This window comes from Erythrobacter ramosus, assembly GCF_009828055.1.
Taxonomy (GTDB): Bacteria; Pseudomonadota; Alphaproteobacteria; order Sphingomonadales; family Sphingomonadaceae; genus Erythrobacter; species Erythrobacter ramosus.
On record NZ_WTYB01000001.1, the window covers coordinates 1,261,012 to 1,314,633 of the forward strand.

At 63.1% G+C, this 53,622-nt stretch carries 62 protein-coding genes, 1 tRNA gene and 1 pseudogene (1 of these 64 only partly in view); 32 read left to right on the plus strand and 32 right to left on the minus strand.

Annotation, left to right across the window (positions count from 1 at the left end; genetic code table 11):
- Nucleotides 1–857, minus strand: partial view of an FAD-binding domain-containing protein gene (locus GRI59_RS06265; RefSeq protein ID WP_160760288.1) — the 5' portion only. It extends 379 nt beyond the left edge of the window; 857 of the gene's 1,236 nt are visible here — the first part of the coding sequence; it begins with the start codon at nucleotides 855–857; the stop codon falls past the left edge of the window.
- 197 nt (nucleotides 858–1,054) lie between these two features.
- On the opposite strand from GRI59_RS06265, the gene GRI59_RS06270 reads away from it, so the two are divergent.
- From GRI59_RS06270 to GRI59_RS06280, 3 genes are all read left to right on the plus strand, one after another.
- A complete protein-coding gene (locus GRI59_RS06270; protein ID WP_160760289.1) occupies nucleotides 1,055–1,624 on the plus strand; it encodes a fasciclin domain-containing protein in 570 nt (189 codons plus the stop codon).
- 110 nt (nucleotides 1,625–1,734) lie between these two features.
- Nucleotides 1,735–2,169: a COG3650 family protein gene (locus tag GRI59_RS06275; RefSeq protein ID WP_160760290.1), complete on the plus strand. Its 435-nt coding sequence runs from the start codon at nucleotides 1,735–1,737 to the stop codon at nucleotides 2,167–2,169.
- Between the two features lie 29 nt (nucleotides 2,170–2,198).
- Nucleotides 2,199–2,606, plus strand: a complete 408-nt coding sequence (locus tag GRI59_RS06280; RefSeq protein WP_160760291.1) for a GFA family protein — start codon at nucleotides 2,199–2,201, stop codon at nucleotides 2,604–2,606.
- A gap of 7 nt (nucleotides 2,607–2,613) precedes the next feature.
- On the opposite strand, the gene GRI59_RS06285 is transcribed toward GRI59_RS06280, so the two are convergent.
- Nucleotides 2,614–4,089 carry a S41 family peptidase gene (locus GRI59_RS06285; protein WP_160760292.1) on the minus strand — a complete coding sequence of 492 codons (1,476 nt, stop codon included), beginning with the start codon at nucleotides 4,087–4,089 and terminating at the stop codon, nucleotides 2,614–2,616.
- Nucleotides 4,090–4,320: 231 nt separating this feature from the next.
- Here GRI59_RS06285 and GRI59_RS06290 point away from each other — a divergent pair, with 231 nt between their 5' ends.
- Together GRI59_RS06290 and GRI59_RS06295 are read left to right on the plus strand one after the other, a co-directional pair.
- Entirely contained in the window at nucleotides 4,321–4,908 is a 588-nt protein-coding gene (locus GRI59_RS06290; protein ID WP_160760293.1) for a YbhB/YbcL family Raf kinase inhibitor-like protein, read from the plus strand.
- A 31-nt stretch (nucleotides 4,909–4,939) separates the two neighbouring features.
- On the plus strand, nucleotides 4,940–5,191 hold the full coding sequence (locus tag GRI59_RS06295; protein WP_160760294.1) for an SWIB/MDM2 domain-containing protein: 252 nt from the start codon (nucleotides 4,940–4,942) through the stop codon (nucleotides 5,189–5,191).
- A 135-nt stretch (nucleotides 5,192–5,326) separates the two neighbouring features.
- Here GRI59_RS06295 and GRI59_RS06300 read toward each other — a convergent pair whose 3' ends face one another.
- Nucleotides 5,327–5,737 carry a DoxX family protein gene (locus GRI59_RS06300; RefSeq protein ID WP_183363500.1) on the minus strand — a complete coding sequence of 137 codons (411 nt, stop codon included), beginning with the start codon at nucleotides 5,735–5,737 and terminating at the stop codon, nucleotides 5,327–5,329.
- The gene (locus GRI59_RS06305) at nucleotides 5,734–6,177 is read right to left on the minus strand and encodes a cupin domain-containing protein (RefSeq protein WP_160760295.1); all 444 of its coding nucleotides are present in this window, start codon (nucleotides 6,175–6,177) and stop codon (nucleotides 5,734–5,736) included. Before GRI59_RS06305 ends, GRI59_RS06300 begins: the two co-directional genes overlap by 4 nt.
- Nucleotides 6,178–6,241: 64 nt before the next feature.
- Here GRI59_RS06305 and GRI59_RS06310 point away from each other — a divergent pair, with 64 nt between their 5' ends.
- Complete coding sequence (locus GRI59_RS06310; protein ID WP_160760296.1) at nucleotides 6,242–7,537, plus strand: dipeptidase; 1,296 nt, start codon at nucleotides 6,242–6,244, stop codon at nucleotides 7,535–7,537.
- Here GRI59_RS06310 and GRI59_RS06315 read toward each other — a convergent pair whose 3' ends face one another.
- The 7 genes from GRI59_RS06315 to GRI59_RS06345 all read right to left on the minus strand — a co-directional run bounded on the left by GRI59_RS06315 (nucleotide 7,538) and on the right by GRI59_RS06345 (nucleotide 14,287).
- The gene (locus GRI59_RS06315; protein WP_160760297.1) at nucleotides 7,538–7,699 is read right to left on the minus strand and encodes a hypothetical protein; all 162 of its coding nucleotides are present in this window, start codon (nucleotides 7,697–7,699) and stop codon (nucleotides 7,538–7,540) included.
- 83 nt (nucleotides 7,700–7,782) lie between these two features.
- Nucleotides 7,783–8,040, minus strand: a complete 258-nt coding sequence (locus GRI59_RS06320; RefSeq protein WP_183363499.1) for a hypothetical protein — start codon at nucleotides 8,038–8,040, stop codon at nucleotides 7,783–7,785.
- 93 nt (nucleotides 8,041–8,133) lie between these two features.
- A complete protein-coding gene (gene dapD / locus GRI59_RS06325; protein WP_160760298.1) occupies nucleotides 8,134–8,970 on the minus strand; it encodes a 2,3,4,5-tetrahydropyridine-2,6-dicarboxylate N-succinyltransferase in 837 nt (278 codons plus the stop codon).
- A 173-nt stretch (nucleotides 8,971–9,143) separates the two neighbouring features.
- A complete protein-coding gene (locus GRI59_RS06330; protein WP_160760299.1) occupies nucleotides 9,144–10,214 on the minus strand; it encodes a phosphotransferase family protein in 1,071 nt (356 codons plus the stop codon).
- Nucleotides 10,214–11,302: a zinc-binding dehydrogenase gene (locus tag GRI59_RS06335; RefSeq protein WP_160760300.1), complete on the minus strand. Its 1,089-nt coding sequence runs from the start codon at nucleotides 11,300–11,302 to the stop codon at nucleotides 10,214–10,216. Before GRI59_RS06335 ends, GRI59_RS06330 begins: the two co-directional genes overlap by 1 nt.
- A gap of 131 nt (nucleotides 11,303–11,433) precedes the next feature.
- Entirely contained in the window at nucleotides 11,434–12,771 is a 1,338-nt protein-coding gene (locus tag GRI59_RS06340; protein ID WP_160760301.1) for an acyl-CoA dehydrogenase family protein, read from the minus strand.
- A 79-nt stretch (nucleotides 12,772–12,850) separates the two neighbouring features.
- Nucleotides 12,851–14,287, minus strand: a complete 1,437-nt coding sequence (locus GRI59_RS06345) for an MFS transporter (RefSeq protein ID WP_160760302.1) — start codon at nucleotides 14,285–14,287, stop codon at nucleotides 12,851–12,853.
- Nucleotides 14,288–14,500: 213 nt separating this feature from the next.
- On the opposite strand from GRI59_RS06345, the gene GRI59_RS06350 reads away from it, so the two are divergent.
- The 4 genes from GRI59_RS06350 (at nucleotide 14,501) to GRI59_RS06365 (ending at nucleotide 18,220) form a co-directional block, all read left to right on the plus strand.
- Nucleotides 14,501–15,694, plus strand: coding sequence for an acyl-CoA dehydrogenase family protein (locus GRI59_RS06350; protein WP_160760303.1), 1,194 nt, complete (start codon nucleotides 14,501–14,503; stop codon nucleotides 15,692–15,694).
- A 103-nt stretch (nucleotides 15,695–15,797) separates the two neighbouring features.
- Nucleotides 15,798–16,937 (plus strand): acyl-CoA dehydrogenase family protein, encoded by a 1,140-nt coding sequence (locus tag GRI59_RS06355; protein ID WP_160760304.1) that lies wholly within the window; start codon nucleotides 15,798–15,800, stop codon nucleotides 16,935–16,937.
- A 111-nt stretch (nucleotides 16,938–17,048) separates the two neighbouring features.
- Nucleotides 17,049–17,858, plus strand: coding sequence for an SDR family oxidoreductase (locus GRI59_RS06360; protein ID WP_160760305.1), 810 nt, complete (start codon nucleotides 17,049–17,051; stop codon nucleotides 17,856–17,858).
- A 164-nt stretch (nucleotides 17,859–18,022) separates the two neighbouring features.
- The gene (locus tag GRI59_RS06365; protein WP_160760306.1) at nucleotides 18,023–18,220 is read left to right on the plus strand and encodes a hypothetical protein; all 198 of its coding nucleotides are present in this window, start codon (nucleotides 18,023–18,025) and stop codon (nucleotides 18,218–18,220) included.
- 6 nt (nucleotides 18,221–18,226) lie between these two features.
- Here GRI59_RS06365 and GRI59_RS06370 read toward each other — a convergent pair whose 3' ends face one another.
- The 4 genes from GRI59_RS06370 to GRI59_RS06385 all read right to left on the minus strand — a co-directional run bounded on the left by GRI59_RS06370 (nucleotide 18,227) and on the right by GRI59_RS06385 (nucleotide 21,437).
- The gene (locus GRI59_RS06370) at nucleotides 18,227–19,690 is read right to left on the minus strand and encodes a porin (RefSeq protein ID WP_419866787.1); all 1,464 of its coding nucleotides are present in this window, start codon (nucleotides 19,688–19,690) and stop codon (nucleotides 18,227–18,229) included.
- Nucleotides 19,691–19,830: 140 nt separating this feature from the next.
- Entirely contained in the window at nucleotides 19,831–20,481 is a 651-nt protein-coding gene (gene gmk / locus GRI59_RS06375) for a guanylate kinase (RefSeq protein ID WP_160760307.1), read from the minus strand.
- Between the two features lie 42 nt (nucleotides 20,482–20,523).
- Nucleotides 20,524–20,952 carry a hypothetical protein gene (locus GRI59_RS06380; RefSeq protein WP_160760308.1) on the minus strand — a complete coding sequence of 143 codons (429 nt, stop codon included), beginning with the start codon at nucleotides 20,950–20,952 and terminating at the stop codon, nucleotides 20,524–20,526.
- Between the two features lie 5 nt (nucleotides 20,953–20,957).
- Complete coding sequence (locus GRI59_RS06385) at nucleotides 20,958–21,437, minus strand: SspB family protein (RefSeq protein WP_160760450.1); 480 nt, start codon at nucleotides 21,435–21,437, stop codon at nucleotides 20,958–20,960.
- A 146-nt stretch (nucleotides 21,438–21,583) separates the two neighbouring features.
- Between GRI59_RS06385 and hisB the strand changes: the two genes are divergently transcribed.
- The 14 genes from hisB to pal all read left to right on the plus strand — a co-directional run bounded on the left by hisB (nucleotide 21,584) and on the right by pal (nucleotide 30,479).
- Entirely contained in the window at nucleotides 21,584–22,204 is a 621-nt protein-coding gene (gene hisB, locus GRI59_RS06390) for an imidazoleglycerol-phosphate dehydratase HisB (RefSeq protein ID WP_160760309.1), read from the plus strand.
- The gene (locus tag GRI59_RS06395) at nucleotides 22,197–22,493 is read left to right on the plus strand and encodes a YciI family protein (protein ID WP_337190239.1); all 297 of its coding nucleotides are present in this window, start codon (nucleotides 22,197–22,199) and stop codon (nucleotides 22,491–22,493) included. Before hisB ends, GRI59_RS06395 begins: the two co-directional genes overlap by 8 nt.
- 116 nt (nucleotides 22,494–22,609) lie before the next feature.
- Entirely contained in the window at nucleotides 22,610–23,236 is a 627-nt protein-coding gene (gene hisH / locus GRI59_RS06400) for an imidazole glycerol phosphate synthase subunit HisH (RefSeq protein WP_160760310.1), read from the plus strand.
- Nucleotides 23,233–23,961 (plus strand): 1-(5-phosphoribosyl)-5-[(5-phosphoribosylamino)methylideneamino]imidazole-4-carboxamide isomerase, encoded by a 729-nt coding sequence (hisA, locus tag GRI59_RS06405; RefSeq protein ID WP_160760311.1) that lies wholly within the window; start codon nucleotides 23,233–23,235, stop codon nucleotides 23,959–23,961. Before hisH ends, hisA begins: the two co-directional genes overlap by 4 nt.
- Before the next feature lie 11 nt (nucleotides 23,962–23,972).
- Nucleotides 23,973–24,263: a hypothetical protein gene (locus GRI59_RS06410; protein WP_160760312.1), complete on the plus strand. Its 291-nt coding sequence runs from the start codon at nucleotides 23,973–23,975 to the stop codon at nucleotides 24,261–24,263.
- A complete protein-coding gene (hisF, locus tag GRI59_RS06415; RefSeq protein WP_160760313.1) occupies nucleotides 24,260–25,021 on the plus strand; it encodes an imidazole glycerol phosphate synthase subunit HisF in 762 nt (253 codons plus the stop codon). The genes GRI59_RS06410 and hisF overlap by 4 nt, the downstream gene beginning before the upstream one ends.
- 240 nt (nucleotides 25,022–25,261) lie before the next feature.
- Nucleotides 25,262–25,576 carry a phosphoribosyl-ATP diphosphatase gene (locus GRI59_RS06420; protein ID WP_183363498.1) on the plus strand — a complete coding sequence of 105 codons (315 nt, stop codon included), beginning with the start codon at nucleotides 25,262–25,264 and terminating at the stop codon, nucleotides 25,574–25,576.
- A complete protein-coding gene (locus tag GRI59_RS06425) occupies nucleotides 25,576–25,956 on the plus strand; it encodes a histidine triad nucleotide-binding protein (protein WP_160760315.1) in 381 nt (126 codons plus the stop codon). The genes GRI59_RS06420 and GRI59_RS06425 overlap by 1 nt, the downstream gene beginning before the upstream one ends.
- An 89-nt stretch (nucleotides 25,957–26,045) precedes the next feature.
- Complete coding sequence (locus tag GRI59_RS06430; protein WP_160760316.1) at nucleotides 26,046–26,504, plus strand: YbgC/FadM family acyl-CoA thioesterase; 459 nt, start codon at nucleotides 26,046–26,048, stop codon at nucleotides 26,502–26,504.
- Entirely contained in the window at nucleotides 26,501–27,208 is a 708-nt protein-coding gene (tolQ, locus tag GRI59_RS06435) for a protein TolQ (RefSeq protein WP_160760317.1), read from the plus strand. The genes GRI59_RS06430 and tolQ overlap by 4 nt, the downstream gene beginning before the upstream one ends.
- Nucleotides 27,208–27,648, plus strand: coding sequence for an ExbD/TolR family protein (locus GRI59_RS06440; protein ID WP_160760318.1), 441 nt, complete (start codon nucleotides 27,208–27,210; stop codon nucleotides 27,646–27,648). Before tolQ ends, GRI59_RS06440 begins: the two co-directional genes overlap by 1 nt.
- A gap of 13 nt (nucleotides 27,649–27,661) precedes the next feature.
- Nucleotides 27,662–28,531 (plus strand): TonB C-terminal domain-containing protein, encoded by an 870-nt coding sequence (locus GRI59_RS06445; RefSeq protein ID WP_160760319.1) that lies wholly within the window; start codon nucleotides 27,662–27,664, stop codon nucleotides 28,529–28,531.
- Complete coding sequence (tolB, locus tag GRI59_RS06450; RefSeq protein WP_160760320.1) at nucleotides 28,528–29,937, plus strand: Tol-Pal system beta propeller repeat protein TolB; 1,410 nt, start codon at nucleotides 28,528–28,530, stop codon at nucleotides 29,935–29,937. The genes GRI59_RS06445 and tolB overlap by 4 nt, the downstream gene beginning before the upstream one ends.
- 26 nt (nucleotides 29,938–29,963) lie before the next feature.
- Complete coding sequence (pal, locus tag GRI59_RS06455) at nucleotides 29,964–30,479, plus strand: peptidoglycan-associated lipoprotein Pal (protein WP_183363497.1); 516 nt, start codon at nucleotides 29,964–29,966, stop codon at nucleotides 30,477–30,479.
- Nucleotides 30,480–30,482: 3 nt separating this feature from the next.
- On the opposite strand, the gene GRI59_RS06460 is transcribed toward pal, so the two are convergent.
- Nucleotides 30,483–30,650 (minus strand): hypothetical protein, encoded by a 168-nt coding sequence (locus GRI59_RS06460; protein ID WP_160760321.1) that lies wholly within the window; start codon nucleotides 30,648–30,650, stop codon nucleotides 30,483–30,485.
- Between the two features lie 165 nt (nucleotides 30,651–30,815).
- Here GRI59_RS06460 and GRI59_RS06465 point away from each other — a divergent pair, with 165 nt between their 5' ends.
- Nucleotides 30,816–31,349: a J domain-containing protein gene (locus tag GRI59_RS06465; RefSeq protein ID WP_160760322.1), complete on the plus strand. Its 534-nt coding sequence runs from the start codon at nucleotides 30,816–30,818 to the stop codon at nucleotides 31,347–31,349.
- A 4-nt stretch (nucleotides 31,350–31,353) separates the two neighbouring features.
- Here GRI59_RS06465 and GRI59_RS06470 read toward each other — a convergent pair whose 3' ends face one another.
- The 6 genes from GRI59_RS06470 to pdeM form a co-directional block, all read right to left on the minus strand.
- Entirely contained in the window at nucleotides 31,354–32,193 is an 840-nt protein-coding gene (locus tag GRI59_RS06470) for an SDR family NAD(P)-dependent oxidoreductase (RefSeq protein ID WP_237440676.1), read from the minus strand.
- Between the two features lie 25 nt (nucleotides 32,194–32,218).
- Entirely contained in the window at nucleotides 32,219–33,640 is a 1,422-nt protein-coding gene (locus GRI59_RS06475; protein WP_160760323.1) for an SLC13 family permease, read from the minus strand.
- Nucleotides 33,641–33,718: 78 nt separating this feature from the next.
- Entirely contained in the window at nucleotides 33,719–34,933 is a 1,215-nt protein-coding gene (locus GRI59_RS06480; protein ID WP_237440677.1) for a DUF547 domain-containing protein, read from the minus strand.
- A 170-nt stretch (nucleotides 34,934–35,103) separates the two neighbouring features.
- Nucleotides 35,104–36,234 carry a DUF547 domain-containing protein gene (locus GRI59_RS06485; RefSeq protein ID WP_237440678.1) on the minus strand — a complete coding sequence of 377 codons (1,131 nt, stop codon included), beginning with the start codon at nucleotides 36,232–36,234 and terminating at the stop codon, nucleotides 35,104–35,106.
- A gap of 261 nt (nucleotides 36,235–36,495) precedes the next feature.
- Nucleotides 36,496–37,014, minus strand: a complete 519-nt coding sequence (infC, locus tag GRI59_RS06490; protein ID WP_160760324.1) for a translation initiation factor IF-3 — start codon at nucleotides 37,012–37,014, stop codon at nucleotides 36,496–36,498.
- Nucleotides 37,015–37,112: 98 nt separating this feature from the next.
- A complete protein-coding gene (pdeM, locus tag GRI59_RS06495; protein WP_419866788.1) occupies nucleotides 37,113–37,820 on the minus strand; it encodes a ligase-associated DNA damage response endonuclease PdeM in 708 nt (235 codons plus the stop codon).
- A 139-nt stretch (nucleotides 37,821–37,959) separates the two neighbouring features.
- Here pdeM and hemF point away from each other — a divergent pair, with 139 nt between their 5' ends.
- On the plus strand, nucleotides 37,960–38,814 hold the full coding sequence (gene hemF, locus GRI59_RS06500) for an oxygen-dependent coproporphyrinogen oxidase (RefSeq protein ID WP_160760325.1): 855 nt from the start codon (nucleotides 37,960–37,962) through the stop codon (nucleotides 38,812–38,814).
- 10 nt (nucleotides 38,815–38,824) lie between these two features.
- On the opposite strand, the gene GRI59_RS06505 is transcribed toward hemF, so the two are convergent.
- Complete coding sequence (locus GRI59_RS06505) at nucleotides 38,825–39,226, minus strand: type II toxin-antitoxin system death-on-curing family toxin (RefSeq protein ID WP_160760326.1); 402 nt, start codon at nucleotides 39,224–39,226, stop codon at nucleotides 38,825–38,827.
- Nucleotides 39,227–39,238: 12 nt separating this feature from the next.
- Complete coding sequence (locus GRI59_RS06510) at nucleotides 39,239–39,466, minus strand: AbrB/MazE/SpoVT family DNA-binding domain-containing protein (RefSeq protein WP_160760327.1); 228 nt, start codon at nucleotides 39,464–39,466, stop codon at nucleotides 39,239–39,241.
- 80 nt (nucleotides 39,467–39,546) lie between these two features.
- Between GRI59_RS06510 and GRI59_RS06515 the strand changes: the two genes are divergently transcribed.
- A complete protein-coding gene (locus GRI59_RS06515) occupies nucleotides 39,547–41,637 on the plus strand; it encodes a RelA/SpoT family protein (RefSeq protein ID WP_160760328.1) in 2,091 nt (696 codons plus the stop codon).
- Complete coding sequence (locus tag GRI59_RS06520; RefSeq protein ID WP_160760329.1) at nucleotides 41,637–41,999, plus strand: VOC family protein; 363 nt, start codon at nucleotides 41,637–41,639, stop codon at nucleotides 41,997–41,999. Before GRI59_RS06515 ends, GRI59_RS06520 begins: the two co-directional genes overlap by 1 nt.
- A 644-nt stretch (nucleotides 42,000–42,643) precedes the next feature.
- Here the strand turns inward: GRI59_RS06520 and GRI59_RS06525 are convergent.
- Nucleotides 42,644–43,708, minus strand: a complete 1,065-nt coding sequence (locus tag GRI59_RS06525; RefSeq protein WP_160760330.1) for a peptidylprolyl isomerase — start codon at nucleotides 43,706–43,708, stop codon at nucleotides 42,644–42,646.
- 148 nt (nucleotides 43,709–43,856) lie between these two features.
- Between GRI59_RS06525 and GRI59_RS06530 the strand changes: the two genes are divergently transcribed.
- A tRNA-Ser gene (locus tag GRI59_RS06530) sits at nucleotides 43,857–43,947 on the plus strand.
- A gap of 546 nt (nucleotides 43,948–44,493) precedes the next feature.
- Entirely contained in the window at nucleotides 44,494–44,688 is a 195-nt protein-coding gene (locus GRI59_RS06535; RefSeq protein ID WP_202390867.1) for a type II toxin-antitoxin system prevent-host-death family antitoxin, read from the plus strand.
- 241 nt (nucleotides 44,689–44,929) lie between these two features.
- Here the strand turns inward: GRI59_RS06535 and GRI59_RS16050 are convergent.
- From GRI59_RS16050 to GRI59_RS06550, 3 genes and pseudogenes are all read right to left on the minus strand, one after another.
- Nucleotides 44,930–45,310, minus strand: a pseudogene (locus GRI59_RS16050) (HD domain-containing protein); the annotation flags it as partial.
- Nucleotides 45,252–45,809: a hypothetical protein gene (locus GRI59_RS06545; RefSeq protein ID WP_160760331.1), complete on the minus strand. Its 558-nt coding sequence runs from the start codon at nucleotides 45,807–45,809 to the stop codon at nucleotides 45,252–45,254. The pseudogene GRI59_RS16050 and the gene GRI59_RS06545, both read right to left, overlap by 59 nt.
- Before the next feature lie 349 nt (nucleotides 45,810–46,158).
- Nucleotides 46,159–47,475, minus strand: a complete 1,317-nt coding sequence (locus tag GRI59_RS06550) for a M10 family metallopeptidase C-terminal domain-containing protein (RefSeq protein WP_160760332.1) — start codon at nucleotides 47,473–47,475, stop codon at nucleotides 46,159–46,161.
- A gap of 199 nt (nucleotides 47,476–47,674) precedes the next feature.
- Here GRI59_RS06550 and GRI59_RS06555 point away from each other — a divergent pair, with 199 nt between their 5' ends.
- The gene (locus tag GRI59_RS06555) at nucleotides 47,675–48,139 is read left to right on the plus strand and encodes a hypothetical protein (RefSeq protein ID WP_160760333.1); all 465 of its coding nucleotides are present in this window, start codon (nucleotides 47,675–47,677) and stop codon (nucleotides 48,137–48,139) included.
- Nucleotides 48,140–48,775: 636 nt separating this feature from the next.
- Entirely contained in the window at nucleotides 48,776–49,321 is a 546-nt protein-coding gene (locus tag GRI59_RS06560; RefSeq protein ID WP_160760334.1) for a recombinase family protein, read from the plus strand.
- A 390-nt stretch (nucleotides 49,322–49,711) separates the two neighbouring features.
- On the opposite strand, the gene GRI59_RS06570 is transcribed toward GRI59_RS06560, so the two are convergent.
- The 4 genes from GRI59_RS06570 to GRI59_RS06585 form a co-directional block, all read right to left on the minus strand.
- The gene (locus GRI59_RS06570; protein WP_160760335.1) at nucleotides 49,712–50,257 is read right to left on the minus strand and encodes a hypothetical protein; all 546 of its coding nucleotides are present in this window, start codon (nucleotides 50,255–50,257) and stop codon (nucleotides 49,712–49,714) included.
- 532 nt (nucleotides 50,258–50,789) lie between these two features.
- The gene (locus GRI59_RS06575; protein ID WP_160760336.1) at nucleotides 50,790–51,956 is read right to left on the minus strand and encodes an AAA family ATPase; all 1,167 of its coding nucleotides are present in this window, start codon (nucleotides 51,954–51,956) and stop codon (nucleotides 50,790–50,792) included.
- Nucleotides 51,949–52,236 (minus strand): hypothetical protein, encoded by a 288-nt coding sequence (locus tag GRI59_RS06580; RefSeq protein WP_160760337.1) that lies wholly within the window; start codon nucleotides 52,234–52,236, stop codon nucleotides 51,949–51,951. Before GRI59_RS06580 ends, GRI59_RS06575 begins: the two co-directional genes overlap by 8 nt.
- Before the next feature lie 283 nt (nucleotides 52,237–52,519).
- Nucleotides 52,520–53,622 (minus strand): recombinase family protein (locus tag GRI59_RS06585; protein ID WP_202390868.1); only part of this gene is annotated, 1,103 nt, incomplete at its 5' end.

Genomic DNA, 53,622 nt, shown 5'->3' on the forward strand with positions numbered 1-53,622 from the left:
GCGGCGACCACCATCGCAGGCGCTGTGGGCAGGGCGAGCGGGGCATGATGCGCCGCCTCGTCATGCAGCAGCAGCGCGAAGGGCTCGGCAAGGTCGCCCGCGCTGACGAGAGCGGGCAGATCGAGCTTTTGCCGCCCGTAGTCCTGCGGTTCGGACAGCGGTTCGGCATCCTCGGCCAGCCCATCCGCTCTCAGCGCGCCGCCCGGCCGACCGCTGGTGTAGCGCGCGATATTGTCCGCCCGCGCCAAGTAGTGCTTGCCCTTGGTGTGCAGCCCCGCGACCCAGCGCCACGACAGCGTGTTCGACGCCGCATCGCCATCCATCAGGTGCCGCAGGAAGAAATCCGCGCCCAGCCGCCAATTGAGCTTCAGCGTGAAGATCCAGATGCTCGCAAACCACATCCGCGCGTGATTGTGGAGGTAGCCGGTCTCGGCCAACTCCTGCGCCCAGGCATCGAAAGCCTCGATCCCGGTGCGGCCTTCCGTCGCCTCGGCATAGGCTCTTTGCAGCCCTGCATTGCGCGCCATTGCGGCAAGAGCGCCATCGCGGCCCGTGCAATAATCGTCCCAGATCGCCGGGCGCTGTTCGAGGTAGCCCTTGAAGTAGATCCGCCAGAACACCTCGGCGATGAACTTTTCAGCCGCGCGCGGGCTATGCTGGCCGAGGACCGCTTCCAGCACTTCGGGTTCGCCAATCACCCCGGCGTGCAACCAAGGCGACAATTCGCTGACATTGCTGCGGCCGCCGCTCGCGGGACCATCATCGGCATTGCGGGTTTCAGCGTAGCGGCGACCGGCGGCGGGAAGGAACTGGGCGAGGCGGGCAAGGGCGGCCGCGCGGGTGGAGTTTGGGGTCATCGAGGGGGCAACCCGGTGATCCGGTCATGGTTCCGGACGAGCGGAGCCTGAACACCCCAGAGGGTGGAACATCCGCACCATCGCAGGACTCGTACCTCTATCAGGCCGCGTCGCTTTGGCGCCGCGCCTGCTTGCCTCGGATCCCCTCCTGCATCCGGGCTACCCCCGGCCTTTTGGCCCATATTGAGGAATGCCTTATGAAGATCATCAATGTCACGCTCGCTTCGGTTGCCGCGCTCGCGCTGGTCGCTTGCGCCAGCGAAACCCCTGCGGAAGACACCGCCGCCGATACGACCGCGGTTGCCGATGAAGCCACCGGTGCCGGCACGATTGTCGAAGTGGCGCAGGGCGATGACGCCTTCTCGACGCTGGTGACCGCCGTGACCGCAGCCGATCTTGGCACAACCCTGTCGGGTGCCGGGCCGTTCACCGTCTTCGCCCCGACCAATGACGCCTTCGCCAAGCTGCCCGCCGGCACCGTCGAAAAGCTGACGACCGACGACAAGGAAACGCTGAAGTCGATCCTGACCTATCACGTCGTCCCGGGCACGGTGGATGCGGCTACGCTGACCAATGCGATCACGCAGGCGGGCGATGAAGGCTACTCCATCACCACTGTCCAGGGCGCTACGCTGAATGCCAAGGTCGTCGATGGCGGCGTGGTGCTGACCGATGCGGCCGGCAACACCGCCAAGGTCACTGCGACCGACGTGGCGGCGTCCAACGGCGTGATCCACGTGATCGATACCGTGCTGATGCCGAAGTAAGCTGACCGCTGACATCGCAGCCTGAAAGGGGCGGGCACCGTGCAAACGGCGCCCGCCCTTTGCTTGTGCTCCCGGTGCGGTTTAAGCTTCCCTGCGAAAGGAGCCCTTCCATGCTCACCACCCATCCCCGCGCCGCGCTTTACCTGCTGTTCGCTGCCGCAGCCGCCTGCACGCCTGCCGCTGACGGGATCGACCCCAAGGGCAAGACCTTCGATGCCGTCGCGCCGGAGGAAGCTGTGACCCTCACCGGGACCGAGCCGTTCTGGACTCTTGCTATCGCAGCAGGCGAGGGCGTCTGGACTACGCCCGAGAATCAGCCCGGCACGCGGTTTGCTGTGAAACGCTTCGCCGGAAACAACGGACTCGGCTTTTCCGGTGAGCTGGACAGCAAGCCGCTCACCGCCACACTCACGCCGGGCGAGTGCAGCGACGGGATGAGCGACCGCCGGTTCCCCTTCGTTGCCACTATCGCTTTGGGCGGGGAGACATTCGAGGGCTGCGGCTATACCACCAGTCAGCCATTCACCGGCGACGAAGCGCCCTGAAGGCGCGCAAACAGGGGGAGAGACACGCCATGACTATGACTGGAGGCTGCCTGTGCGGCGCGGTGCGCTACACCTGCGAAAGCGATCCGCTGCTCTGCGTGACCTGCCATTGCAAGAACTGCCAGCGGCAGGCGGGCAGCGCGCTTTCGGTGATCGTCGGCGTGCCTGAGGCCGCTGTGCAGTTCGAAGGCGAGCTCACCACCTACAACGACACCGGCGATAGCGGCGCGACCGTGCGGCGACAGTTCTGCGGCACCTGCGGTTCGCCCGTCTTCACCCGGGTCGAGACCCCGCCAGGTATGATGTTCATCAAGGCCGGGACGCTGGACGATACCAGCATCCTCAAGCCCGCCTTCCACTGTTATGCCAAGAGCAAGCAGGACTGGGTCGATCTGGGCGAAATCCCCAGCTTCGAAACCGTGCCCCAAGGGCTCTAAGCTGCCTTTAGTATAGCCCCGGCAATTCGCGCTGCGCGGCGTTGGGCCGCTGCGGCTGGAGCATCTCGCGTTCGGGCAGACCCAAGCCCTGACGGGCGCTCTGTCCCTGTTGGAGCCCGCTGGTCGTGGCACTGGACGTGATCGGGGTGCAGGCCCGCCCGCCGAGGAAATCGAGCGCAGCTGCGATCGAGGCTTCACGCGGGTCACCCAAGGGGCGGGTGATATCGTCCCCCGCGCGGCAGGTATTGGGCATCACGCTGGCAAGGCCGCTAAAATACTCGCCCTGACTATTGGCGTTGACCGTGCGGAAGGTCACCGCCCGCACTCTGAGGTCGCAGGCCGCCAGATCAAACCCGAACTGACCGACCGGCTTGCCGAAGGAATTGGTCCCCACCAGCGCCGAGTTGTTGCCAAGGTAGGGGATCAGCGAATTGGCGACGATCTCGCTCGCCGAAGCGCTCGCCCCGGTGGTGATGATCGCAATCCGGGTGGGCGCGATGGCGTTGGCTTCGGCGCGGAAGGCGCGGGTCACGTTCTCGGCAGCCTTGGAGGGGCGCAGTATGGTGCGGCTCCACACCTGCCCAACGCGTCCGCCTCCCATCAGATCGCCCATCTTGTCCGCCACATCGACCAACCCGCCGCCATTGTAACGGAAGTCGATGATCAGCTCGGTCACGCCCTGCGCGGCGAACTGGCCGTAAGCGGCGCGCAGCTGGTTGGACGCGTCGGCGATAATGAAGGTGCGCAGGTTGAGATAGCCAACCCGTTTGCCCCCGTCGTTCAGTATCACCGCGCCATAACGGTCCGACACTGGATCGAGCGAGAAGTCGGCCTTGGTGATGCTGCGCTCGATCACCGCGCCATCGGGTTGGGTGAAGCGCAGCACGCGGGTGGTGCCCTGCGTGGACGGGCCGAGCGCATTGGCAACGCCTTGCGCGCCGCCGCTGGCGAACAGGCTGGAGACGCTTTGCAGGTTGGCGCTGCTGGTGCCAATCGCGGTAATTTCGGAACCGCGGTCAAGCCCGGCGGCAAGCCCGCTGGCGCCTTCATAGGATTCGACCACGAACAGGCGTCGTGCGGCCGTGTCATAGGACAGGCGGATGCCGAAGCCGGCGGAGGAGCCGGAATTGATCAGCGCGTTCTCTTCGGCGATGGAGGTCGCAAAGGTGAAGAAGCGGTCACGATTCTGCGCGCGTGCTGGGGCCACGCGGGCGTCGAGATAATCATCGAGATTGTTGAAAGACGCGGGATCGGCGGACGCGAGCAGGTCGGGGAACAGGTACCATTCGTTGAGTACCTGATCGGCAAAGTCCTGCTGCGCGCGCAGGCCGCAGGCCGATGGCGTGGGCGTGGGGGAAGGTGATGGGGTGGGCGTACCGCCGCCCCCACCACCGGTCGCAGGTGGGGATGATGATCCGCCGCCGCCGCAGGCGACCAGACTGACGGAAAGCAGAAGACTAAGAGCGGTGCGACCGAACGTCATAAGACTTTGCAACTCCACAAGGAAATTCGGACCGAGGGGGTCGGCCCGACGCGCAAAGGATGCATTGGCGCGGCCCCAAGAGCAAGAACCACCTGCGCAAAAAAGCGTCAACTTGGGAAAAAGCGTGACCTTTTTGCCTGCATTCGCACGGTTTTCCTCAGAAACCGGCTTGCGAAGTCTCGTATCGCGCATCCGAACCGACTAGCACGAGGGCAAGGAACTGACAGAATCATGACGGAATTTCCCGCCTGGCTCGCACCCCATGTGCCCGCATCTGCGCGTCATCCCGGCCTCGCCATCGCGAAGCTGGGTTCAGCGCAGGCTTTCGCGCGCGGCGGGTTTGCGCTGACCAGCCCCGCCTTTGGCGCGGGCGAGCCGCTCGACCCGAGCTTCACCGCGACCGAGGAAGACGCCGTCGCCCCGCCACTGGAATGGAGCGCGCCGCCGCCCGGTTCGCAGGAACTGGTGCTGGTGGTCGAAGAAGCGTCAACCAGCAATGCGGAACCGGCCTGCCACTGGCTGGTGTGGGGGCTGAAAGGCCAGCGCGGCAAGCTGCTCGAAGGCGAAACGCCGCCGCGCACTGGCAAGAACGCCGTCGGCAATTCCGAATGGCTGCTGCCCGACCCGCCCGAAGGCGAGACGCGCCAATACCTGTTTCAACTGTTCGCGACCGACCTGCCGCTGGTGCTGATGCCCGGCGCAGGACGAGCGGAACTGCTTGCATCGCTGCAAGGGACGATTACGGCCTGCGCAGTGCTCCATGCCACCTTTACCGGCGGCGGGGACGATGATGCAGGCTGGGATGATGATGATATCTGACTAACCTGCCACTTACATAAGGGAGTAGACGATGGCTGGATCGACCAACGCATTGCAGAAGCCGGTGACGCTTTCGGGTGAACTGGAAGCCGTGATCGGCAAGGGCCCGATGACCCGCGCCCAAGTGACCTCGAAGGTGTGGGAATACATCAAGGCAAACAGCCTGCAGGACACCACTGACAAGCGTCAGATCAATCCCGACGCCAAGCTTGGCGCCGTGATCGGCAAGGACCAGATCTCGATGTTCAAGATGACCGCTGCGGTCTCGAAGCATCTGAGCTAAACGGCGCGGCGCCCTTGCGGCGTCTTGCCTCTGGCACACATCAGCGGCGCGCGATCCGATAGGGTCCGCGCCGCTTTTGCGTGTCAGCGCCTTCGGCCCGCTCGGCGAGCAGGGTGAGGATTGCGTCCTCGGGCGTCACGCGCCGGGAGGCATGGGGCGGCGGCGCAGGGGCCAGCATTCGCCCACCCAAAGCGCGAGCCAGATGATCACCGGCTGCGCGAACATCCGCGGCACGTGATAGCCAAGGCCGAGCCCGCCATCGGCGCGGGCCATATCCATTGCGAAGTGATTGATGTTGGCGGGCCACACGCACAGCGCATAGAGCGCCAGCCCCCATCCCGCCGCCTGCCGCAGTTTGAGCGAGAACGGCTGCACCAACCCGATCGCGCCGAGGATTTCGGCTACGCCGGTCAGCAGCACCACCGCCTCGGGTGCGGGCACCCAAGCCGGGGTGATGGTGAGGAACGGCGCGGGATTGATGATATGGATCACGCCCGCAAAGGCGTAGACCGCGGCTAGCAGCCAGCGGATGCCCAGCTTGATCAAGCGCCCGGCTCCCAGCCCGGTGCCGCCAGCGTGAAGCCGGCAAAGTCAAACCCCGGCACCACCACGCAGGAGACGAGGCTATAGCCGAAGCGCGGCTCGCCATAGGAGCGCGCCGCTTGCCACTCACCCGGCGCGACGAGGCCCTGCAATTGCTGACCCGCGCCGACATCACTGCCGAGGATCACCGAAAGCACCGGCCCCGCATCATCAGCGGCGAGGCGCAGTTCGAGCGGATCGCCCGCCTGCCACAGCCACATCTCAGCGGCATCGACCGTGTGCCAGTGCGAGGCCTCGCCAGCGCGCAGCAGGAAGATGATAGCGGTGCCCCTGGCGCGCCCGTCCGACCCCGGCTCGCCGCGCCACGTTTCGCTATACCACCCACCTTCCGGATGAGCGGTTAGGCCCAATTGTTCGATCAGTCCTGCCGCGCTATCACTCATGCCGATACCCTTGCCTGCCCCCAGTCCCGGTGGTGCAGGCGCTCTAGCTTCGGGAGCCTGCCCCATGCAACTTTTCGCGCCTTCTCGCCTCGCCCTTGCGGCTGCGTTCCTGCTGGCAAGCCCGCTCGTAGCGCAGGAGGCTCCGGTCGATCCTGCGACCGCCACGGCCAACGCCGCGCTTGAGGTCGCACCGATCTTCGACGGGCATAATGACGTGCCCAACCAGCTGCGCGCGCGGGTGGCGAATCAAATCAACGCCTTCGACTTCGAAGACACCACGCACACCGGCGAAGCGCATCCGCAGGGCGCCGTGATGCAGACCGATCTCGCGCGCCTCCGCCAAGGCAAGGTCGGCGCGCAGTTCTGGTCGGTCTATGTCCCCTCCAACCCGGACGAGCCCGAAGCGGTGCAGGAGGTGATCGAGCAGATCGACGTCACCAAGCGCCTGATCGCGCGCTATCCCGATGCCTTGCGCTTCGCGACCACCGCCGATCAGGTCGAACGCGCGATGGCTGACGGCAAGGTCGCCTCGTTGCTGGGGATGGAAGGCGGCCACTCGATCGGATCGAGCCTTGGCGTGCTGCGCCAGCTGCACGCGCTGGGCGCGCGCTACATGACGCTCACCCACAACAGCAACACGCCCTGGGCCGATGCCGGCACCGACAATCCGGTGCATGGGGGCCTCAGCGCGTTCGGCATGGACGTGGTGCGCGAGATGAACCGGCTCGGGATGCTGGTTGATCTCAGCCATGTCAGCGAGGCGACGATGATGGACGCGCTGGATGTGGCGAAGGCCCCGGTGATCTTCAGCCACTCTGGCGCGCGGGCGGTGAACGGCCATCCGCGCAATGTGCCAGATAGCGTGCTCGCGAGGCTGCCGGAGAATGGCGGAATCGTCATGGTGGTGGCGCTGCCCGGCTTCCTCAACGAGGCACGCCGCCAGTGGTTCGCCAAGCGTTCGGCCGAGGAAGCGCGATTGAAGGCGCTGTTCCAGGGTCAGCCCGAGACGGTGACAACGACGATGGCCGCATGGGACAAGGCCAACCCTGAACCCGCCACTACCATCAAGCATATGGCCGACCATATCGACCACATCCGCAAGGTGGCGGGTGTCGAATCGATCGGGATCGGCGGCGATTTTGACGGGATGCCGTCCGGCCCGGTCGGGTTCGAGGACGTGCGCGGTTATCCGCTGCTGTTCGCCGAACTGGCGAAGCGCGGTTATTCGCAGGCAGAGCTGGAGATGATCGCCAGCCGCAACGCTCTGCGCGTGATGCGCGCCGCTGAAGCCTATGCCGCGCAGGTGGCGAGCGAGCCGCCGATCGAAACCCTGATCAACCCGCCTGCCAAGCCCGAATGATCAATGCGCTATGCGGGCGAGTGCGGGGATGATCCAGACCAGACTCATCGCGATCACCGCAAAGCCGAGGCTGAAGCCTAGTACATAGCGCAGGCCGGTGTTGGTGACGGCACCGCGTGCGGCTTCGTCATTGATGCGGATGCCTTCATTTGGATCGGCCATCGTTGCTCTCCCCGTTTGTGTTGACGTTACGGAAACATCTTCCGTAACGTCAATCAAGTCAAGCGGGGGCAAATGGTTCCCGGTCAGTCCGCGTTGGGGTTGACCGGGTCATTGTCGGTGGCCGCATTCTGGCGCTGCTCGGCCTCGGCTTCCACGCGCCCCGTGGCTGTGCCTTGGCTCTCGACATTGTCCTGCGTCAAAGCGCCGGTCACCCAGATGACCGTCAGAGCAATGATGGCCAGGCTGAGGCTGATGAGTAGCACCCAGCGCACCACGCCTTCATTGCTGCCGCCCTTGGCGTCGGTTTCGTCAATCCGGTTGTCGCGGTCGTGCTGCGGCATGGGGTATCTCCTGCATGATGTGTAGGAGAGCACTACCGCATGGGACGCCCGATTGTTTCATCGCAGCCGGGCCGCAATGCCCGCCCATCGCGATCAATCGCGTAGCAATTCGTTGATCCCGGTCTTGGAGCGGGTCTGCGCGTCGACCGTCTTGACGATGACCGCGCAGTAGAGGCTCGGCCCCATCGTGCCATCGGGCAAGGGCTTGCCGGGCATCGAACCGGGGACGACCACCGCATAGGGCGGGACGCTGCCCATATGGACTTCTCCGGTCGCGCGGTCGACGATCTTGGTCGACGCGCCGAGATAGACGCCCATCGACAGCACCGCGCCTTCGCCCACACGCACGCCTTCGGCCACTTCAGCCCGGGCACCGATGAAGGCGTTGTCGCCGATGATTACGGGTTCGGCCTGAAGCGGTTCGAGCACGCCGCCGATCCCCGCGCCGCCCGAAATGTGCACATTCGCGCCGATCTGCGCGCAGGAGCCGACGGTCGCCCAGGTGTCGATCATGGTGTTCTCGCCAACATAGGCACCGATGTTGACGAAGCTCGGCATCAGCACGACGCCCTTGGAGATATGCGCGCCGCGACGGACGACGGCGCCCGGCACCACGCGGAAACCGGCATCGCGGAAGCGGTTCTCGCCCCAACCGGCGAACTTCAATGGCACCTTGTCGAACGCCGCTTCGCCTGCTGCGCCGCCTTCCATCACCCGGTTGTCGTTGAGCCGGAAGCTGAGCAGCACCGCTTTCTTGAGCCACTGGTTGACCTGCCAGCCGCCGGTGCCATCGGGCTGAGCCACGCGCGCTTCGCCGCTGTCGAGCAGGGCCAGCGCATCGGCGACCGCATTGCGCACCTCATGGCCCGGCGTGATGTCGGCGCGGTTTTCCCAAGCGGCTTCGATGGCGGCGATCAGGCTATCGGTCATGCGAGTTCTCCAGAAACACTTCCATCCCCGTTCGTCCTGAGCTTGTCGAAGGACAGTCCTTCTTCGGGAACGGAGCAGGAAGTGAAGTGCAGCCCTTCGACAAGCTCAGGGCGAACGGACGTTGGTCGGAAATCGGGCGACCGCTTAGCCTTCGCGCAGGTCGGCGGCAAGCGTTACGCAGGCATTCCCGCGGCCAGCGCGAACTCGTAAGCCCGCTCTGCCAGCGGCCGCACCCGTTCGCTCATCGCTTGAGCATGGGACGAGGACGCTGTGCCGTCGATTACGCGCTTCTTGATGCCCTGCATGATCCCGGCGAGGCGGAACAGGTTATAGGCAAAATACCAGTCCATCGGCGGCACGGGGAAGCCGGTGCGCGCGACGTAGCGTTCGACTGCTTCCTCTTGCGAGGGAATGCCGAGCGCTTCGATATCCAGCCCCAGCAGCCCTGCGCGGCCATCGGCCGGATTGTGCCAGTTGAGCATCAGGTAGCTGAAGTCGGCAATCGGATCGCCCAGCGTCGACAGCTCCCAATCGAGCACCGCGATGATGCGCGGCTCGGTCTTGTGGAAGATCACGTTGTCGAGCCGGTAATCGCCATGCACCACGCTTGAGCCATGCTGCGGCGGAATGGTCTGCGGCAGCCATTCGATCAGCCGCTCCATTTCCGGCATCAGTTCGGTTTCGGACAGCTTGTACTGCTTGGTCCAGCGGGCGATCTGGCGCGCGCAGTAATCGGTCGGCTTGCCGTAATCGCCCATCCCGATGCGGTCGGGCTGATTGAGGTGCAGGTCGGCCATGGTGTCGATCAGCGCGTGATAGAGCGCGCGGCGTTCGTCCGGCTCCATACCGGGGAGCGCGCCGTTCCACAGGCTGCGGCCATCGGCCATGCTCATCACGAAGAACTTCGATCCGATAACCTCGGGGTCTTCGCATAGGCCATAGGTGCGCGGCACCGGGAAGCCGGTCGGGAACAGCCCGGTCATCGCCGCATATTCGCGGTCGACCGCGTGGGCGCTGGGGAGCAGCTTGCCGAAGGGCTGGCGGCGCAGCACGTAGGAGGCACCGGGCGTGTCGATCCGGTAGGTCGGGTTCGACTGGCCGCCCTTGAACTTGGTGTAGCTGATCGGGCCTTCGAAGCCTTCGACATGGGCGTCGAACCAAGCGGTCAGTGCGGCAAGGTCGAGCTGGTCCTTCTCGGTCACTTCGACCGTGCCGACCATCTCTGTGTCGTAGTCAATATCCATCAGTCGAACACCACCACGGTGCGCGCGGAGTGCCCGGCGCGCATGGTATTGAAGCCTTCGTTCACCTGATCGAGCGTGATGCGCTCGGCGATGATCGTGTCGAGATCGAGCAGGCCCCGGAGGTAGAAATCCACCAGACGCGGCAGGTCGACGGGGAAGTGGTTCATCCCCATCAAGGCGCCCATCAGCTTCTTCCCGCCGAGCAGGTCAAACGCCGAAAGTCCGACTTTGCAGTCCAGCGGCATCATACCGAGGATCACGGCGGTGCCGCCGCGCTTCAATGCGGCGACCGCGAGATCGGCCGAAGCCTGACGGCCCACCGCCTCTATCCCCCAATCGACCCCGCCGCCCGAGATCGCGATGATCTGCTTGGCGGCATCTGGCGCGAGGGCATCGACGGTGTGGGTAGCGCCCAGCACTTGCGCGAGCTCGCGCTTTTCCGGCAGCGGATCGGCGGCAATGATCTTGCTTGCCCCGGCGATTTTCGCAGCGTTGATGACCGCAAGGCCCACCCCGCCGCAGCCGACCACCAGCACGGTTTCACCCGGCGTGACCTTGCAGGCGTTGAAGATCGTTCCCGCACCGGTCGTCACCGCGCAGCCGAGCAGGGCGGCACGGTCGAACGGCATATCCTTGTCGATGGAAACGCAGGCGTGTTCGTGGATCAGCATCTGTTCGGACAGGGCCGAGAGGTTGAGCATCTGGTTGACCGGCGAGCCATCGGCAAAGGCGATGCGCGAGGAATCGCCCTTGGCGCGGCGGGTGTCTCCGCCAAGGCATAGCGCCATGCGGCCCGTGACGCAGAATTCGCAGTGACCGCAGAAGGCCGAGAGGCAGGAAACAACGTGGTCGCCGGGCTTCACCGTGCGCACTTCGGAGCCGACTGCGCGGACGATCCCCGCTGCCTCATGCCCCGGAATGGCGGGCAGGGCGTGGGGGTAATGCCCATCGATGAAATGCAGATCCGAATGGCACAACCCGCAGGCCTTGGTGTCGATCAACACCTCATGCGGACCGGGCTCGGCATAGGTCACTTCGGCGATGCGAAGGCCTTCGCCTGGTGCTTCAAGAATGGCGGCTTTTGCCACAAGCAAACTCCGTTCGCCCTGAGCCTGTCGAAGGGCCGTTCTTCCTTCGTAGCTCAGGTTGAAAAAGAAAAACGGTGCTTCGACAAGCTCAGCACGAACGGCAGTTTTAACGTGGTCTCAGCGCGCCTTGATCAGCGCGCCACGCCCATGTCGCCCGAGCTGAAGCTCTGGGTTTCATTGACCACCCGGCCATGATCGCCGCGCAGGGCGTTGGCGGTCGGGCCGGGGACGGGTGCGTGCTTGGCGAACTCCATGTGCGCGATCGAGCGGGCGTGGACTTCGTCCGGCCCGTCGGCGAGCCGCAGAGTGCGCTGGTGGGCATAGGCCGAGGCAAGGCCGTAGTCTTCCGACACGCCGCCGCCGCCATGCGCCTGGATCGCATCGTCGATGATCTTGAGCGCCATGTTGGGCGCCTGCACCTTGATCATCGCGATTTCCTGCTTGGCAGACTTGTTGCCGACCTTGTCCATCATGTCAGCTGCCTTTAGGCAGAGCAGACGGGTCATGTCGATGTCGATGCGGGCACGCGCAACGCGCTCTTCCCAGACCGAGTGCTTGTAGACCGGCTTGCCGAAGGCTTCGCGCTCCTGCAGGCGGCGGCACATCTTGGCCAGCGCCTCTTCGGCGACACCGATGGTGCGCATGCAGTGGTGGATGCGGCCCGGCCCGAGGCGGCCTTGCGCGATCTCGAAGCCGCGCCCTTCGCCCAGCAGCATGTTCGAGACGGGGACGCGGACGTCCTTCATTTCGACTTCCATGTGGCCGTGCGGGGCATCGTCATAGCCGAACACCGGAAGGTGGCGCAGGATGGTGACGCCCGGCGCATCGATCGGCATCAGCACCATCGATTGCTGCGCGTGACGCTGTGCCGAGAAATCGGTCTTGCCCATCACGATCGCGACCTTGCAGCGCGGATCGCCGAGGCCCGAAGACCACCACTTGCGCCCGTTGATCACATAATGATCGCCGTCACGCTCGATCCGGGTCTCGATGTTCGTGGCGTCCGAGGAGGCGGTGTAGGGCTCGGTCATCAGGAAGGCCGAACGGATCTCGCCGTTCATCAGCGGCCGCAGCCATTCTTCCTTCTGCTCGCGCGTGCCGTAGCGGTGGAACACTTCCATGTTGCCGGTATCGGGCGCGGAGCAGTTGAACACTTCCGAAGCCCAGCCGAGCCGGCCCATTTCCTCGGCGCACAGCGCATATTCGAGGTTGGTGAGGCCCGGGCCTTCAAACTCGAAGCTGTCGTCGACATGGTGGTGGCTGTCGTTGCGCGGCGGCATGAACAGGTTCCAGATGCCGGCGTCCTTGGCCAGCTTCTTCTTGTCCTCGATGATCTGGATCACCTTCCAGCGATCACCCGCGGCGTCCTGCGCCTTGTAGGTGTCCATGTTGGGGCGCACATGCGTCTCGATGAAATCGCGCACACGGTTGCGCCAATAGACCTGGCGTTCAGTGGGTTCGAAATCCATGGGGGTGTTCCTCTCTCGTCCTATTTGAAAACCGAATCTGGCATTGACCGTGGCAGAGCCTTGTCCGCCCGCCAAGCTCTCATTTGTGCGTTAGAGCCCCTGCCGCAACGGCACGCTCACCCGCAATCCGGGTCGCGATGCGGGCCTCGTGATCGGCGCGCGTGATCGGGAAGCGGGCCAGCCAGAATGCCGCGATCAATGCCAGCACGGCGGTCACCAACAGGTAGGCCAGTGCAAGATTGGCGACCACATCGGGGGCGACGGCGGCCTGCGCGGTGCCAGGCTCAAGCCCGATGGTTTCGACGATCAGGCTGGTGAGCAGAATGCCCCCGCCGGTCGCCGACTTCTGGATCAGCCAGTTGCCCGCATAGAAGGTGCCTTCCGCGCGTTTACCGGTGCGTTCCTCAAACGCCTCGACAATCTCGGCCACCATCGACGTTGCCGAGATGATCGACACAACCCCCGCCGTATTCGCAGCCACCATGAAGGCCATGAACAGGCCGGTCGAAAGCGCCCCGCCGGTCTGCGGCCAGAATCCGATGAGGTAAAGGACATAGGGCGTCCCTGCGATGGCGAGTGCAGCCAAAGCGCCGCCCGCCCCGCTCAACGGCTTGCCAAAGCGGCGGTGCAGCGGGCCGACCAGAAGGAACATCGCCACCACCGACAGGCCCAGCGCCAGCGGGTAGAGCTTGAACGCCAGCTCGCTGAACTGCCACACATAGCGGATGACATAGAGCGTGATCGAGAGCGTCACGCCCTGACTGATATAGGCCGCCAAGGCACCGTAGGCGAAGATCACGAACGCGCGCTCGCGAAAGGCGTCGAAGATGTCGGCAAACGCCAGCCGTAGCGAGAACGGCGGCGGCGCCGTGTCGGGCAATCGCGCGACATAGGGGTGCTGTCCGGCAGCTGATCCGATCACCGAGACCAGCATGACCACCGCTCCCACCATCCCGAACACTGCATAGCCATCGGGCTGCAATTGCGATTCCGGGGTGGGCAGGAACACGGTGAAGGCCAGCACCGACATGGTCAGCCCGCCAACCCAGCCCGACAGGAAACGGTATCGGAACAGCGTGGTGCGCTCGACATAATCATTGGTGATTTCCGGCACCATGCTGATCGAGGGCACCTCGCAGGCGGACAGCAGCAGACGCACGCCCACGGCCAGCGCGACGATCTCCCAAAAGGTCGGCACGCCGGTGAACGGCGGCGACCACATCAGCACCCAGGCCAGCGCCAGCGGGATGGGGGCGAGATAGAGCCATGGCAGGCGGCGGCCCCAGCGGGTATAGGTGCGGTCGGACAAGTGCCCGATCAGCGGATCGGCGAAGGCGTCGATAATCAGCGCGGTCGCCAGGGCGGCGCCGACGATCCCGGCATCCACCCCCAGCACCAGATTGTAGAACGGCAGCAGGAAGAACGAAAAACCGCCGTCCTTGACCCCGAACGCCACGGCACCGAACCCATGCATCACTTTGAGCCTGCCCGGAAGCGGCCCGGCAATCATGCTCATCCGCGCCCGTCCCTCAGGCCACGCCAATCGCCGAATCCGGCCAATGTCTCTCTCCCAACTTCGGTTTCGAACCTAGACCGATTGCGCCGCTCGTCAATCGCGCCCGGTCTGACGCTACGGCATGGAGAAACCTGCGATGAGCCCTTGCGAGGGCCCTTCAAATGCCACTAACGTAAGCGTCAAGTGAGAGACACGAGAGAGGAGACTCGGCCGATGGCTGATCTGGATACATTCCGCAGCGAAACCCGCAGCTGGCTGGAGGCGAACTGCCCGGCCGAGATGCGCGAACCGGTGCGCGATGAAAGCGATATCTATTGGGGCGGCCGCCGCGCCACCTTCAAGAATGACGCTCAAAAAGCGTGGCTCGAAGCCTGCGTGGCCAAGGGCTACACCGTGCCCGCATGGCCCAAAGCCTATGGCGGGGCAGGGCTTTCGCCGGCAGAAGCCAAGGTGCTGCGCGAGGAAATGGGCCGCATCGGTGCCCGCCCGCCATTGAGCAGCTTCGGCATCTGGATGCTCGGCCCCGCGCTGCTGCATTTCGGCACCGAAGGCCAGAAGCAGCGCTTCCTCAACGAAATCGCGCGTGGCGAAATCCGCTGGTGTCAGGGCTATTCCGAACCCGGTTCGGGCTCTGATCTCGTGAGCCTTCAGACCTTCGGCGAAGACAAGGGCGATCACTGGGTCGTCAACGGCCAGAAGGTCTGGACGTCCTATGCCGACCACGCCGACTGGATCTTCTGCCTCGTCCGCACCGACAAGGCGGACAAGTATCAGGGCATCACCTTCATGCTGTTCGACATGGCCAGCGAAGGGGTCGCCACCAAGCCGATCCTGCTGATCAGTGGCAATTCGCCGTTCTGCGAAACCTTCTTTGATAACGTCGCGGTGCCCAAGTCCTATGGCGACGATTGCCCGGCCTACGTGGGCCAGATCAACCGCGGCTGGGACGTCGCCAAATACCTGCTCGGCCACGAACGCGAGATGATCTCGGGCGCCGATGGTGGGGATCGCACCGCCGGGATTGGTGCGGCGATGAAGCGGCATTCGGCCAAACTGGGCGATGAGCTCGATCCGGTGCTGCGCGCAGAGCTGGCGATGTTCGATGTCGATGCGCTGGCCTACACCGCGATGGGGGAGAAGTTCCTCGATGAAATCAAGGTCGGCAAGGCGCACCCCGCGCAGCCGAACATGATGAAATATGCCGGCACCGAACTGAACAAGCGTCGCCACGAATTGATGATGGCGGTGGGCGGTTCGCGCAGTCTCGAATGGGACAGCGAGGAAACCGAAGGCGGCAAGCCATCGCGTACCTGGCTGCGGACCAAGGCGAACTCGATCGAGGGCGGGACGAGCGAAGTGATGCTCAACGTCATCGCCAAGCGCATTCTCGACCTGCCGGGCGCTTGATAATTTAATCGTCCCCCCGGCGCAGGCCGGGGCCCAGATCGCTAGCGTTGCTGCTGGGCCCCGGCCTGCGCCGGGGTGACGAACACTTGGAGAGGGAAAACCAATGCCCCTGTATCACAACGAAGATCAGGCGATGCTTGCCGACACCGCGCGCGGATTTATCGCGGAAGAAGGCAACATCGCCAAGCAACTGCGCCACTGGCGCGACCGCAATTGCAAGGACGGTTTCGGCCACGGCCTCTGGAAGCAGATGGCCGAGATGGGCTTCACCGGCATGTTGGTGGACGAGTCCGACGGCGGGCTTGGCATGGGCCATGTCGAAGCCGGGATCGTGCTCGAGGAGATCGGCCGCAACCTCACGCCTTCGCCGTTCCTGACCTCATCCGTGCTGGCCGCGACTGCGTTGAAGCATGGAACGGACGACCTCAAGGGCCGCTATCTGCCCGGTCTGATCGCCGGTGATAGCGTGTTTGCCGTCGCCATCGACGAAACGGCCAAGCACCGCCCAAGCCGCATCACCACCCGCGCTGAAAAGTCGGGCAACGGCTTCAAGCTTTCGGGTGCTAAGAGTTTCGTCATTCATGGCGGCAGCGCCGACATGATCGTGGTCGCTGCGCGCACTTCGGGATCGGACGAAGATGCCGACGGGATCACCTTGTTCGCCGTGCCCAAGGACGCCAGCGGCATGAGCCATGACGTGGTGCGGCTGGTCGATTCCTCGATGGCGACGCACACCAAGTTCGACGCAGTTGAATTGGACGGCGATGCGGTCATCGGCGAGATCGATGGCGGGCGCGCAGTGCTTGATGCGATGCTGCTCGCGGGCCGTGTCGGCGCGGCGGCGGAAGGCGTCGGTGTCGCAAGGGGCGCGATGGACATGACCGTCGATTACCTCAAGCAGCGCAAGCAATTCGGCAAGCTGATCGGTGAGTTCCAAGCCCTCCAGCACCGCGCCAGCCACCTCTATTCCGAAGTCGAGATCGCCCGCGCCGCTACCATCAAGGCGCAGCAACTGCTTGACGGCGGTTCGGCCCATGCGGACTTAATGGCCAGCGTTGCCAAGGCCAAGGTCGCCAAGACCGCGCGCCTCGCGGTGCAGGAAGGCGTGCAGATGCACGGCGGCATCGGCATGACCGACGAATACGATCTCGGCCTCTACATGAAGCGCGACCGCGCCTTGGCCGAATTCCTGGGCGATGCCTATTTCCACGCGAACCGCGTGGCGGAATTGAGCGGGTATTGAACATTAATCCCCCGCCCCGGGCCTGACCCGGGGCCCCGCTTTTCTTCCGCGGCGGGCTAAAAGCAAGCGGGGTCTCGGATCACATCCGGGACGGTGGTAGAGAGAGAAAACATGGACATTCAATCACTTTTCAGCCTCGAAGGTCGCATTGCCCTCGTCACCGGCGGCAGCCGTGGCATCGGCAAGATGTTCGTCGAGGGCCTGCTCGCGGCGGGCTGCGCCAAGGTCTATATCTCGGCGCGCAAGCGTGACCAGATGCAGGACACCATCGACCAATTCGGCGCGGATCGCGTCATCGGCATCCCCGCCGACCTTAGCCAGATGGATGGCATGGTGAGCCTCGCCAATGAGCTGAAGGCGCGCGAGACGCGGCTCGACATCCTCATCAACAATGCCGGGGCGGCGTGGGGCCAGCCCTATCTCGAGTTCTCGGAAGCCGGGTGGCACCGGACGATGGACTTGAACGTCAAGACCCCGTTCTTCCTCACCCAGAAGCTCCACGATCTGCTGGTCGCAGGCGGGCAGAACGGGCATCCGGCCAAGGTGATCCACGTTTCGTCCATCGATGGGCAGAGGATCAACCCGTGGGAAACCTATGCCTATCAGGCGTCGAAGGCGGCGGTGATCCAGCTGACCCGGCGCATGGCCGCGCGGCTGATCCAGGACAATATCGTGGTGTCCTCCATCGCGCCCGGCGCTTTCCCGTCAGAGATGAACAAGGCCGCCAAGGATGCGCCTGACGCCAGCGCCTCGGGCATCCCGGCCAAGCGCATCGGCACCGCCGAAGACATGGCCGCCGCGGCAATCTACCTGTGCAGCCGCGCGGGCGATTACGTGGTGGGCGAGACGCTGACAGTCGATGGCGGCGTGGTCAACGCGCTGCTACCGAACCACTTCGCTGACCCGTCGGGCGGACACTGAGCCACCATTCAGCGCTAAGCACAGGGGCCGGGGGAGCGATGCTCCGGCCCTTCTTATTCGGCGTCGGCTATACTAGCATAGAGCGAGCCGCGCCGAGCAACGACATTGTCGGCACCCGGGACGGCTGATGCAGTGTGCACAGTCCGACTGAGCGGAGACCACCAATGGCCACAGTACCCACGCCCACGCCCGATACGGTCGAACCCACCGCGCCGCCGGTCGAAGCGCCGCCGCAGCCCAGCGAACCGTTTCCGTCCACGCCCGACGAAACCGAACCCACACCGCCCGATATTGACGAACCCGGTCGCGGCCCGGACGAAGTGCCGCCGGAGTTTTCCGGCATCACCGACCCCGATCAGTAGTTCGCCCTAGTAATTCCACTGCGCCTGCACGCGCAGGATCTGCCCCTCGGCCTGCCCGAAGCGCCGCTCGTCGGCCTCCTTGCGTGAGGCCCAGCCATAGGTGGTGGTGATCTCCAGCGCCGGGTCGATCTGGAATTCCAGGCCCAGTTCCAGCTCCTCGGTCTCAAGCCGGGGCGCGTTGATCGCCGCCTTGAAGCCGCCGCGGTAATACTGCCAGCGGGCGAAGGGGTGGATCGTGCCGATGGGCGTCTGGTCGATCTTGGCCATCACCTGCACGTAGCCGCCGTCAACCGGGCGTTCCTCGATCCGGCCGGTCGCGGGGACGAATTCCGGCCCCGTGCCCCAGTTCCATTCCGCCTGAACGCCGAAGGGCTGGGGGTAGAGGATCGCGTGCAGGTTGACGCGGTTGTCCTTGAAACCCACCGGGCTGACCCCGCCGGTGCGGATTTCCGGGCGGATGGTGTTGCGCATCACCGATCCGCCGATCTCGAACACTTGGCCATTGAGGCCCAAACCGTCGAGTTCGAACGGCCAGGTCGCCAGCGCGACCGCCATCACGTCATTATCGGTCTCGGTGCGGTTGAGGCCTTGCCCGTTGAACACGCCGAACCCGAAGGCGCCGTAATTGCCGAAGAGCTTTTGCCCGTCATCCGCCAGCCGGTCCCAGATCGCCTGCACACGCGGCGGGGTGTAATAGGCGACGATCCCGAGATCACGCTCGCCCGATGCAGCGGAGTTGATCGCATCGGTGCGGTCCAGCGCAAGGCGGTTGGAGGAGGACTGCATATTCTCCCAGCCATAGGGCACCTTCGACTGGCCGAGCCGTATGCGAAATGACTTGTCGCCGGTTGGGAAGACATCGGCATACATGTCGCGCAAGGACACCGTGCCTTCGCGCCGTTCGCCGACCGACTGGTTGGAAACGGCGGCGGCGAAATCGGGCTGGAAGTAGAGCGAAACGTGCTCGTTGAGGTCGCCTTGCAGGACCAGTCGCATCCGGCGGAAAGTGAAGTTGCTGTCGCCGTTCACCGCGCTATCGTGGATCGAGCGCAGGCGCGAAACCCCGGCGGGCGCGTCGGCATCGCCCGAGACGATCTGGCTGAAGCGCATCTGGGTGTAACCGCGCAGGCGCAGCTTTTCGTACCACGCCTCGCGCTTGGGCTTGGGCGTGGCGGCGGCGAGCGGGATCGACTCCGGCGCGGGCGGGGCGCTGACCGGAGCGGGCTGGGTGGGTGCGGGCGCAGCAAATGGTGCCGGGCCGGGCGAAGGGGCCGGCTGAGTCGTTTGCAGCGCGCTGACCATCGCCTTCAATTCATCAATCTGACGTTGAAGGTCGGCGATGGTGTTCGCCTGATCGGGCGCTTGCGACCCAGCGGGAGATGCGGCTTGCGCCATTGCAGGGGCGCAAATGCTGGCCAGCAGACCGGCAGTGATCAGGCGGACGGCGAGGCCGTGAGAATGGCGGGGCATGAACTACCGCTTTCGCAATGTGCCCGCTCACAATGAGCCGGCTGCGAGGCGCGGATATGTCGGTTGAGTGTCAGATATATGACATTTACGACCGATTTATCACAATTGCGACAAACGGCGATGCGGCCTGCGACCAGTGGTTAGCCCATCAATCCGCGCACAAACGGGATCAGCCCGGTCTGACGGGCACGCTTCATACGCTCGGCTTCAAGGATCGCGTGGACCTTGTCGAAGCACACGTTCACATCATCATTGATGATCACGTAGTCATAGCCGTCCCAGTGGCTGATCTCGGCGCGGGCGCGTTCCATGCGGGCGTTGATGACGTTGGTGCTGTCGGTCGCGCGGCCTTTGAGGCGGCGGTGCAGCTCCTCGATTGAGGGCGGCAGGATGAACACCCGCACCACGTCCTGCTGGTCTTTCTGGTACAGCTGCTGCGTGCCCTGCCAGTCGATATCGAACAGGAAGTCCTGCCCTTCCTTCAGCGCGGCGCGAATTTTGCCCTTGGGCGTGCCATAGCGGTGGCCGAAGACGTGCGCCCATTCGTAGAAGTCGTCCTCTTCGACCATACGGTCGAACTCGGCCTCAGTGACGAAATGGTAATGCACCCCGTCGACCTCGTTCGGACGCGGCGGGCGGGTGGTGGCCGAGACCGAGAGCTTGATCTCGGCATCCTTGGCCAGCAGCATCCGTGACAGCGTCGTCTTGCCCGCGCCCGAAGGTGAGGAGAGGATGAACATCAGGCCCCGGCGATGGAGCGTGTCGTCTGCGTGGTGTGAGGTGTCGCCCATAGGCCCCGTTGCACCAACACAGGCGTGCAAATCAAGCGGCGATCAGGATTCGCCAGTGGGAGTCTTGCGCGCCTTGCGCTTTGCCTCAAGCCGCTTGCCCCGGTCGTAGAACACCTTGGCCGCCAGCCCACCTGCCACCACCGCCAGCCCGATGGGAGAACGGCGCGCAAGGTGGCTCGCGCCCCATAGGGCTACGCTGGTGGCCAACCCGCGCCCATCGACCAGCTTGTCGGCCTTGGCCTTGTCATAGCTTTTGACGAGCAGTCCGCGCTCCATCCGGTTGCGCAGCAGTCCACCAGCGGCGCGCAAGACGATGTCGGCGATCACGAGATTGGTGGCGGCTACCGGACTGGGCAACGGCAGGCCGCCGGGGCCGGTCGGGGCAGTCTTGTTGGCGGCAGCAGCATCAGTAGGCGGCGCAGCTGCGGCCTTGCCGCGCTTGCCCCTGCTCGCCCCCTTGCCCCGCGCCATCGGGCCTACTTCTTGCGCCCGAAATCGATGCTGACCACGTTCGAGCCATCGGGATCCGTGTCCGGCCCGTCATTTTCGGCGTCTTCGTGGGCTTCGGGCTCCAGCTCCTCGACCGCAGCCTGGAACTGGAGGCCGAAATCGACCGCCGGATCGACGAAGGCGGTGATCGCGGCGAAGGGGATCTGCAACTTCGCCGGCACCTGATTGAAGGTGAGGCTGACCGTGAAGCTGTGCGGGAAGACCTCAAGATCCCAGAACTTGTTCTGGAGCACGATGGTCATCTCGTCCGGGAAGCGTTCGCGCAGGTGCGGCGGGATCGACACGCCCGGCGCTCCGGTCTTGAAGGTGATGTAGAAGTGATGCGCGCCGGGCAAGGTGCTGCCGCCGCTGACAATCGAGCCCAGCACCCGGCCGACGACCGCACGCAGGGCTTCCTGCACGATTTCGTCATAGGGGATCAGGCTGTCGGGAGCGTCGCTGGTCATCACACGGCGATTGGTGACGCCGCGCGCGGGCTTGGTCAAGCCCCCATCCCGCTTTGACACAGGATTGCCGCGCAGGATTGACGCGGCTTCGCAAGCAGATGCGCGCGATGCTTGTCTTGCGCGCCGAGCCGACTATAGCGCGGCTCATGGCCAGCACCCTCGCCCAAACCCCTCCACGCACCGGCTCGGTAGAGCGCAACACCACCGAGACCGCAATCGCCATCCACGTCAATCTCGACGGGACGGGCGCCTATGATGTGTCGACCGGGATCGGGTTCCTCGATCATATGGTCGAACAGTTCAGCCGCCATTCGCTGATCGATGTGACGATGAAGGTGCAGGGCGACCTCCATGTCGACCAGCACCACACAACCGAAGATTCAGCGATTGCGCTGGGGCAAGCGATCACACAGGCCTTGGGCGACAAGGCCGGGATCGGCCGGTACGGCGCGGCCTATTCGCCGATGGACGAGACGCTGAGCCGCGTGGCGCTGGACATTTCCGGGCGGCCTTTCCTCGTATGGAAGGCGAAGTTCACGCAGGAACGCTTGGGCGAATGGGATACCGAGCTCATCGAGCACTGGTTCCATTCGGTCAGCCAGAGCGCGGGCATCACCCTGCACATGGAACTGCTCTACGGCAGCAACAACCACCACATCTGCGAAAGCCTCTACAAGGGCTTCGCGCGCGCGATGCGGCAGGCAGTCGAGCGCGACCCACGCAAAGGCGGCGCGATCCCGAGCACCAAGGGGCAGCTGGGTGGCTAGCATCTTCATCGCCTCGCTGACCTACACTGTCCCGATCGAACAGGTCGACGCGGTGCTGGCCGATCACTTGGCATGGCTGAAAGCCGGACACGAGGCGGGGCATTTCCTCGCCTGGGGCCCGCGCGAGCCGCGCGATGGCGGTCTGATCTTCGTGAAGGCCGCCAGCCGCACCGATGCTGAGGCGCTGCTGATGAGCGACCCCTTCATGCTCCACCAATTGGCTGATCTGACCATCACCCAATGGACCCCGCGCTTTGTCGGGCCGGGGCTGGAAGCTTTCAATGCGTAGAAGCGCTGGAACGGCTGTGCCGCAGCCGCAAGCGCGACTGCGCGCCCGCAGCGGGCGCGGCTTTGCCGCGCGTATAGCGAGGACCGCGCGCCCGGATGGGCGTGCGGAACGCGAAAATGCCTGAAGTTGTCGCGCTCGTGGATTACGGCGCGGGCAACCTTCACTCGGTGCACAATGCCTTGAGGGCGGCCGGGGCAGAGGTAACCGTTACCGCCGATCCCTATGTGGTGCGCGCGGCGGACCGGATTGTTCTGCCCGGCGTGGGCAGCTTCAAGGCCTGTGCTGAAGGCCTGCGGGCGATCCCGCACATGGTCGAAGCCATGACCGAGCGTGTTCACGTGGGCGGCGCGCCGTTCCTTGGCATTTGCGTCGGAATGCAATTGCTGGCTGACAGAGGGCTGGAACACGGCGAAACCCCCGGCCTCGGCTGGGTGCCGGGCGAGGTGCGGCTGATCCAGCCGTCCGATGCGGCGATCAAAGTGCCGCACATGGGCTGGAACGATGTCGCCCTGCTGCCCCACGCGCGAGGGTCTGCGGTGATCGAGGAGGGCGAGGCCTATTTCCTCCACTCCTACCACTTCGCCGCCGACAACCCGCATGATGTCGCCGCCATGACCGATCACGGCGAGGGGCTGGTCGCCGCCGTCGCCCGCGACAACATTATCGGCGTGCAGTTTCACCCGGAAAAGAGCCAAGCCTACGGGCTGGCGACGCTCCGGCGCTTTCTGGAGTGGTATCCGTGATCGTCTTCCCAGCAATCGACCTCAAGAACGGTCAGGTCGTGCGCCTGTCCGAAGGCGACATGGAGCGGGCCACGATCTACGGCGATGATCCGGCTGCGCAGGCGATGATCTTCGCCGATGCGGGAGCCGAGCATCTCCATGTGGTCGACCTCGACGGCAGCTTCGCGGGCGAAAGCCGCAACCGCGCGGCGGTGGAAGCGATTATCGAAGCCTTCCCCGGCTATGTGCAACTGGGCGGCGGTATCCGCGATGCGGCGGCGGTCGAGGGGTGGTTCAATCTCGGTGTCGCGCGGGTGGTGATGGGTTCCGCCGCGCTCAAGAACCCCGAGTTCGTCAAGGACATGGCGCGCGAATGGGAAGGCGGCATCGTCGTCGCGGTGGACGCGAAAGACGGCATGGTCGCGACTGAAGGCTGGGCGGAAGTCTCCGACGTTCCCGTCACTGACCTTGCCCGCCGGTTCGAGGATGCAGGCGTCGCCTCGCTTTTGTTCACTGACATTGGCCGCGACGGGTTGCTGAAGGGCGTGAACATCGAGGCGACCGTCGATCTGGCGCGCCGCGTGGACATCCCGGTGATCGCCAGCGGCGGAGTGAAGGGGCTGGACGACATCCACATCCTTGCGCTCCACGCGCATGAGGGGATCGAGGGGGTCATCACCGGGCGGGCGCTGTATGAAGGGCGGCTCGATCTGGCGGCGGCCATCGCGATGGGCGCACGGGCGTAGAAATGCGCCTGATGGGCTTTCTCTTCTTGTGCCTCACCTTCCTTGCGGGGGTGACAATTGGCACGGTCGAGATTGCGCTCATCAATATCATTGTCTTCATGGGGTTTGCACTCGCCGCCGACCAGTTTCTCGCCCCGCGCTATGGCAAGAACGGGTTGGTCTACGGCATGGCGGGGGCGTTCTTCCTGAGTTTCCTGTGGCCGGTCGCGGTCCACACATGGCGCGGCGAGCCGACCTGCGTTGGCGAGCATTGCCTGCCCAAGGAGCCTGAAATGACCGTCACTCTGAGCCCCGCCCGATGACCGTTCGTATCCGGGTGATCCCTTGCCTCGACGTCGCCAATGGCCGCGTGGTGAAGGGCGTGAACTTCGTCGACCTCAAGGACGCGGGCGATCCGGTCGAACAGGCGCGCGCCTATGACGCGGCAGGGGCGGACGAACTGTGCTTTCTCGACATTTCCGCCAGCCACGAAGGGCGCGGGACGTTGCTCGATATGGTGCGCAGGACGGCAGAGGTGTGCTTCATGCCGCTGACGGTGGGCGGCGGCGTGCGCTCTGCCGATGATGCGCGTGCACTGCTGCTGGCGGGGGCAGACAAGGTTGCGGTGAACAGCGCCGCTGTCGCCCGGCCTGAGCTGGTGGGCGAGATTGCCGCGAAGTTCGGCAGCCAGTGCGTGGTCGCCAGTGTCGATGCGCGCCGCACGCCGCGCGGGAACTGGGAAATCTTCACCCATGGCGGGCGCAAGCCCACCGGCATCGACGCGGTCGAATATGCGCTGAAGGTCGCCGATCTGGGCGCGGGCGAATTGCTCGTCACTTCGATGGACGGGGACGGGACGCAGCGCGGCTATGACCTCGCTTTGACCTGCGAGATTGCCGATGCCGTCAGCGTGCCGGTGATCGCCAGCGGCGGGGTGGGGAGCCTCGACCATCTGGTGGATGGCGTAACCAAGGGCCATGCCAGCGCGGTGCTCGCTGCGAGCATCTTCCACTTCGGCACGCACACCATCGCCGAGGCGCACGCGGCGTTGCGCGCAGCGGGGCTTCCGGCGCGGGGGTGAACTGCGCCAGCCGCGCCAGCGGCCTTCCTGTTTCACGCGAAGACGCGAAGAGAGCAGTCCGCGCTGCGGCATAGCGCGACATCTTCGCGTCTTCGCGTGAAATAATCTGCGGCTTCGCCGCCAGCGCGACCTCTCTGCGCCTCTGCTTCCTCTGCGCCTCTGCGTGAAACCCTTTCATTCCCGGAGTGGGGCAAGGGGAGGGGCTTTATGTGCGCGCGTGCCTCCCCTATGGCACACGCCATGGACACCCTCACCCGCCTCGAAGCCACCATCGCCCAGCGCCTTCAGGCTTCCCCTGAGACAAGCTACGTGGCGAAACTCCATGCTAAGGGGCTGAAGACCATCGCCCAGAAGCTCGGCGAGGAGGCGACCGAGGCGGTTATTGCCGCGCTCGCCGGGGACGAGGCCGAGCTGGTGGGCGAGGCGGCCGATCTCCTCTTTCATCTCATGGTGCTGCTCGCCGAAAAGGGCGTGACACTCGAACAGGTGCTCGCCGAACTCGACCGGCGCGAGGGCGTGTCCGGCCTCGCCGAAAAAGCTGCACGGAGCGAATAATGCCGATCGACCCGACCCTGCCTTACGATGACAACAATATCTTCGCCCGCATCCTGCGCGGGGAAATCCCGTCACGCAAAGTCTACGAGGATGACTGGGCCTTCGCTTTCGAGGACATCAACCCGCAGGCCGAAGTGCATACGCTGGTGATCCCCAAGGGCCGCTATGTCAGCTGGGACGATTTCAGCGCCAAGGCTTCGGACGCGGAAATCGGCGGTTTCATCCGCGCCGTGGGCGAAGTGGCGCGGGCCAAGGGGCTGGTCGAACCCGGCTACCGCCTCCTCGCCAATATCGGCGCGCATGGCGGGCAGGAAGTGCCGCATCTGCACGTCCATATCTTTGGTGGGGAGCCGCTGGGTCCGATGATCGCGCGGCGGTAAGGGCGCTCGGCCCCCGTTACACCGCTGTTCATCGACAAAACGCAAACAGCAGCCTTTGCAGCGATTCCCCGCTCGGCTAGGTGGCAGGTATGATCTCTCCCAACCCTCCTGGCGGCATCCTTGACGGCGCGCGGCATCTCTATGCCGTGCGGGTCTATTACGAGGACACCGATTTGTCGGGGATCACCTACCATGCCAATTACTTGCGCTGGTTCGAACGCGCGCGCAGCGATCTGCTGCGGCTGCTCGGGATCGATCAGCGCGCGGCAATCGAAGGCGGCGAGGGCGCCTATGCGCTGTCCGAAGTGAACCTCAAATATCTGCGCCCGGCCAAGCTTGATGACGATGTGGTGATCGAAACCCGCTGCACTGATCTTGGTGCGGCGTCGTGCCGGATGCACCAGATCGCGCGACGGGGGGATGAGATGCTGTGCGAGGCGCATCTGCGCGTCGGCTTCATCACCCTCGATGGCCGCCCCCGCCGCCAGCCCGCCGAATGGCGCGCGGCTTTTGCCAATTTCATGAACCAAGGAAACCCGAACCCGTGACGCTTGCCCTGCTCAGCGCTGCTGCTGCTGCCACTGCCCCGACCCGGCTCGATCCGGTCGAACTGTTCCTCCAGGCCGATATCATCGTGCAGGCGGTGATGGTCGGCCTGCTGTTGGCGAGCGTGTGGGTGTGGACGATCATCGTCTCCTTCTCGATGCGGATTGGCGCGCTCGGCAAGAAGTCGCGCGCATATGAGGCGGAATTCTGGGAACAGCGTGACCGGGAGGCGCTGCTCACCAAGCAGGTGAGAAACGAAGTGCCCGCCGCGCGGGTCGCCGCCGCCGGGCTGGACGAATGGCGCAAGTCGACCGCCAAGCAGCCGGTTGACCGTGACGCCACCCGCCAGCGCATCGCCGCCGCGATGGACAGCCAGATCGCCGAGGAAGCGGATGAGCTTGCCGGGCGGCTGAATTTCCTCGCCACAGTCGGCTCGGTTGCGCCGTTTGTGGGCCTGTTCGGCACGGTGTGGGGGATCATGAACAGCTTCTTCCAGATCGGCGCGCAGCAGAGCGCTTCGCTGGCAGTCGTTGCCCCCGGTATCGCCGAAGCGCTGTTTGCGACCGCCATCGGCCTGTTCGCCGCGATCCCCGCCGTCATCGCCTATAACCGCTTCGGCGGGGCGGTTGATCGGTACGAGGCGGTGCTTCAGCGCTTTGCCGACAAGCTCCACACCGGCCTCAGCCGCGAGCTGGACCGCGCCTGATGGGCATGGGCGTATCCTCCCGCCGCAAGGGCGCCAAGCGCTCGCGCCGCGCCGCGATGGCCGAGATCAACGTCACCCCGCTGGTTGACGTGATGCTGGTGCTGTTGATCATCTTCATGGTCACGGTCACGCTCCCCGCCGTCGGGGTGCCGGTCGAACTTCCCGAAAGCCGCGCCGCGCCGGTGGAAGAGCAGCCCGAGCAGATCACTATTTCCATCGACCGGGCAGGCGTGATCTATATCGAGGACGAAGCTGTGGCCGCTGGAGGGCTTCCCGACGCATTGGAGGCACTGGATCGTGGGAGTGAGCAGCCGCTGATCGTGCTGCGCGGGGATCGTAGTCTGGACTATGGCCGGGTGATGCAGGTTATGGGTGAGTTGGGCCGGGCAGGCTTCACTTCGATCTCGTTAGTCACTGACGGTTCAGTTTCGGCCCCATAGTCGGGATGCGGTGATGGGTGAAATTGCGCTCCGGAATGACGAAAAGGTCGGCCTTGCCGCCGCCGTCGTGCTGCACGGCGCGCTGGTAGCTGTGCTCCTGATGCAGACGGTGCGCACCGAAGTGTCGGTTTTCCCCGAGCGGATGACGGTGAGCCTAGCGACCGAGGTGGGGCTTGAGGCTGCCGCGCCCGATCCGGTGGCTGAAAGCCGCGCCTCGATCGCGCCCACGCTTTCACCCGAGCCTGCTCCTGCGCCAGAGCCTCAACCGGCCCCGCCCGAGCGGGTGGAGCGCGCGCCTGCCCCGCAGCCGAGGCCGCAGCCCTCCCGCGCCGCGCGTCCGACCCCCACTCCGACCCAGTTTGCCCCCTCGCGCGACCGTTCACGCCCCGACCGCACGCCTGCACCCCGCGCCAGTTCAGCGCCCGCGCCGCGCCCAACCAGTAGCCCTGCGCCGACCCGTACCGCCAACAGCGGCGGGGGCAGCCGGATCGGTGACGACTTCCTTGAGGGCAAGGGCAGTTCAACCACAACCACGGAAACCCGCGCACCGGCCGCGCAGATTGGCGCTGCCGCCAAGGCGTCCATCGGGCAGGCGCTCGCCCGGCAGGTCAAACCGCACTGGACAGCGCCGCAGGGGGTGGATGTCGACCTGCTGGTGACATTGGTCGATTTTGATCTCAATCCTGATGGGACCCTCAAGGGCCGCCCGCGGTTGCGCAGCCAAAGCGGCGTCAACGACTCCAACCGCGCACAAGCCGCGCGCCACGCTGAAAACGCGATCCGCGCCGTCCAGCTTGCCGCGCCGTTCAATCTGCCCGAAGAGTATTACGAGGCCTGGAAGACTGTCCGGGGCGCTCGGTTTGACAGGAATACATCACGATGAAATTCGCTCAGTTTGCCGCCTTGCTTGTCACCGCCGCATTCCCCGCGTCCGTCATGGCGCAGGATTTGGGTGCACCCATTGGTGAGGATGGCCCGGTCGAACGCGCTGCTACCGATGCCTCTCAGGCGCAGGCGGAGGAGGGCATCTCCTTCACCGTCACCGATGAAAGCGCATGGCAGGACATCGGCATCGCCATTCCCGCCTTCGCTACTGACCGTGATCGCGCCACCCCCGCCAACGAGGCCGGAACCGGCGCGCTGGGGCGTGAGGTGGCGCGCGTGATCACCGCCAACCTACGCAACAACGGCCTGTTCAAGCCGGTCGGCCCGGACAGCCTGCCGCAGCCCAGCTTTACCCAGATCACCGCGCCTGCCTTCAGCACCTGGAGCGGACGCAGCGCCGAGATGCTGGTCCACGGTTACGTCCGCGCGCGTGACGATGGGCGGCTGGTGGTCGGTTGCTACCTGTATGACGTGGCGCTCCAGAATGAACTGGTGCGCGAGGGCTGGGTGGTCGCTCCCGGCGACTGGCGGCGGGCTGCGCACAAGTGCTCTGACCTCATCTTCAGCCGCCTCACCGGCGAAAGCCCGTTCTTCGACAGTCGCATCGCCTATATCGCTGAAACAGGTCCCAAGGACCGCCGCGTGAAGCGCCTTGCGGTGATGGACAGCGACGGGGCCAACCACCGTTTCCTGACGCTGGGCAGCGCCACCGCGCTGACCCCGCGCTATTCGCCTGACTATTCGAAGATCCTGTATCTCAGCTATGTCGACGGCAATCCGCGCATCTATGTCTACGACATCGGCACCGGCAAGCAGACGCTGGTGAGCGAGAACCGCAACCCCACCATCGCCCCGCGCTGGTCACCCGATGGCAAGTCGATCCTCTATTCGATGGGAGTTGCCGGGAATACCGACATCTACCGCGTGCCAGCCACCGGCGGCGCGAGCGTCAAGCTGACCGACAATCCGGGGATTGACGTCGGCGGCTCATTCTCTCCCGATGGCTCCAAGATCGTGTTCGAAAGCGACCGTTCGGGCAGCCAGCAATGCTATGTCATGGATGCGGACGGCAAGAACCAGAAGCGCATCAGCTTCTTCGGCGGACGCTGCGCCACGCCCGAATGGAGCCCGCGCGGAGATCAGATTGCCTTCACGCGGATCGCGGGCGATTTCAACGTCGCGGTAATGAATACCGGCGGCGGCGGGATGCGCGTGCTGACCCGCGGCTGGCAGGACGAAGCCCCGACCTGGGCCCCCAATGGCCGCATCATCCAGTTCTTCCGCACCGAAAGGAACACCGGGCGCTCAGGGATCTGGCAGGTCGATCTGACCGGCCAGAACGAACGCCGCCTTCCGACCCCCGTTGATGCTTCAGACCCTGCCTGGGGCCCGATCCGCCCCTGACTATTTACATGAAAGGAACACAAGCGATGAACACCAAGATTGCAACGATCCTGCTGCTGGCGTCTGCCACTGCCCTTGCCGGCTGCGCGAAGAAGGCGCCGGCGACTCTTCCGCCAACTCCGGTCGAAAACTCGGGCTCCGGCTCCCAGCCCATGCCGCCGTCCGATGGCGCAGCGGTCGGGACGCAGCAGCACTTCGCCGCGGCGGTTGGTTCTTCGACCACGATCTACTTCGACACCGATCGCTATAACGTCGATTCACAGGATGCTGCCGCTTTGCAGGCGCAGGCGCAGTATTTCGCCCGCTATCCGCAGATCACCTTCACCATCGAAGGCCATGCTGACGAGCGCGGGACGCGCGAATACAACCTTGCGCTGGGTGAACGCCGGGCCGATGCGGCCAAGGCCTATCTCGTCAGCCTCGGCGTGGCACCGAACCGCATTTCAGTGGTGAGCTACGGCAAGGAGCGCCCGGTGGCACTGGCTTCGAATGAAAGCGCGTGGGCACAGAACCGCCGCGCCGCCAGCGTCATCATCAACTGATTATCAGCCTTGGAGCAGGCCGGGCGAAAGCTCGGCCTGTTCGGCGACTTTCGGACCGACGGCACCGCTGGTGAGATCGCGCGCACCGGTGACCACGCACAGCCCTGCGAGCGCAAGCACGCAGAACAGGCTGGAAAGGGTCAATTGCTGGCTCATCATGCGGTCTTTCAAGTGCGGCGGGTCATGCGCCGCTTGCGGTCCTATTGCGATGCAACATTTCACATTGCAACCGGTTCCCGGCTTCTCACGCCTTCCCATTACGGGCTACCTCGCCTAGATTGAGCGCGTGAGACAATCGACCAACGACATTCTGCCCCGCGCCCCCCGGATTCGCGCATGACCCGCGCCCGCCGATCAATGGATTGGGGCTTCCCGCGCTGGAGGCCCTATGGTTCCTCGCAAGAGGCCACCAATGTGCGCATCTGCGACCGCCACGGCTGCGACGAGCCGGGCAATTGCCCCGCGCCCAAAGCCCCCAACAGCCCTGAACGGTGGTATTTCTGCCAGAAGCACGCGGCGGAATACAATTCCAAGTGGGATTACTTCGAAGGCCTCGACAAAGCCGAGAAGGAAGAGCGCGCCAACGCGGAGCGGCAGGAATCGTCCGGCTATACCGAATCGGCGCATTACGGCTGGGCTGGATCGGGCGATGGCTCGCGCTCGGCAGACGAGATGCGCGCGCTGGAGGTGCTGGGGCTGGAGGCCGATGCTGATTTCAACGCGGTGAAGAAAGCCTACCGCAACCGCGCCAAGGAAGTGCACCCGGACGTTAAGCCCGGCGATGCCAACGCGGCCAAGCAGTTCCAGCTGATCCAGACCAGCTACGAAGTCCTGCGCGCCGCCGAAGAACGGCGCGAGTGGCGGGGCTGATCGCCTAGTCGGTTCGCGGCCCCGCAAACCCCTTGCCCTTGGAGTCGATCTGCGGATCGGGGTTGTCGTTCCACCACGGGGTGTCGGTCCACGGGCGCACATCGACTTCGTGGCTCCAGCAATTGCGCGGTTGGTGGGCGAGGTGCCAATAGGTCTCCGCCAAAGTGGCTGGGTCGATTACGCCCTCGTGGCCCTTGCCCTGTTTGAACGCCTCGTACTTGTCGCCCAGCAGCTTGCCGAGGGTGTCGGGCGCATCGACCGGGCCGTCGACGATCACATGGGCGACGTGCACGCCTTGCCGTGCGAACTCCGCGTTGAGGGTCTGGCACAGCATCCGCCGACCGCCCATCGCGGCGGCATGGCTGTGCTGCCCGGCATTGCCGCGCACCGCCGCCGTCGCCGAGGTCACCAGCAGTGTGCCGTGTGCTCCGGCCTTGGCGCGCTCCACCATCGCCGGGAACAGCGCATGGGCGAGGCGGAAGACGCCATAGGTGCCGAGCCGCCAGCCGAGCTCGAAGATGCGGTGCGGGGTCTGGTCCAGCGCGCGGTTCCCGATCTGCGCGCCGAGGTTGTAGAGCGCGGCGTGGATCGGGCCGATGTCGGCTTCGACCCGGGCAACCAGCTCCTCAATCGACCCGTCCTCGGCCGCGTTGAGCAGCGTACCGCTGGCCGAGCCGCCCGCCGCTTCGATCTGACCCACCAGCCGCGCAAGGCCTTCCTCGTCCGACCGGCGTGCGAGCACCGCGTGATAGCCCCCGCCGGCAAAGCGCATCGCGGCGTTCCCGCCGATCCCGGCGCCGGCTCCGATCACGAGGAACACCGGCTTGCGGCTGTCGGTCATCATCTGTCTCCCTTATGCGAGCGCCCCGTCACGTCAGCGCCGAAATGCCCCATACCACGCCGACGATCAGCACAACGCCTGCCACATCCAGCAGCGCGCCAGCCTTGACCATTGCTTCGATGCGGATGCGGCCGGTCGCCCAAGCGATGGCGTTCGGCCCGGTGCCAGCGGGCAGCATGAAGCCCCAGCTGGCCGCCAGCGCTGCTGGCAGGGCAAGCAGCACCGGGTCAGCCCCAAGCGCCACCACCAGCGCGGCGACGACAGGGATGATCCCGGTGGCGGTCGCGACGTTGCTCGCGAACTCGGTCACCACGATCACCAGTGCCACCACGGTGAGCGCGACCAGTATCAGCGGCCACCCGGCCAGCGGCAACAGTGCCTGCCCGATCCAGTCTGCAAGGCCCGAAGCCTGCATCCCGCCCGCCAGCGCCAGCCCGCCGCCGAACATGAAGATCACGCTCCACGGCGCGCGCTCGGCCTCCTTCCACACCAGCAGCGGACGCCCGGTGCCATCGGGCAGCAAGAACAGCGCCAGCGCTGCGATCACCGCGATCGTTCCGTCCGTCCAGGAGCCGGACGGCAGCAATGGTGCGACCAGCGGTTGCGTGACCCAGGCGATGAAGGTGAGGGCGAACAGCGGCACCAGCCGCTTCTCCGGCTGGGTCCATGCCGCGTGGCTATTGATCGAGGCGCGCGCGGCGGTGAGATCGAAGGGGTGATCGGCCACCCGCAAGACCCGCCCCACGATCCCTGCGGCCAGCGGGATGCTCAGCAGCACGAGCGGCACCCCGTAAAGCGCCCATTGCGCAAAGGTGATCCGCACACCCGCGATCTCGCCCAGCAGGCCGACCGCAATGGCATTGGTGGGCGAGCCGACGATGGTGCCCAGCCCGCCGATGCTGGCGGCAAAAGCGATCCCCATCGGCAGAGCGCCCGCGATGCCATCCTGCGGGAGCTTGTCCCCGTCGCGCACGCTCCCGCCGCCTTCCAGCACCGCGAGCGCCATCGGCATCATGATCAGCGCGGTCGAGGTGTTGGAGATGAACATCGACAGCAGCGCTGCGGCAATCATGAATGCCAGCAGCAAGCGGCCGGGGCCGCCTTTGGTGCCCACCATCCGCAGGATCGCAAGGCTCAGGCGTCGGTGCAGCCCGGTGCGCTCAATCGCCAGCGCGATGAAGGCCCCGCCCAACAGCAGGAACAGGATCGGCGAGTAATAGGTGCTCGCGGTCTTTTCCGCATTGGACACCCCGGCAAGCGGCAGCACGACAAAGGGCAGGAGCGCTGTGACGCTCAGCGGCACCGCCTCGGTCATCCACCAGGCGGCCATCCACACGACCAGACCCGCCACCAGCCACGCCCCCGGCGGCATTCCGCTGGGCGGGGCGAGCACAGCGGTCAAGCCAAACGCCAGCGGGCCGAGGATAAGGCCGATCCGGCGCGCTATCATGCTTGGCGATCTCCCCTGACCTTGCCGCAGGGGCCTATCAGCAAGGCGCCGGTCGCGGCAAGCTTCAGGTGCGCCGGGTCACTCGACAGCGTTCTTGTTCGGCGGGTCGCCCGGCAGATCAATGTTCGAGAAGAACACGCGGGAGGTCGGCTGATCGCGGCGCTGCATGCGTTGCAGCTTGAGCGACCGGGCAAACAACACATCACACGCGGCCTGACCAAATCGCTCGGTGCAGATCGGCCGATCAGTGACAAGGCCCTGCTCGGACACGACCGGCTGATAGCTTGTGGGGCGAGACCCGCCGTGGAGATCGGCAATATCAGCCTCCCGGATGCTTGCGACCGTCTGGTCGGTCTTCGCCAGTAGTTCCACCACGGGCTCCTCGGCATAGTTGGCCAGATGCGCGCGCAGGTCCTTCTCTAAATCAGGGAAGTAGAACGGCGAAACCTCGGCATAGAGTTCCGACACCGCCAGCTTGCCGTAAATCTTCTGCGTACCGCGCAGCGAGTTGATGAAATCGGCGGCGGCCACATCCAGCAGCGAGCTGACATTGGCCCCGGTGAAGGCATAGGATTGCAGGTGCGGCATCCCGATCTCGCCGCGCCAGAAGCCATAGATCACCTTGGGATCCTTCCAGTGGCGGAAGACGATATTCTCGCGGATGTCGCGCAGTGAGACCGGGATGCCGCGCAGGGTGATGAACTTCGCCTCGTCGAGCGGCTGGCCGCCGATCGCGATCTCGCGCGGTTCGCGCACGGGCCATTCCTTGGCGATCTGCTCCATCATAGCGACGTTGTGGAGGTTGAGCCAGAAGGCCAGCTGTTCGTTGCGCGACAGGGCCGAGATGTCCTGGGTTTCGACCACCCGTTCCAGATCCTGGCGGTACTCGGTGAAGCTCTCGATCACCTGCCTGTCGAAGAACCGGAACAACACGAGCGATCCTTCGAGCCGATAGCGCGACTGCGGCCCGCTTTTCAGCCGTGTGCCCGGCGGGGGCACAGGGCTCGGCGCGCCCTGCCGGGTCGAGGGGCCCATCGAAATGAGGATGTGCTTGAGCGCATGATCCCAGATCTCGTAATCGATCTTGTGGCGGATGGGGTCGCTGGTTGGGGTGAAGATCGCCAAGCGCTCGTCTGCGCGCGAGTTCTGTGAGTCAGCGGTTGCGACGCCAGGCACGAAGTGAAGGTCATTCCGGTCGGACCGCTGATGGGTCTCCGGGGTCTCCGCCGCAGCAAGGGTAGGCATGGCCAGCGCCGAGCCGGCCAGTAACGCGATCATGAATCTCGGCAGCATGTCGTCTCTCCCACAAGAGGAATCGAGCCCGTCCGAAAGCCAAGCTATATCATGCTGATAAATCGCACATGAATGCAAATTCATGCAGCTTCGCATACCGAATAACCTCGCCGAGCTAATCGCCCGGCGAGGTTTTGCTAATGACGGTTACTCTGACGAGGCGCGCGCGCTTATTCGACCTCGGCCGGTTCACCAGCCTCGCCGGGCAGGTCGATATTGCTGAAGGTCACGGTGCCGGTGCGGCCTTGGCGGATGATCTCCTGGAACTTGGCCTCACGCTCGCGCAACAGAGCGGTCATGCTCTGGGGGATGCGGAAGCTGATGGATTGGCCGTTCGAGGTGATGTTCGAATAGGTCGGCTCGCGCACGCCGCCTTCCAGATCGGCAATGTCCCGCTCGTTGACGACCGGATCGGCGCCGCTGGCACTGGCGAGCAGGGCTACGGTCTTCTCATCAGCAAAGCGGGTCAGGTGGGCGCGCAGGTCTTTCTCGAAATCGGGGAAGAAGAATGGGGCGGCCTCACGGTAATGTTCGGAGACTTGCAGCCTGCCGCCGCCTTCCTGCGTCCCGCGCAGCGAGTTCACGAAGTCGGCTGCGCCGCGCACCAGCAGGCGTGCCACGTTATCGGCATTGAATGCTTCTTTCTGGAGCGAAGGCCCGCCGATCTCACCGCGCCAGAAGCCATACATCACCACCGGGTCTTTCCAGTGGCGATAGACGATCTGCTCGCGGATATCGCGCGGGGACAGCTTGATGCCTTCCACGGTAATGAAGCGCGCTTCATCAAGCGGGACGCCGCCCACCTTGATCTCGCGCGGCTGGCGAACCGGCCAGGCATTGGCGATCTGTTCCACCATTGCGACATTATGGAGGTTGATCCAGAATGCCAGCTGCTCGTTGCGGGAAAGTGATTGAATATCAACGATATCGGCGGTCTTTTCCAGATCCTTGCGATATTCGGTGAAGCTGGCGATCACGTCGGCATCAAGGAAGCTGAACATCACCCGCGTGCCTTCGAGCCGGTAGCGCGAGACATGACCATATTGGCGGCGGGTGCCGAAGCTCGGGTCGGGGCGACCGGCGCCTTCGCGCAGGGACGGACCCATAGAGATAACGATGTTCTTCATCGCCTCGTCCCAGATCGAATAATCGATCTTGTCGTTGTTCGGGTTCTGCGAAGGCGCGAAGGTCGCCAGCGCTTCATTGCTCAGCGGGGTCTGGGCATGGGCCGGAACGGCGAGTGCGAAAGCAACGCCGGCGAGCAGGGCAGGGCGGGCGAGGCGCATGGGCAGGAACGGCATGGGCGTGAAATGTCCTGTCAGAGCAGGCGTCCCGGTGGGGGCCTGGTGGGGGTCAAGAGGCGGCAAGGCGGGGTCGGGACCGGGCCGCCGCGTGCCTGCCCCTGTCGCGATCATATAGCACTGATCGCGCTTGTCGTGTTGCCCGCAATCGGCTGGCGTCAGCATTTTGTCGACGCGTCAAGGTGTTGGTCGGCCCGCCTGAACGACAAAGGGGCGAACCGTACCGATCCGCCCCCTTCGCCTTTGTCTGAATGCGCGCGCTTATTTGGGCGCGAGCACCATCAGCATCTGGCGGCCTTCCAGCCGCGGGAAAGCTTCAACCTTGGCAATCTCGGCAACGTCGTCCTGCACCTTTTTGAGCAGGTCCATCCCAAGGTGCTGGTGCGCCATTTCACGGCCGCGGAACCGCAGCGTGATCTTCACCTTGTCGCCATGATCGATGAACTTGGCGACGTTGCGCATCTTCACGTCATAATCATGCGTGTCGATGTTCGGCCGCATCTTCACTTCCTTGATGTCCTGGGTCTTTTGCGTCTTGCGCGCCAGGTTGGCCTTCTTCTGCGCTTCAAAGCGGAATTTGCCGACATCAAGGTACTTGCACACCGGCGGGTCCGCATTGGGGGACACTTCGACGAGGTTCAGGCCCTTTTCATTGGCCTGCTCAATCGCTTCGCGGGTGAACATCACGCCTAGGTTTTCGCCTTCGTCATCGATGACGCGGACCTTGGGGACATTGATCATGTTATCAAAACGAGGGCCGCTTTTTACGGGCGGGGCCATCGAGCGCCGGGGTGGACGTGATATGGGGTGTTCTCCTGTGGTGGCTTACTTGCTGCGCGCTCCTTAGTCCGAAACGCGGGCGAGCGCTAGGTAGAGTCTTACGCTGCCGCCTGCCAAAGCGGAAACCGCGCGATCCGGTCACGCGCGGGCATCAGCGCTTCGATCCGCTGTGCGGGTTGGAGAGCGCTCAGGATCTCCGGCGCGCCAGCATCCATCCCACCGGTCAGCGTGCCGAAAGCGGGGAGGATCATGCGCTCGGCCCCGGTGGCGCTGCGCCCCATCACCGCGCAAGGGCGGGCAATGTGGCGATTGCGGACATTTACGCGCAGCTTGGGGTGATAGTGGCCCGACAGCTCCGGCGCGGTCTCCCCGGCGCGGGCTTCGTGGCGCAGGGTGATCCCGCCGACTTGCAGCTCAGACAGGATCGTCCCGCCAAAGCCCATGGGCAATTGTTCGTCGTGGTTGCCGGTGATCCACACCCAATCGAGCGCTCGGGTCAGCGCCTCGAGCATTCCGGTGCAATGCGCGTCCAACCGCAAAGCGCCCGCGTCATCATGGAAGTTATCGCCCAGCGTTATGACCCGCCGCGCGCCTGTCACCCGCACCGCATCCGCCAGCCGTTCCAGCGTGTCGCGGCTGTCATAGGGCGGGAGCATCTGGCCCCGCGCCGCAAACCAGCTGGCCTTCTCCAGATGCAGATCAGCGACCAGCAGCGCGCGTTCCGCCGGCCAATAGAGCGCGCGCGCCGGGCCCAGCAGCATTTCATGCCCGGCGAAGGGGAAGGGAGCGAACATAGCGGGAACCATGATCCTCCCTTTGCGGGCTTTCTCCCCATTCGCAACAAAAACCGTTCATGCCGCGCTTGTCGAAGCATTGCCTTTCTGGCTAACCCGTTGGCTCGGGAGAAGGGCAACCCTTCGACACACTCAGGGTGAACGGGAATTTATGGATTGGTCCGACAAGACGGCGCAGGCGAAGGTATGGTTCGAAAGCCTGCGCGACCAGATTTGCGCGGAATTTGAAGCGATCGAACGTGAGGCGGGCTCTGACGCCAGCTTCCAATACACCCCGTGGAACCGTGAGGAAGACGGCAATCCCGATCCCGGTGGCGGGGTGATGGGATTGATGAAGGGCAAGGTGTTCGAAAAGGTCGGGGTGAATGTCTCGACCGTGCGCGGCACCTTTGCCAAGGAGTTCGCCGGCTCGATCAACGGGGCGAGTGCGGATGCTCCGGGATTTGTCGCCACTGGCATCAGCCTTGTAGCGCACATGACCAACCCGCATGTGCCCGCCGTCCACATGAACACCCGCTTCCTCACCACCACCAAGGCGTGGTTCGGCGGCGGGGCGGATTTGAACCCGCCGATCCCCTACGCAGAAGACACGGCAGACTTCCACGCCGCGATGCAGGCCGCCTGCGATCCGCATAATCCCACCTATTACGAACGCTACAGCAAGTGGGCGGAGGAGTATTTCTACATCCCCCACCGGCAAGTGGGCCGGGGCGTCGGCGGGATATTCGCCGACCATCTCGAATGCGCCGATGACACAGGCTGGGCAGCGAATTTCGAATTCATCAAGGATATCGGGAAGCAGTTCCTCGCAGTGTACCCGATGATCGTGCGCAAGCGGATGAACACGCCCTTCGATGCCGCCGACGAAGCGCAGATGTTCGAATATCGCGGCCGCTATGCTGAATTCAATCTCGTCTACGACCGCGGCACGATCTTCGGGTTGAAGACCGGCGGCAATATCGACGCGATCCTGATGAGCCTGCCGCCAAGGGCAACGTGGAGTTGAACGAGGCGGCCTAGCCCACCGCCACAACCCGCTGCCCGAACCAGTCGGCGAGTTCGTCCTCGGAGAGTTCTCCGGCGGCTAGGGCGATCACGGTATTGGTTGCGTCCACCTTGTCGAAAGCGATTTCAACCGCGTTGGCCATAAGAAACAGGCGCGCCATGATCCAGGCGGTCCGCTTGTTACCATCGACGAAGGGGTGATTGCGGGCAATGCCGAAGGCATAAGCGGCGGCGAGCTGTACCATGTCATCCTCGCCGTAATTCCAGCGATTGATCGGCCGGGCCAACGCAGATTCCAGCGCACCCGCATCGCGCAAGCCAACCCCGCCGCCATGTTCGGCAAGCTGGCGGTCGTGGACAGCAAAGGCGATGCGGCTGTCGAGCCAGACTGGCTCGGCGCGGGAATCGGTCATCGCACGGTTCGCTTACTTGGCCAGAACCTTGAGGATGTCGCGATCTTCGCGCATGATTTGTTCGGCCAGCGCCATCTGCTTTTCGAAGGCGGGATCATAGGGCGTCAGATGCCATCCCTCGGGCGACTGGGTCAGATGGATCGTATCGCCCACTTCGGCGCGCAACTGTGCGAGCACCTCTTTGGTGAGGATCACGGCAGCCGAATTGCCGATCTTGGTGATCTTGAGGGTCGTGTTCATACGCGCGTTATAACACGCTGTCTTCGCCCAAGCAACAATCGCGCTTGCCCGCCCGCAGCGCCGCCCCCATATTCATCGGGATGCTGCGCCAATACGAACTCGTCGAGAAGGTCCTCGAATACGATCCCGACGCCGACGAGGCGATGCTCAACCGCGCCTATGTCTACACCGTGCAGAAGCACGGCACCCAGAAGCGCGCCAGCGGCGATCCCTATTTCTCCCACCCGGTCGAAGTTGCCGGGTTGATGACCGATCTGAAGCTCGACATGGCGACGATCATCACCGCTCTGCTGCACGATACGGTGGAAGACACGCTCGCCACCATCGAGGATATCGAGGCCCATTTCGGCCCCGAGGTCGCGCGACTGGTGGACGGGGTGACCAAGCTCTCCAAGATCGAGGCCATGCCCGAGAACGAGCGCGCGGCGGAAAACCTGCGCAAGTTCCTGCTCGCCATGTCGGAAGACATCCGCGTGCTGCTGGTCAAGCTCGCTGACCGGCTGCACAACATGCGCACGCTGCATTTCATCAAGTCGCCCGAAAAACGCCAGCGCATCGCCCGCGAGACGATGGATATCTACGCGCCGCTGGCTGAGCGGGTGGGCATGTATGAATACATGCACGAAATGCAGGCGCTGGCCTTCTGTGAGCTGGAGCCGGAAGCCCACGCCACCATCGCCAACCGGCTTGATCAGCTGCGGTCGCAGGACGGGGGGCAGGTCGATGCGATCGCCCTCACGATGAAGCAGCGTCTTGCCGAGGCCGGCCTCAAGGTTGAGGTCTACGGGCGCGAGAAGCATCCCTTTTCGATCTGGCACAAGATGGCCGAACGGCATGTCAGCTTCGAACAAGTTACCGACATCATGGCCTTCCGCGTCCTCACCGAAAGCGAGGGCGATTGCTACCAGGCCTTGGGTATCCTCCACACCACGTGGCAGTTCCTGCCCGGGCGGTTCAAGGATTACATCTCGACCCCGAAGTCGAATGGCTACCGGTCCCTGCACACCTCGCTGATGTACGAAAACTCGATGCGGGTCGAAGTGCAGATCCGCACGCGCGAGATGCACCGCACCAACGAGTTCGGCCTAGCGGCGCACTGGGCCTACAAGCAGGGAGACCGGCCCGATGGCGAGGTGGGCTGGCTGCGCGATCTGATCGAGATTGTCGATGCCAGCCACGATGCCGAGGAATTGCTCGAGCACACGCGCATGGCGATCTATCAGGATCGCATCTTCGCCTTCACTCCCAAGGGCGCGCTGTTCCAGCTGCCCAAGGGCGCGACCGCGGTGGACTTTGCCTTTGCGGTGCATACCAATCTCGGCATGCAAACCGCCGGTGTGAAGATCAACGGGCGGCACATGCCGCTGCGCACCCCGCTCGCCAATGGCGATGTGGTGGAGATCATCAAGAACCCCCATGCCAGCCCGCAACTGTCATGGCTCAGCTTCGTCGTCACCGGCAAGGCGCGCGCCGCGATCCGCCGCGCGGTGCGGATGAAGGAACGTGCCGAAGTGGCCGAGATCGGCTCCAAGCTGTTCGACGAAATCGCCGCGCGCGTGCCCGCCCGGATCGGCAAGAAAGCGATCCGCGCCGCTGTCGAACGGCTCGGCATGGAGGAGCCTGACGACCTGATGTACGCGATCGGGGCCGCCAAGATTGCCGACCGCGAGGTGATGGAAGCGCTCGTCCCCGGCTGCACGGCTGGCATCGAGGAGGACGAGCATTGGGAGCGGCGTGAAAGCGCGATCTCGATCCGCGGTCTCACGCCCGGCGTCGCCTTCGACCTCGCCCCCTGCTGCCACCCCGTCCCCGGCGACCGCATCGTCGGCATCCGCCGCAAGGGCGAGACGGTGCTGGTCCACGCTATCGACTGCCTGATGCTGGCGAGCGGTGTGGACAGCGATTGGATTGACCTCGCCTGGGGCAACCAGTCGTCAGGCGCGACGGGTCAGTTGTCAGTGACAATCTACGACCGGCTGGGGACGCTGGCGGAAATGGCGGGCATCTTCGCCCAGAACAAGGCCAACATCATCACGCTGATGCAGGCCCATATCGACCACCCCTTTGTCACCTATGACGTTGAGGTTGAGGTGCAGGATGTGGGGCATCTCAACCGCATTGTCTCCGCCCTGCGCGCCAGCGACGCGGTGGCTCAGGCTGAGCGGCAGTAGTGGCGATCATCGGGCTGGATCACGTGCAACTCGCGATTCCGGAAGGGGGCGAGGGTCAGGCGCGTGCCTTCTACGCCGGGCTGCTGGGGATGACCGAGGTGCCTAAGCCCACCAACCTCTCGCCCAGCGGGTGCTGGTTCACCGGCGGTGCGGTGAGCCTGCATATTGGTGTCGATCCTGACTTCCGTCCGGCAACCAAGGCGCACCCGGCGCTGCTGGTCGATGACCTTGCGGGATTGCGCGCGCGGCTGGTGCAGGCGGGTTGCGTGACTCGCGATGACAAACCGGTGGAAGGCTACGTCCGGTTCTTCACCGAAGACCCCTTCGGTAATCGCATCGAGCTGATGGAGCGGATGCCTTGAACTCCCTCCCCGTTGCGCAGCAATGGGGAGGTGGCACCGCGAGGCGGTGACGGAGGGGTTCTCTGTGGGTTCGTGCTGAAAGTTGCGCGGCTGCGCCGCGGGGTTTCACGCAGAGATGTCGCGCCCGCTGCACCGCGCGGATCATTTCCTACATGGCAACGCCGCCTTATGGGTGGGGTGGCTCTTTCGCATTGTTGCCTTGTTCATTCGGCCCAGATGCCCGTGGGCGCGTTTTGGAAGCGCGCGCCGGGGGGGGGGGGCAGCTTGCGAAAGTGTCAATTTCGATTTTCGTGCGTAAGGCTATGAAATTATGAAGAAATATGCGTAAATGGGCGCTTGACACCCTGTCAACTTTGTCAACTTCGCAAGATTGTTGCGCTGCCCTTAAGCTATTGATTTATTTGTAGGCAGGAGGTTGCTCCAAATGGGGACGCGGAGAAGGATGTGAAACCCTGCGTGGGATTGCGGCGAAGCCGCTTTTGGAATCACACAAAGACACAAAGGCACGAAGAGGGCGTGCGTGGTTGCAGCCTTGCACCACATCTTTGTATCTTTGTGTCTTTGTGTGAAAAAGAAACTCACTGGCGCGGCCGAAGGCTGACCTCTCCGCGCCTCCCTTCCTTCTCTGCGCCTCTGCGTGAAACCTAATCCGCCACCCGTCGCACCGGCACGCGGATGTTGCAGATGTCCGCGCCGCCTGCGGGCGCGATGAAAAACGGATCGCGGCGGTTGGCGATGGCCTCGGCGTAGGTCGCGAAGGTGGTGCTTTCGGTCGAGAGATATTCGAACGCCGGTTGCTCGGAAGGGGCCAAATCACTAGCCACCCGCACCGACAGGATCGGCGTGCGCTTGGCGCTTTCCTCGGCGGTATAGAACCCCAGATCGCCCGACCCGCGCGGCAAGGAGGAGAGGAACTGCATCCCCTCGATCACCCGGCCGACCAGCGCTATATTGCGATCCAAGTGGCGCGGCGCATGGCCGATCACCGTGTAGAGCTCAGCGCCCGAGCCAGTGTCCGGCGAATAGTTCCGCCCCACGCCGACCATGCCGTAGCAGTGGGTGGGCCAAAAAGCTTCAACACCGTCGTCGTTTCGACCGGATCCGAAGGGCCAGCCCTTTAAAAGGAACGTTTCGTTGGCATAGCTATCGCCTTTTTGCCTCGCAATCGCGTCTTGAATTGTCTTCGTTTCAGGGACAAACCCTTTTTTTGCGAGTTCATACAGCCATGCATTGCGTTGTGTTGCTGTAACAGGAAACAAGTTTGGCATTGTCGGGAATTCAGGGAAGACAGCGCTATAATCCGCCTCCCCCATCACCGTCAGCCCCTCGGGCAGCGGCTTCGGCTTCCCCTTCGCTTCCGGGTTATCGTAATTGGGATCGCCCCACTGGGTGACGTAATTGTCCTGCACCCGGTTGACCGAGATCCCATCATACCACTTGGCGCGCGCGAACAGGCGGATGTTATGCACCCAGCCTTGGCTGAACGGCGCGGGCATCAACTGGATCACCACGGTGCGCGACTTGCCCTCGGCGTCAGGCGCGAGGGTCATCACCAGCACATCTTCCGCCGGGATCGCCACCCAGTCCGCCTTGGGCGCTGCGGCGACGATTTCGGAAGGGGCGAGGGCAGCTGGCTTGGCCGTCTCTTGTGCAGCAAGCGGCAGGGCCAGGGCGAGTGCAGCCGAAGCCGCCAGAAGCAAAGTTCTCATGCGCACATTGGTGCCACCACGCGCCTTGCGAAGCAATCCATTCGCGGCTAGTGGCGCGTGCTTGTCTTCTCAGGCGCTCAAGCAGCGAAGTGGTAGCGCACTAATTTGCGCTCAAGCAGCGAAGCGGTAGCGCACGGGTAAGTCATACGGAGCAGTGGCCGAGTGGTCGAAGGCGCACGCCTGGAAAGTGTGTATACGTCAAAAGCGTATCGTGGGTTCGAATCCCACCTGCTCCGCCAATAGTCTATGAATAATAACGATTAAATTTCGAATTTGGGGTGTGTTACCATATTGGCTCCCTAATAGCGCCAAGCGCTGGGCCTTCTGAGCACGCAAGGTCCGATTTCGTATCAAAATCACCTGTGCGCGTTCCTATGATCTCGAGTATGTGGCCAACATCCTATAGTTTCGCTTGAAAAGCCGAAAGAGCTTGGCGTGGACCGGCCCGTTCACTTAGTGTTGCCGCATAAACCCCGTAGAAATCGGCGACGCCATCTCAGATCACGCGCAGCAGCCATTTGACGCTGCCAAGTTTTCATTCCAGTTGCTCGAAGCCTTTGGCAACAAGAAGACCTCGATCGATTGCCTGCGCGAGGGCAACACCAACCAGTCCGATCTCCCCGGCACCGTCCCTGAGTGAACGCACATGCATACGGCTGCCGACATCCGTCTGCCTGACCAAATTGAAAATCGGGGTTGCCTCGGCCGCAGTGCACAGCCGATTAAATCTTCTCTTGCCAGTATCTTGCCGGACGGCCAATCATATGTTCGACAGGGGGCAACGCATGAGCCGCCAGCATATCATTACCTATCGGCGCACGCTGGCCGAGCAAAACCATGAGACCGACAGCCATAAGCTTATCGACATAACGCGGGCGGGGTCTCTGACTGTCGAGAAGCATGAGCGAGCGGTTGTCGTGATTCTGGCGGTTGGAGAATATGAGCGTTTGAAAGAGATCGAAGCGGTGCAGAATGGTTGATCAGGCGGACAAGGACAGGTTTCTGAAGGCATTGACAGAGCTCGGCGGCTCTGCCGGCAATGTGCGCCTCCGTGAAGCCCTGCAATGGGATGAGGAAGCTTACCCCCGCACAACCACCGGCGACCATTTCGGCGAACTGGATGTAGGCACCAATCCGCGCCTCGCTCCAGCCAACCGGCGGGGACTTGAAGTCGCGAAGATTGGCGAGCTTGTCGGCCAGCTTGATTTGCTTGGCATCGTCGGAGGCAACGGGTGCCTTGAGCACCTGGAGACGTTTACGCTCAAGCTTGTCGAGGCTCTTGTCGTCGGTGACCTCAAGCACCAGACCACAGATTCGCTCGCCGAAGCGTTCGGTAAGCTCCTCAGCCGTAGTCCTGGTGTCCTCTATCGTGTCGTGCAGGATCGCTGCTGCGAGGATGTCCGCGTCCTCCACCCCGGCCTCGATCAGGATGTTCGCCACGTCGAGCGGGTGGTTGATGTAGGGCGTCGCATCGACGTCCTTGCGGCGTTGCTCGCGGTGACGGTCGGCAGCAAAGCTTGCCGCACTAATGATCATGGCTGAGTCAGGCGTAGGTTGGTGTGCGATATGCATATCTTTCCTCCAGGTCTTGAATGATGTCATCGATGAGTTCGTCGATCGTGATGCGGCAGCGCTGGGTTGGCTCGGGCATTACGCGGGCGGTCTCCAGCGCGCAGCGAACATGCTCCGGGTCGCTGCTGAAGCGGGAGAAGCACTCCTTCTCAATAAAGGTTCTCCATCGGCGGAGTTCACGGTCACGTTGGTTGGCAAACATGTCGACCTGCGCATCGAACAGCAGCCGGCGGTAGGTCGTGCAGATCCGGGACCAGCCGAGATAAAACCCGTCGAGCACTATGGCTGAACGGTCACCCAAGATCTCAGGCATGCGCGTACGGGGTCTCAACAGCCGATGCGCGAAGGTGAAGCGATCACGACATTGCCAGATCAACTCGAGGAGATTGCTCTCAATCGACCGGTTCTGGTGCCAGGCAAGTTCATCGGCGCAGATCGAATTGTCAGAGAAATGCCGCAGCCTACGGGTTGGTATTCTGGCCAAAATGAAAGACCAGTCCACGAATTGCTGGTGGGCAAGTTGGTCCATCGGCTGCCTCCGGGAGACACCGAGCCTTTGCGCCGCAGGTCGTAAACCCAGCAGAGCCATTGGCTCAGGTTTACAGTTTGCGGTTCCATTTTCAGGAACTGTCGAGACTTACTCGACAACCGAAACGATACATAAAGCCCGAGCAGAAGCAAGCGGTGTTTACGGTGCGCGTTTGATATTGATGATGATGTGTCTGGTTGGCGCAGACTAATCCGTAATTGCGAGCAGCGCATCGAACTAAAGTTCTGTCCTCATGAAGAGAGCAAGAAATTTGCCCCAGCCCTTGTAAGTGAGCTGGGGCAAAGATTTGGAGATAGAACCGCAGGAAGCTTGGGTGGGCGGATACTGGTCAGGCGATCAAGTTACTGAGAGAGAGATTGCTGACGCCAATCAGCTGGATTTCGAGGTCCGCGATGCCATTGCCGTCAACGTCAACGGAGAGGATTTCATTGGCGAATCGCGCCTCGCCTGGGGTCTTCGAAAAGGCTTTCGAGCCAATCCAGCGAAACGCCTGATCACCAGCCACCCGCGTATTAGCATCAATCCTCGACAGGTCGATAATGTCGCCGGTTTGGAAATCCTGGATGATGTCGCGGGTTGAGCTGCCAGGGCGAGAATCGGCGACCGACATGTAGACGAAGCGATCGTTGCCCGCACCGCCGACCAAGGTGTCCTTCCCGCCGCCGCCAATCAGAGTGTCGATTCCCCCGCCACCAAACAGTCGATTATTGCCTGCGTTACCCGTAAGGGTGTCGTTAAAGGCGGTGCCGATCAGATCCTCGATGCTGATCAAGGTGTCACTACCCGTTGCCGTGCCAGTATTTTGCGCGCCCGTGATGGCAAGATTCACGGTCACTGCCGCAGCGCTGGCTGAGTAGTCTGCCCAATCGTTACCCGTGCCACCATTGAGGGTGTCGTTACCACTGCCGCCAACGAGGGTGTCATCACCCGCGCCGCCGAGAAGCGTGTCGTTGTTTGCGCCGCCGTCGAGGCGGTTGTTGCCGCTATTGCCCGAAATGACATTGGCATAGCCATCACCTGTGCCATTCAGCGCGGCTGAACCAAGCAGGTAGAGGTTGTGCTGATCCGACGCGAGGCTCAGCGATGCAAGGTTGAACGAGACGGTCGACACGACACCCGGCCCGAGCGTTCCTGCAGCCGTGTCAAAGGTGACCGGCTGACCGCCCGACAAAGAGCCATCTGCGACAGTGCCGGTCTGCCATTCGATCGTTTCGTAACCATAGGTGACATGCGCATGGGTGTCGGTGCGCAAGCCCGTGTTCCCGATATAACCCACCACCTCGCCGGCCACGACCGACGCGCCCAATTGCGGCATGACGCCGTTGGTTTTGATGTGAGCGTAGGTGATCACCAGACCGTCCGCGTAAGCCACGGTAACAAAGTTGCCGAGGTTGCTGGGGCCGTTGGACGGGTCAGAGGAACCGGTACTTGCGCTACGGCCCTCAGGCACATTTTCACGCAAGCTGATGACCTTGCCGGGGCCGTGGGCGGTGTAGGGCGCGCCATACACCTGAGTGTTACCGAGCGTGAAGTCCAATGAGTAGTAGAGGCTAGAGGTATGCGAGACAGAGCCGCCGAAGCCCTGAGTGATCAAGGCCCAGCCCTGTGTGCCGAGGTTGATCGGGATGTTGGTTCTAATTGCCATGTTAACTCTCCTATGCGCAGCCGTTCTTGGCTGCTGGGAGGCATAGGATTCTGCGCGCCAATCAGCAATCAGCTAAATATCTGTAATTCTGGTACTTTATGTCAAAATTGGCTTCCTTGGAATTTTTGCCAATCTTGGCCAATGATGACAAGAATCGCATGTTTCCCAAGATTTCCAATCTTGCCAAAGAATCCAAAGCGTGTTCTATCCCGGACCGTTGGCGGGAGTGATAGATTTGAGTGATCTTCTTCATGCTGGGTGGTTCGCAATCATGAGATTTGACGAGCTCGCTGCTGCGATCAGCACAACTTTCGGAAATTTGCTGACCAAGCAGGATATCCTTAGGCATCATGCATTGGATCCGGACGTGGCCGGGCCCACAATTGCACTTTCCAAGAAGGCAATACTTGGCGATCCCAATAGAAATCCGCAACTGCGGGCCGTGAAAGAATTGATGCTTAATATCGTTGATTTTGATGAAGCAAGAGCAAGTCAAATGATCGAAAAATTTAAAGACAGAAACAATTTACCTCAAAAACAAGAACGCTATAAGATGAAGTCTTCCAATTATTATAACTCTCCGTCAATGCCGAAATATTTTTCGAATTGGAAAATGGCAAAAGACAATTGGATTAACTTGTTGGAAAAGACACAATTTTACTAGACTATTGTAATTTGTAATTTTTTTGCCCTGAGTGTTTTCTTGTCGGGCGCCGATATCCTGGTGCAAAGAAGAAGTTGACGTATTCGACTGGATAGAAGCGTTCAAGCAGGGCGCGATGCGAGTTGCGAGCCCATCATCGATTAGTGCCGGCGCGTCTCGCAGCAGCGACTGGAGCTTTACGAATGCCGTCTCAATGGGCTTCAGATCCAGACTGTATGACTGCAGGCAGAACAGCTGGCCGGATCGTTCCATGCCTCCCTACGAGGCCATGGAGGTGGAGGCCGAGTTGGTCGCGTGGCACATCTGTGATCGCTGGGGCATTGTCACGGGCTCGCCTCCTTATCTTCGCCCTTACATGGATAGGGCACAGGCGGAGATCTCCTTCGTCGATCTCGATCGGGTGATCAGAGCCATCGCCAAGGTGGAGCAGTTTATGCCTCGACGGCCGTCGGCCGCGGTTTGGATTCTTCGATATTCTCGCCTACTTCGGACTGATCAGCGGCGCCGTCCAAATGTCCGCAGGGTATACCCCAACGAGACACCTCCATGATACAGATCAGGTGTCTCATTAGCATTGACTTTGACATTTTGGACACTTATCGTCCATGGTCGAGAGGCTAGTGAGACATATTCATCATGACCACGATCATAGGCTACGCACGCGCAAGCACCGAAGACCAGGACTGCAGCATCCAGGAAGAAGCTCTCAGTGCAGCTGGCTGCACCGTTGTCCGCTCTGAGAAGAAGAGCGGCACAACACGGCAGGGGCGAGAGCAGCTCGATACGATCCTCGATTTCCTGCACCATGGCGACACGCTGGTAGTGACTCGCATCGACCGGCTGGCGCGATCGGTGAAAGACCTGGAAGACATCGTAGAGACCATCAGAGCCAAGGGCGCCCACCTGCAGGCCACAGAGCAGCCGATAGATACTACCACACCAGCGGGCATTGCCTTCCTCCAGATGCTGGGGGTCTTCGCCCAGTTCGAGACGGCCCTTCGCAAGGAGCGTCAGATGGAGGGGATCGCCAAGGCAAAGGCAGCGGGCGCTTACAAGGGCCGCAAACCTTCGGTGCCTATCGACGAAGTGCGTCGGCTGAAGTCGGAGGGCCTCAATCCGACCCAGATCAGCAAAGAGCTCAAGATTGGAAGGGCGTCCGTCTACCGTGTGCTGGGCGCTTAGCATGGGGAACCGAACGATGGGGGAACGCAACTCTGCTATCTGTCGAGCGTACGAGTTCGGCTACTGCCAAGCTGACATCGCAAGAGCATTCGGACTTAGCTCAACCCGAATTGGTCAGATACTCAAGGAACACGATGTTCCTAAGCAGAGCGGCTGCATCCCACCATTGTTCTGGGACGGTCGGCCAATGCAGCTCTGATCCAGAGCTCGGCGTCCGACTGCTGCGTGCCCGCTTGCGCCCACGCCGTACCAACAAGCCTTCGTCACGATACAACCGGTAAAGCTATTTGTTATTAATGATGGGCCCTTGCGTTCGAGCATCACGCCGACGGGGCGGTAGCCGAAGACACCTGATTGAATGCGAACAATTACCTCGACCACAAACTCGATCTAGGGTGCGCCGAACATCTTACGCGCGGCCGTGACTTCTGGACCTTGCCGGCCAGCCGGGCGGCTGTTGAAGATGCCGTGGACAACGACGTTGCGCAGATATTTCGTGTCCCTCTGGTTTCGGCACTCCAGGTTTTGCCGTAGCGCAACGCCGAATAGCATCTTTTCGACCCAATGGATCAGCGGCTTAGTGCCTGTTCGGTCACGACTGAAGTATCCTTCGGGCGTTAGCAGGGGCATCAAGAACATTATAGGCGTACCGTTATGCTTTGTGGTGACCTCATCATAATGATCGCGCTTATGCGGTTGGAGAACCTCACGCCGAAATCCGCCTTGCGACACAGTCATGCCGATATACCAAGGTTTCATCGTCTCGCCATGGCGCAGTCCGAACGCATAGCAGCCGATCGCCTGCTCCAAATCTTCCGGTTTGGAACCGTATCGCTCGGATGATTCACGCACCTGCTCCCAGAAATCCGGTTGGCGGGCGGGTATTTCCCTCTCAACCCGGGTCAACTCGAATGGTCCGTACATATCAAACCACATCAGCGACGCTCCCCCTATCTAGCTGCACTGCGGTCTGAGACATTGCATCGGATGAGCAAGCATGACTAGCCCCTCGCTCCCTATCAAACCCCTCCCGCACCATCTTGAGCAACTGCCTCGCTTCCGCCCGCAGCGCGAGCGCTTCCTTGGTCTGCCGACCGTGTTGGTAATTACCGTTTCTTTCACCCTTGGTGGCTCCTGCTCTGGCGCCGCTGGACTCGCGCGCGCGCGCGAGGCTGGAGGGGAAGTGCCGGTTGGGGGAAATCGGATGGATTATGGTATCGGAGTGATCAAGGTACGCCGACGTAGCTTCCATCGGGTGCCATCTGGGGCAACGCGAGGCGAGCAAACCGGTTGCTCTTTGCTATGGTGTGAGGCTGTCCAGTCATGGGAGAGTTCCAGCGGTTCGGAATTGTCGTTCGCCAGCGTCACAGTCGTCACACCTCCTAGAGGTGTGTGACGTTTGTGACGGCAGCATTGGCCCGCACACGTGACGCACAGTGACGGGTTGTGACGGTTGTCACAGATTGCATCAGACGTCATCGCGAACCTTCCAAACGTGTCCGCCAAATTCGCGGACCTCGTCCATGTCGATCAGCTTGGTCTTGGCGCGCATAAACGCGGTTCGGGCCGCACTCTCGCTTGCACCGGTAGTCAGCCCGTGTGCAGCGCAGGCATCGCGCCAGTGCTCGACCGCGACCACGGGGCAGGAGGACGGGTGTTCGCCGCCCATGCCTTCGCGCCCAAAATCGCGCAGCGCATCAGTCAGCGCGGCCATCGCCACTTGGTTCTTGCCGGTAAGGGGCTTGCGGATTGGCAGGGGTTTGTCCGCCTGCTCGACCACGGCGCTGGTTACGGGGTCGCCATCCTCGTCAAGGCCTAGACACACGCTGCGCAGGGTGAAGTGCAGCGGGTCCGGTGCCACCATGTCGCGCTGCTTTTGGCTGGTGATGGTGTGCGCGGATGACACCAGAATTTCCGTATCCACGGCAGCGCGCAAAGCTGATGACCCGCGGGCGCCGCGATCCTCGTCTTTGCCGGTGTGGTGAATGATCAAGACGTTCGCGCCGGTAAGTTCGCGCATAAGGTCGCAATTCCTGACAAACATGGCCGTGTCCTTGGCCGTGTTCTCGTCACCCTCACCAATGGAGCGGGCGAGCGTATCGACCACGATCAGGGCGGGCTTTGTATCTGTCAGCAGCGAGGCGATTATCTTGGCATCCCCGCTAGCGTGCAGGTCCACACCGATCGGCAACAGTGTGAAGGGCGCGCCTGCCATGTGGGGGAATTCAGACTTGAACGCTGCCAGCCTGTTCAGGACGCCAGCGCCGCCCTCGGCTGCGATGTAGAACACCGGCCCCTGATTGACCTTGCAGCCCATCCACGGCTCGCCAGCGGCTAGGTGCATGGCAAGGGATATGGCCACGAACGTCTTGCCAGCATGAGACGGACCGTAGATCACGGAAAGCCCGTTGACGCTCAGCCATCCCTTGATGAGGTAATTGACATCTAGCACCGCCGTGATGGCATCTAGGTTCACCATCTTGCGCTTGATCTGGGCAGCGCGGGGGGAAACCTGGCGCTCGCCTGAAGTGCCAAACGGATCATCATCCGGCACCCAATCAGGTCCGAAGGGATTGAACGTGCGCCCCTCCTGTTCGCGTGCCAGCGCGGCAATCCGGTCGTCTACGTCAGTCATCGCGCGCGGCCTCCTGAAGCATGGCGTGCATCTGCTCGGCTTGCATCGCGGTCCTGAGTAACCGCCGGGAAAGGGTGTTAAGTTCGTCCAGCCATTCGAGCGGCGCGGGCGCGTAGAGGTTCGGGGTTGCCCATTCGACCACCTCCCACGCCAGATAGCGGGCGGTGTCAGACGGGGTGCGAGCGATCATGGCGCTAGCCGCGTTCCTGAAGCTGCGCAGCTTGGCGCGGCGCTCGTATTCGTCGGCAGGAATATCCCCAGCGCAAAACGTCCTCGTCATAATGGCAGGTTGAAAAATAACATGGGTTAGTTAATGCGAACACGACCTTTCGGAGGCTCGGTCGACATGGCTACTATTGCCCCGCATCTTGCGACAACTGCCAGACCCAGATCCCGCGTGGCGTGCCTCCCTCACGGTTCGGGCATCATAATCGCGTTCGCCTTCAGCACGATCTTCTGGCTAGGGGTGCTGGTTCTGGTTCTTTGAGACAGGCCACCTGCGCTGCAAGATGAACATTCCTAATTGGCGTTGCATGCAGCCCTTTTGGTGACCAAGCAGCGATTTAGCCACTGACACCCGATAGAAACCTCATCCTCTGCTTGTCCCAGTCCTCAGGGACAGCGCCCGTGCGGACCATAGTGACACCGTCGATCCCCGCGCGCATCGTGCCGGCCAGAATGGCTTCGACAATGTCCGGCGCGAGAAACGCCAGTCGAACAACCCGCGTGATGTAGGATGCCGAGACGCCTTCGCGCACAGCAAGAATCTGGATCGTAATCTCACCCTTCGCCAGCTCATTCCACCAGTGGCGCGCCTTCAGGATCAGCCTGACCAGCGATGGGTCGGCCTGTTTCAATGCTGCAACGCCGTTGTCGTGAACCAGACGCACCACATGCCCCGTCCGGGTGAGCCTGACCGATGCGCTTTGGGTAAAGGTCTGTTCGCTGTGGTGCGATGCCGGGACCCCGAAAAGCTTAGAAATGCCAGCCAACGCAAGTTCGATATCAATCCGGTCGGTGCGGATAGTGATGCGGGAGACAATGCCTGCTAACTTCGCGTTGGATCGCAGCATCTCGGGAAGCGCGTTGGCACAGTCTTGATTAATCTGCGCCAGCATCTCAGGCGTGATCACAAGCCCGCAAGCGTGCGCAAGCAGCAGTGGATCACCCATCAGCGAAGTCAGCTCCTGCCGAACCACTTGCTCGATCTCCCGGGCAGGGATCCGCATGCCGGTTCTGGCGCCCGGTTCGGTACCATGCTGCAAGAACCGACTGACATAATAGCGATACTGCGTCTTAGCCTTGCGCGCATGCACAGGAACCAACGGTTCTCTATCAGCATCGTACAAGAGCCCGGTCAGAAGACTTGTGCTACTCACGCGAGCGCTGCGTTCGCCCTGCACATTGGCGGCAAGCCGCGCCTGCACCCGGTCCCACTTCTCCCGCTCAATGATCGCATCGTGGTTTCCGGGATGGACCGTTCCCTTATGAGCAATGTTGCCGGCGTAGATTGGGTTCTTGAGGATGTAGTTGAGCTGGCCGCGGGTAAGGGGACAGCCACCGATCGCCTGGCCCTTACTTGAGACGCGTAAGGGTGCACCAATCCCTTCTGCCACCAGCTGCTCGGCCACCAGGCGGACATTGCCGAGCTCCAGATAGCGGGCAT

What these genes read in the sequence shown, in the direction of transcription:
- GRI59_RS06485 (WP_237440678.1), bottom strand. Translation starts at nt 36,234, where the DNA reads ATGCCGTTCCTGCCCATGCGCCTCGCCCGCCCTGCCCTGCTCGCCGGC.
- GRI59_RS06580 (WP_160760337.1), bottom strand. Translation starts at nt 52,236, where the DNA reads ATGACGAGGACGTTTTGCGCTGGGGATATTCCTGCCGACGAATACGAG.
- GRI59_RS06370 (WP_419866787.1), bottom strand. Translation starts at nt 19,690, where the DNA reads ATGCCCCGCCATTCTCACGGCCTCGCCGTCCGCCTGATCACTGCCGGT.
- GRI59_RS06445 (WP_160760319.1), top strand. Translation starts at nt 27,662, where the DNA reads ATGGGTGAAATTGCGCTCCGGAATGACGAAAAGGTCGGCCTTGCCGCC.
- GRI59_RS06440 (WP_160760318.1), top strand. Translation starts at nt 27,208, where the DNA reads ATGGGCATGGGCGTATCCTCCCGCCGCAAGGGCGCCAAGCGCTCGCGC.
- GRI59_RS06360 (WP_160760305.1), top strand. Translation starts at nt 17,049, where the DNA reads ATGGACATTCAATCACTTTTCAGCCTCGAAGGTCGCATTGCCCTCGTC.
- hemF (WP_160760325.1), top strand. Translation starts at nt 37,960, where the DNA reads ATGGATTGGTCCGACAAGACGGCGCAGGCGAAGGTATGGTTCGAAAGC.
- GRI59_RS06385 (WP_160760450.1), bottom strand. Translation starts at nt 21,437, where the DNA reads ATGACCAGCGACGCTCCCGACAGCCTGATCCCCTATGACGAAATCGTG.
- pdeM (WP_419866788.1), bottom strand. Translation starts at nt 37,820, where the DNA reads ATGGTTCCCGCTATGTTCGCTCCCTTCCCCTTCGCCGGGCATGAAATG.
- dapD (WP_160760298.1), bottom strand. Translation starts at nt 8,970, where the DNA reads ATGACCGATAGCCTGATCGCCGCCATCGAAGCCGCTTGGGAAAACCGC.
- GRI59_RS06430 (WP_160760316.1), top strand. Translation starts at nt 26,046, where the DNA reads ATGATCTCTCCCAACCCTCCTGGCGGCATCCTTGACGGCGCGCGGCAT.
- GRI59_RS06550 (WP_160760332.1), bottom strand. Translation starts at nt 47,475, where the DNA reads ATGGCAATTAGAACCAACATCCCGATCAACCTCGGCACACAGGGCTGG.
- GRI59_RS06505 (WP_160760326.1), bottom strand. Translation starts at nt 39,226, where the DNA reads ATGACCGATTCCCGCGCCGAGCCAGTCTGGCTCGACAGCCGCATCGCC.
- GRI59_RS06510 (WP_160760327.1), bottom strand. Translation starts at nt 39,466, where the DNA reads ATGAACACGACCCTCAAGATCACCAAGATCGGCAATTCGGCTGCCGTG.
- infC (WP_160760324.1), bottom strand. Translation starts at nt 37,014, where the DNA reads ATGGCCCCGCCCGTAAAAAGCGGCCCTCGTTTTGATAACATGATCAAT.
- GRI59_RS06420 (WP_183363498.1), top strand. Translation starts at nt 25,262, where the DNA reads ATGGACACCCTCACCCGCCTCGAAGCCACCATCGCCCAGCGCCTTCAG.
- GRI59_RS06475 (WP_160760323.1), bottom strand. Translation starts at nt 33,640, where the DNA reads ATGATAGCGCGCCGGATCGGCCTTATCCTCGGCCCGCTGGCGTTTGGC.
- GRI59_RS06465 (WP_160760322.1), top strand. Translation starts at nt 30,816, where the DNA reads ATGACCCGCGCCCGCCGATCAATGGATTGGGGCTTCCCGCGCTGGAGG.
- hisF (WP_160760313.1), top strand. Translation starts at nt 24,260, where the DNA reads ATGACCGTTCGTATCCGGGTGATCCCTTGCCTCGACGTCGCCAATGGC.
- GRI59_RS06570 (WP_160760335.1), bottom strand. Translation starts at nt 50,257, where the DNA reads ATGTGGTTTGATATGTACGGACCATTCGAGTTGACCCGGGTTGAGAGG.
- GRI59_RS06350 (WP_160760303.1), top strand. Translation starts at nt 14,501, where the DNA reads ATGGCTGATCTGGATACATTCCGCAGCGAAACCCGCAGCTGGCTGGAG.
- GRI59_RS06275 (WP_160760290.1), top strand. Translation starts at nt 1,735, where the DNA reads ATGCTCACCACCCATCCCCGCGCCGCGCTTTACCTGCTGTTCGCTGCC.
- gmk (WP_160760307.1), bottom strand. Translation starts at nt 20,481, where the DNA reads ATGGGCGACACCTCACACCACGCAGACGACACGCTCCATCGCCGGGGC.
- GRI59_RS06345 (WP_160760302.1), bottom strand. Translation starts at nt 14,287, where the DNA reads ATGAGCATGATTGCCGGGCCGCTTCCGGGCAGGCTCAAAGTGATGCAT.
- GRI59_RS06310 (WP_160760296.1), top strand. Translation starts at nt 6,242, where the DNA reads ATGCAACTTTTCGCGCCTTCTCGCCTCGCCCTTGCGGCTGCGTTCCTG.
- GRI59_RS06340 (WP_160760301.1), bottom strand. Translation starts at nt 12,771, where the DNA reads ATGGATTTCGAACCCACTGAACGCCAGGTCTATTGGCGCAACCGTGTG.
- hisH (WP_160760310.1), top strand. Translation starts at nt 22,610, where the DNA reads ATGCCTGAAGTTGTCGCGCTCGTGGATTACGGCGCGGGCAACCTTCAC.
- GRI59_RS06545 (WP_160760331.1), bottom strand. Translation starts at nt 45,809, where the DNA reads ATGGACCAACTTGCCCACCAGCAATTCGTGGACTGGTCTTTCATTTTG.
- GRI59_RS06315 (WP_160760297.1), bottom strand. Translation starts at nt 7,699, where the DNA reads ATGGCCGATCCAAATGAAGGCATCCGCATCAATGACGAAGCCGCACGC.
- GRI59_RS06380 (WP_160760308.1), bottom strand. Translation starts at nt 20,952, where the DNA reads ATGGCGCGGGGCAAGGGGGCGAGCAGGGGCAAGCGCGGCAAGGCCGCA.
- GRI59_RS06305 (WP_160760295.1), bottom strand. Translation starts at nt 6,177, where the DNA reads ATGAGTGATAGCGCGGCAGGACTGATCGAACAATTGGGCCTAACCGCT.
- GRI59_RS06285 (WP_160760292.1), bottom strand. Translation starts at nt 4,089, where the DNA reads ATGACGTTCGGTCGCACCGCTCTTAGTCTTCTGCTTTCCGTCAGTCTG.
- tolB (WP_160760320.1), top strand. Translation starts at nt 28,528, where the DNA reads ATGAAATTCGCTCAGTTTGCCGCCTTGCTTGTCACCGCCGCATTCCCC.
- GRI59_RS06320 (WP_183363499.1), bottom strand. Translation starts at nt 8,040, where the DNA reads ATGCCGCAGCACGACCGCGACAACCGGATTGACGAAACCGACGCCAAG.
- GRI59_RS06290 (WP_160760293.1), top strand. Translation starts at nt 4,321, where the DNA reads ATGACGGAATTTCCCGCCTGGCTCGCACCCCATGTGCCCGCATCTGCG.
- GRI59_RS06470 (WP_237440676.1), bottom strand. Translation starts at nt 32,193, where the DNA reads ATGATGACCGACAGCCGCAAGCCGGTGTTCCTCGTGATCGGAGCCGGC.
- GRI59_RS06280 (WP_160760291.1), top strand. Translation starts at nt 2,199, where the DNA reads ATGACTATGACTGGAGGCTGCCTGTGCGGCGCGGTGCGCTACACCTGC.
- pal (WP_183363497.1), top strand. Translation starts at nt 29,964, where the DNA reads ATGAACACCAAGATTGCAACGATCCTGCTGCTGGCGTCTGCCACTGCC.
- GRI59_RS06410 (WP_160760312.1), top strand. Translation starts at nt 23,973, where the DNA reads ATGGGCTTTCTCTTCTTGTGCCTCACCTTCCTTGCGGGGGTGACAATT.
- GRI59_RS06515 (WP_160760328.1), top strand. Translation starts at nt 39,547, where the DNA reads ATGCTGCGCCAATACGAACTCGTCGAGAAGGTCCTCGAATACGATCCC.
- GRI59_RS06330 (WP_160760299.1), bottom strand. Translation starts at nt 10,214, where the DNA reads ATGGATATTGACTACGACACAGAGATGGTCGGCACGGTCGAAGTGACC.
- GRI59_RS06295 (WP_160760294.1), top strand. Translation starts at nt 4,940, where the DNA reads ATGGCTGGATCGACCAACGCATTGCAGAAGCCGGTGACGCTTTCGGGT.
- GRI59_RS06480 (WP_237440677.1), bottom strand. Translation starts at nt 34,933, where the DNA reads ATGCTGCCGAGATTCATGATCGCGTTACTGGCCGGCTCGGCGCTGGCC.
- hisB (WP_160760309.1), top strand. Translation starts at nt 21,584, where the DNA reads ATGGCCAGCACCCTCGCCCAAACCCCTCCACGCACCGGCTCGGTAGAG.
- GRI59_RS06525 (WP_160760330.1), bottom strand. Translation starts at nt 43,708, where the DNA reads ATGAGAACTTTGCTTCTGGCGGCTTCGGCTGCACTCGCCCTGGCCCTG.
- GRI59_RS06535 (WP_202390867.1), top strand. Translation starts at nt 44,494, where the DNA reads ATGAGCCGCCAGCATATCATTACCTATCGGCGCACGCTGGCCGAGCAA.
- GRI59_RS06575 (WP_160760336.1), bottom strand. Translation starts at nt 51,956, where the DNA reads ATGACTGACGTAGACGACCGGATTGCCGCGCTGGCACGCGAACAGGAG.
- GRI59_RS06270 (WP_160760289.1), top strand. Translation starts at nt 1,055, where the DNA reads ATGAAGATCATCAATGTCACGCTCGCTTCGGTTGCCGCGCTCGCGCTG.
- GRI59_RS06355 (WP_160760304.1), top strand. Translation starts at nt 15,798, where the DNA reads ATGCCCCTGTATCACAACGAAGATCAGGCGATGCTTGCCGACACCGCG.
- GRI59_RS06365 (WP_160760306.1), top strand. Translation starts at nt 18,023, where the DNA reads ATGGCCACAGTACCCACGCCCACGCCCGATACGGTCGAACCCACCGCG.
- GRI59_RS06560 (WP_160760334.1), top strand. Translation starts at nt 48,776, where the DNA reads ATGACCACGATCATAGGCTACGCACGCGCAAGCACCGAAGACCAGGAC.
- GRI59_RS06425 (WP_160760315.1), top strand. Translation starts at nt 25,576, where the DNA reads ATGCCGATCGACCCGACCCTGCCTTACGATGACAACAATATCTTCGCC.